Source organism: Paenibacillus kobensis NBRC 15729 (assembly GCF_004000825.1).
Lineage (GTDB): Bacteria > Bacillota > Bacilli > Paenibacillales > Paenibacillaceae > Paenibacillus_T > Paenibacillus_T kobensis.
Genome location: NZ_BILZ01000024.1, coordinates 1 through 53,475, shown reverse-complemented (window position 1 = coordinate 53,475; position 53,475 = coordinate 1). Strand labels below are relative to the sequence as shown.

Below are 53,475 nucleotides of genomic sequence, written 5' to 3'. Positions count from 1 at the left end.
GTGCATCGTCGATACGTCCTAGCACCGAATCGGCCGAAGCAAGCGTTCCTCCTTCAACAGAAGCTGCTTGGGCGCCCTTCACCCTGAGCAGCCAATGAATATGCTGAACGTTATCCAAATATCGCCGGTAGTCGAAGCCTCCGAAATTCGAAGCCCCTGCCGGCCGTTCTAATTCGCCGAATATCTGGACCTTGTCTCCTCTCCTCCAACCGGCTGCAACAAGCTGTTCGGCTTCCGTCAGCAGCCTGATTCGGACGAGAACCGTTTCCTGAACCTTTCGAGTTGACGGCTCGACAGCTAAATGGACCTTACGGGCTTTAAGCTTAAAAGTAACCGCATCTCCGTCAATCTCAACGGCGGAACCAATCGTCCCTTCCGCTTTCGCCTCGTAGGTGACGGGAGGATAGGCCCCGTTCACAGCCTCGCGCAAATCCGGCAGCGAAGTGCCCGTCCGGATCTGCATCCACTGCGCCCAACCTCCTCCGGCGCAATAGACAAGCACAACGCAAACGGCAAGAATAAGAGACATCCGCTTCGCCAACACACCTGCCGCGAGTATCCAAGCCATGCCAGCACCAATCAACCCAAAGACAGCAAAAGACGAACCGGCAGCCGCAATGCCCGCCGTCCACCCAACAGCTATCCCAATAATCGGCCTTCTATACATAGTGCCTCCCCATCTGCGGCGAACGAGCCGCAATAAAAAAACCTTCTGCACAATCGCCCGCATTAACGGGCGGCTGCGCAGAAGGTTCTTCCTTCTTTGCCTTACTACGATATAACGGCACGAGCTGTCTTCGCTGGCGGCTCGTAATGATCGATGACACGGAATACAATTCCTTTGCGGTTCATGAGCGTTCCGACTTTCTCGCTGTCCTTCGGATAAGAGCGGTGGTATACAATTTCTTTAATGCCGCTGTTAGCGAGCATATTGGCACATGTCCAGCACGGCTGATCCGTCACATATACCGTTGAACCCTCGCGGTCGTTACGGTCCGTGAACAACAACAGATTCTGCTCGGCATGAATCGTCCGGATGCAGCGCTCCTTCTTGATCATTTGTTCTGTTCCGCCCGCAGATGAAAGCTCGTACTCTTCCACGATCATACAGCCTGCTTCCAGACAGTCCTCTACACCCATCGGCGCACCGTTATATGCGGTTCCGAGCAGCTTCTTGCCCTGCACTAACACCGCTCCTACATGTCTTCGATTACAGCGCGAACGCGTTGCAACCATATAGGCGATATCCATAAAATAAGTGTCCCAATCTTTGCGGGACGCATCGCTGCCTGCCATCGTCATCGTCGGTCATTCCTTTCTTCCTTGCGACGAACGAACCGCACGTGATCCGCCGTCTTCTGCTGCCTAATATTGTCGCACATTTAGGGCAGTGCGACAACCGAGTCCCGCAGCTTCCCGACGATTGCCGGTCCGATTCCTTTCACCCGCGCCAAATCGTCGACAGACCGGAATGGGCCGGACGCCTCCCGGTCTGCTATAATTGCAGCCGCCTTGGCTGGTCCGATCCCCGGGAGCTCGTCCAACTGCTCGGCGGTCGCCCGGTTCAGATCGAGCCTCCCGTCCGCTTCAGGAGATACAGTTGTTCCTGATGGAGCAGGCGTATCGGAATCAGCTGCTCCTGGATGAACGGGAACGGCACCAGCGTCCAGGGATTGTTCAGAGCGATCGTCTATTGAACCAACAGCGCCGGCAGTGCTGGCACTGTTGGCACTTTCAACACTTGCTCCCGGGCTGGTTTTTGCATCTTCACTTGCCTTTACGGTTGCGGCTCCTTGCTGTCCCGAATCCCCAGAACGATTCTCGCCGCCAAGTGATTGAACAGACGTGTGCTGTTGTTCTGCGGCAACCAGCGCTTCATTCAACTGTCCGTTGAGCGGCTGCCACTGATCCGTTTGCATTTGTTGATGCTTCCACATGCCCAAACCAATAAGCAGAACGCCCGCCGCTGCACATAACAGCGCAAACTTCATCCGCATTCCTGCTGCCCGTAAATCTGCCATCCGGTCACAACCTCCAATCATGTATCTGGCCTGTAAGGCTAAAGTACTTAAACCACATCGGTCCCGTACCGCAAAAATAAACGGTATGATGGCCGCGCTCTCTCGCATAGTGTAGTAAGAGCAAATCATAATGTCGATTTATTGCATGATGGGCGACAACGCATCGTACAATCCAAGTCGCAAGGGAGGGGTTCCGATGAATGTCGGGTTTATCGGTACTGGCAGCATGGGCAGCCTGCTCATCGGCGCATTCATAACGTCCGGCGCACTCAAGCCGTCACAGATCGCGGCCAGTAACCGGACGATAGCCAAAGTGGAATGCTTGGCCGACTTATATCCGGGTCTTCGTGTCGAAGCTTCCAACGTCGAAGCAGCCAAAGGGAAGGACATCGTCTTCCTGTGCATCAAGCCTCATGAGTTCCGCAGCGTACTGAGCGACATTCGCGCAAGCCTCCGGCCCGAACAGCTTGTCGTGTCGATTACAAGTCCTGTCATGCTCTCACAGCTCGAAGACTGGTTGCCATGCAAAACGGCCAAAATGATTCCGAGCATTACGAATCATGTCGGCAGCGGTGCCACACTGTGCATGTACGGAAGCCGTGTGAGCGCCGAGGACCAGCAACGGTTGGAAGCGCTGCTCCGTCATATTAGCGAGCCGATCCGGATCGACGAACAATATACGCGCATTGTCTCGGATCTTTCGAGCTGCGGTCCTGCCTTCTTCGCCTATTTCATCCAACAATTCGTCGATGCCGCCGTAAGAGAGACGGGCATTCGGCGTTCCGACGCACTTGCCGTTGCAAGCGCAATGCTGCTCGGCACTGGCCGGCTTCTGACGGAGGGCGGTATGACGCCCGAACATATCCAAGAGCGCGTCGCCGTACCGGGCGGCATTACCGCCAAAGCGCTCGAATCGCTTGAAATCGATTGCGACGGGATGTTCAACCGGCTTATCCGAACAACCCATGACAAATATAAAGAAGATGCGGGCAAAGTAGCTTCCTCCTTATACGGCGAAGAGGTGAACGGCCAGTAACACGCTATTCTTTAGCGTGACGGGCCGCTCACCTCTTCAGAGCCGGCTTATTCGGTTGCGCCCGTCGTTAAACTTGGGCGTTAGTTCGCGACAATATTGACGAGCTTGCCTTTGACGGCGATCACTTTGCGAATGGTCTTGCCTTCGATCGCTTGCTTAACTTTATCAAGCTCCTTAGCGAGACGCTCCATCTCGTCGACCTCCGTGTCCGCTGCGATGCTGACGCGGTCGGCGATTTTGCCATTCACCTGAACGACAATTTCGACCTCTTGGTCGACCGTCCAAGCCTCGTCATATTGCGGCCATTGTACATACGTAATGGAACCGCTATGACCGAGCTTCTCCCACAGCTCCTCAGCGATATGCGGAGCGAGCGGCGACAGCATTTGTGCGAAGTGCTCGAGCGCTTGACGAGGCAGTGTATCGGCTTTATAAGCGTCATTGACGAAAATCATCAGCTGGCTGATCGCCGTATTGAACCGCAGATTATCGAAATCTTCCGTAACTTTCTTAATCGTCCGGTGCCACGTCCGTTTGAACGCCTCGCTGCCTTCGCCGTCAACGGCTTTGGACGTCAGAGCGCCGTCCTCGTTCACGAACAGGCGCCATACCCGGCTCAAGAACCGGTACATGCCTTCGACCCCGCTCGTATTCCACGGCTTCGTTGCCTCCAGCGGTCCCATGAACATTTCGTACATCCGCAGCGTATCGCCGCCGAATTCGTTCACGATCACATCCGGGTTGATAACGTTGCCGCGCGACTTCGACATCTTCTCGTTGTTCGTTCCGAGGATCATGCCTTGGTTCACCAGTTTATAGAACGGCTCCTTCGTATCAACGACGCCGATATCGTACAGTACCTTATGCCAGAAACGAGCATACAGCAAGTGAAGAACCGCATGCTCCGCGCCGCCAATGTACAGGTCGACCGGCAGCCATTCGCGCTGCTTCTCCTTGGAGCAAATTTCGTTCTCGTTGTGCGGATCGATGAACCGCAGGTAGTACCAGCAGCTGCCCGCCCATTGCGGCATCGTATTCGTCTCGCGGCGCGCTTTCATGCCGGTCTCAGGATCGATCGTCTCCACCCATTCCGTAACGTTCGCCAGCGGCGACTCGCCCGTTCCCGAAGGCTTGATTGCATCAACGTCCGGCAGCAACAGCGGCAGTTCCGATTCCGCGACCGGTTTCATCGTGCCGTCTTCAAGGTGCAGAATCGGAATCGGCTCGCCCCAATAACGCTGGCGGCTGAACAGCCAGTCGCGCAGACGGTACGTCGTCTTGCCTTTGCCGAAGCCCTTCGCTTCCAGATGCTCGATCATTGCCGCAATTGCCGCCTCATTGCCAAGGCCGTTCAAGAAGCCGGAGTTCACGTGTTCGCCGTCTCCCGCGAACGCTTCCGCTGTCACGTCGCCGCCTTTAATAACCTCGACGATCGGCAGGCCGAATTGCTTCGCGAATTCCCAGTCGCGTGTATCGTGGCCCGGTACGGCCATAATCGCGCCCGTTCCGTAGCCGGCCAATACATAGTCCGCGATCCAGATCGGCAGCTTCTCGCCGCTGACCGGATTTACCGCGTAAGCGCCCGTGAACACGCCCGTCTTCTCCTTCGCGAGGTCGGTGCGCTCCAGATCGCTCTTGCGCGCAGCAACTTCTTGGTACGCTTCGATCGCCGCTTTCTGCTCTGCGGACGTAATCTTCGCCACGAGCTCATGCTCAGGCGCCAGAACGCAGTAGGTTGCGCCAAACAGCGTATCCGGTCGCGTCGTGAATACGACGAGCGATTCGTCCGTTCCGTCGATCGCGAACGTCACTTCCGCACCTGTCGATTTGCCGATCCAGTTGCGCTGCATTTCTTTGATGCTTTCCGTCCAGTCGAGCTCATCGAGATCTTCCAGCAGACGTTCCGCATATTCCGTAATCTTCAGTACCCATTGACGCATCGGCTTGCGGACAACCGGGTGTCCGCCGCGCTCGCTCTTGCCGTCGATGACTTCTTCATTCGCAAGCACCGTTCCGAGCGCTTCGCACCAGTTCACCGGCACTTCCGCGACGTAAGCGAGACCTTTATTATACAGCTGGATAAAAATCCACTGCGTCCATTTGTAATAGTCCGGGTCGGTCGTGCTGAACTCGCGGTCCCAGTCGTACGAGAAGCCGAGCGATTTGATCTGACGGCGGAAGTTGTTGATGTTCTTCACCGTAATGTCGCGCGGATGCTCGCCCGTATCGAGCGCATGCTGCTCGGCAGGAAGACCGAACGCGTCCCAGCCCATCGGGTGCAGCACGTTATAGCCGCGCATCCGCTTATAGCGGGATACGATATCGGTAGCCGTGTAGCCTTCCGGATGGCCGACGTGCAGGCCGGCTCCGGACGGGTATGGGAACATATCAAGTGCATAAAATTTCGGCTTATTCGCGTCCTCTGTCGTAGCGAACGTTTTATTATCGTCCCAGAAGCGCTGCCACTTCGGTTCGATAACGAGCGGGTTATAACCCTGTTGTTGATTGTGGTTGTCTTGGCTCATAATCGGAAATCTCCCTTCGCGACTGTCAAACATGTAAAAAACCTCTCGTCCCAGCGTATAATCGCTAGGGACGAGAGGTTATTATTCCCGTGGTACCACCCTAGTTAGCGCAGACGTTCTTCGCCTTCGCTCACTCTATTCCCTTAACGCGGGCGAGACGGCAATGTATCGCAAGTCCGGCCTGCAAGCATGCATCCGGCACTTCTCCACATTGCGGCTCCAAGGCGAGATTCTTCGTGCGTAAGCACCGGCTTGCACCATCCGCCGGCTCTCTGAAGCATACGTCCTCGAGTACTGCTCCTCTTCAATGCCTGTGTTGTCATGATCCACTAAGGATCTCACATATATAAAATTGATTATAGGAGAAGCCCGGTGAGATGTCAATAAACGCAGCCATCGGCCAATTCCATTTGGCCTAAGAAGGATTGCGGGGTTGAATAGAAAGGTACAATAAACGGTATACTAATACGAAAGACTTTCGCAGCATTCCGGCTCCAATCACGAAAATCGTGACAATTGCCGCCAAATCATTGACAGAGATACGCATATCAAGCTATTCTATCGTGTAGACCTTGTACAACAATATAGACAGGTGGTATGTGAAATGTCATTTAATCCGGTCATTGTCGATATCAAGGACTCCGGGGATTACAACAACAAAGAAAAAATCTATCAGCTCATCGTTACACTCGATGACAACTCGCGTACCCGCTTCTTTCTGAAGAAAGATCCGGAATGGAAATTGGTCGACGTCGCGCGCCTGCTGAACATTCCATGCCCCGTATGTCGCAAAGATTACTACTGCAACTGCATGAAGCGCCATCTGCCTAGGCTTGAAGAACAATTCAAAGCGAAGATCGGCGACTACGAAGATCAGCTTCAACATATCGGGTAACCGGTCAAGTTGAAGCCAGTCATGCGATAAGCCCCGGCATTCGCCGCTCCCTTCTTAATCGAAGAGGTGCGGCGGATGCCGGGGCTTTTTGCTTCCCTATCGGTATAAGTGCTCGCGAGCGTTGCTACTTCACTGCTACGAAGAACAGCCGCTCCGCAGATGGCGGAGCCTCGTTCGTTAACGGAACGGTGTTGAAATCGGCATACCGCTCGATGCGAGCGAAGCCGGAGCGCTTCAAGGCATCGACGATCCAACGGGACTCGTACGCGCGCTCCACATGCGTCTCTTCGATCCGCATGAACCGTCCAGCAGCATCATGCTCATCGCGGGCGAATATCGTCAACGCGTGTTCGATTTCATATGTCGCTTCATCCCACTCGCATGTCCATATGTAGGCAACGTCACGCTCGTCGAGTGTGAACGGCTGTTGCTCCGCATAGCGCTGCAACTGCTGCTGCGGCAGGACGTCGAACATAAACATGCCGCCTGGCTTAAGAGCCCGGAACGTCGCGCGAAAAGCCGCTTCAACGTCTGTTTCCTCCGTCAGATAGTTCAAACAATCGCAGAATGAAATGACGGTGTCGACAGGCTCCGGCAGCTCCCATTCGCGCATATCCTGCTGCAGCCAGCGGATCGAGCCGTTGCTCTCGCGCAAAGCGCGGCGCGGACTCTCATCCCACTTGCTTCTTCCGATCGTCAGCATATCGGCCGACAGGTCGATGGCATACACATCAAAGCCTGACTTCGCCAGCGGGATCGACAGATTGCCTGTGCCGCAGCCGAGGTCGACGACCGATCTCGGCATTTGCCCTCTGTCCCATACCGTTCGCGCGAACCGCAGCCAATCGGCATAAGGCATATTCTCCATCAGACGGTCGTACACCGTAGCGAACTGGCGGTAGGAGGCCATCATTACGATTGCCCTTCCGGCGGAGCGGAAGCTGATGCCTGTGCCGGATCCACGAGTTTCGTCCAATTTCCTTCCTGCGTCACGATCCGGTCGCGCATGAGCTTGCCGAGCGCTCTCTTGAACGCCGACTTGCTGATCCCGAACCGCTGCTTGATAAGATCCGCTTCTGTCGCATCCGAGTAAGGCATCGCGCCGCCTGGACGCTCTTTTAGAAACGCTAGTATGCGGTCCGAATCTTCCGTCATGCCGACTTCCTTACGCTCGACCAGCGACAGATTAACCCGGCCGTCTTCGCGTACGAACGTCACGCGGGCACGCACCCGCTCGCCGAGCCGAAGCGTACGGTTCCGTTCCGAAGACGGAATCATGCCGAATGCGCCAAAGCCAAGTACGCCTCCGTCCAGCAGCACGAAGGAGCCCATCTGCAGCGTCTTCGTTACCCAGCCTTCGATCCACCGGTTCCGCCAGTCCGACGGAGCGCGGAAGATATGGCTCTGGAAGTCTTCTTCCCGCGCAAGCTTCGCGATCAGCCGTCCTTGCTTGTCATTCTGCAGAACGACGAACACTTCGTCGCCGACTAGCGGACGGAAATCACGGTTTTCCGGAAGCTCGGACAGCGGCAGCAGCAGCTGCCGGCCTAAGCCGAACTCGAGGAAACAACCGAGACGGGGATGAATATCCGCAACGCGCAGGCGCTTCATCTCGCCGAGCGTAATAAACGGCTTGCGCATCGTAGCCGAAAGACGGTCATCCGTATCGAAGTACAGGAAGACGTCCACGTCGTCGCCTGGCTTTATTTTGACCCCGCCCGGCGCAACGATTTCGCTGTAATGCAATAGAACGTCCTGCGTCCCATCCGTTACAAAGAAGCCATAGGGTGACACTTCGCGCGCCACCCGCAGCCGAACGATCGTACCGGCGATTAGACTCATGCGAGCTCCACAACTTTCGCGTCGGACCAAAGCCGCTCGAGATTGTAGTAATCGCGCTCATCCCGGTGGAACACATGTACGACAACGTCTCCAAGGTCGATCAGCACCCAACGTGCCGAATCCATCCCTTCAATGCCGCGTACGCGAACGCCGAGCATCTCCGATTGTTTGCGGATCTCGGTCGCAATCGCTTGCACCTGCACGTCCGAGTTACCCGAGCAAATAACGAAATAGTCGGCAACGAGCGAGATTTCTTTCAAGTTCAGCGCAACGATGCGCGAAGCTTTCTTTTCCTCTGCGGCTGCAACCGCCGCTTCTAAAAGTTTATCTGAATTAACCGTCATTCTTCAGCCTCCTGTAATTGACGAATCAAATCATTACGCGCCGACACTGTCAGCGGGAATATTCGTTTGCCTTTTTCTATCAAAAACGTAATCGTGGAATCAAAACCGGCTAGCAGCGCCTTCTCCACACTATGCTCGGCCTCGGTGCGAATTTTATTCACGCCAGGAAATTCGCGGCTTGGCTCCATATAATCGGCCAGGCAGACGATCTTCTCAAGCAGCGTCATGCCAATACGTCCCGACGTATGGTAGCGGATCGCATCCAGCACTTCCGGATCGGTTACGCCATAATCGCGTTCCGCCACAAGCGCACCGACAGGCGCATGCCACAGTTCCTTATCATATTCAAGCAGTTCCTGCGGAAGCTGCTCTTCCCGAATGATCCGGCCCATCCGCTCTGTCGGCCAATACTTCGCTACATCGTGCAGGATGGCCGCCAGCTCCGCGCGCTCAGGATCTGAACCGAACCGCTTGGCCAGTTCAACCGACGTTTCCATGACGCCTTGAACATGCAGCCATCTTCGCTCCGGCATTTGCGCCTTGACCGATTCAATCATTTCTTCGCGATTCATACAGCCCCTCCTTCACGATTTCGGAATAGACGGGCTCCGTAACCAAATACCGAATCGACCGTCCCTCGCTGCGGCGGCGCCGAATATCCGTGGACGATACGCCCATCGGCGGCATCTGGGCAAGCGTAACACGCTCGCGGATCCATTCCGGCAGCCGCTTAAGATCAACGGGCTCGCCGGGACGTTCCACGCCGATAAACCGTACGATAGACGCCAGTTCCTCGATCCGGTGCCACTTCGGCAGGTCATGAATTCGGTCGGAGCCGATGATGTACATAAACGTACAATCAGGATTCCGGCTTGCCAGCTCACTGACCGTATCGATCGAATAGCTGACGCCGCCGCGTTCCAACTCGATCGATTCAGCCTTGAACTTCGGCTCGCTGGCAATGGCGAGCCGCACAAGACGCAGTCGTGTCTCCGCGTCCGCGCCTTGCACGCTTTCCTTCAGCGGCGGCACGTTCGTCGGAATAAACCACACTTCGTCAAGGGAACATGTGTCGATCGCCGTTTCTGCGGCTAATAAATGTCCGACATGAATCGGATCGAACGTTCCGCCCATAATGCCGATATGTCTGTTCCGACTCATTCGCCTTGCTGAGCTCCTTCCGTCATCCGCTTAAGCGTGTGCAAGTGCCTTAACGCGGCAGCACGATCGTCTTGTGATCGCGCGACTCTTTGTACAACACGATCGTTTTGCCGATCACCTGTACGAGTTCGCAGCCCGAACCTTCGGCCAGCTCTTGCCCGATTTGCTTCGGATCTTCCACACAGTTGTTAAGCACGGATACTTTGATCAATTCGCGAGTCTCGATCGCTTCTTCGATATGCTTCATAATATGCTCGTTCGTTCCGCCCTTGCCTACTTGGAAGATTGGATTCAAATGGTGCGCGAGTGAGCGCAAATGCCGTTTCTGTTTGCCTGTTAACATCGTATAAACCTTCTTTCTATATGTTGACGCGTTCGTTAATGTTTGTATCATCCATCGGTTTAGCAGGTTAAGGCTGGAGCGCCTCCAGCACAACCTCGCGCATAGCAGCAGCCGGCGCCGGCTGTCCCGTCCAATATTCGAACGCATACGCGCCTTGATAAATAAACATGCCGAGACCGCCGTGAATCCGGCAGCCGGCCTGCTCCGCTTCGTGCAGAAACTTGGTCTTCATCGGATTATAAATAATATCAGATGCTACCGCCCCTGGCCGCAGCCAAGCTGCATCGACCGGCGACTCGTCGACGTTCGGATACATGCCCGTCGATGTCGTATTAATGACGATATCCGCCTCTTCGCAAACTTCCTGCAACCGGTCGTTCGATACGCCGATCACATTCGCCCGCTCCCTCATCGAGGCGGCTAGCTCGACCGCACGCTGCTCTGTCCGGTTCGCGATCGTGATCGATGCCGGCGACTCCTTCGTCAGTGCATAGACAATGCCACGGGCGGCGCCTCCCGCGCCGAGCACGACAATACGCTTGCCCGCGAGCACAGGCTCCGCCTCTTCCTTCAGTGAACGGACATAGCCGATACCGTCCGTGTTGTAGCCGGTCAATACCCCGTTATCGTTCACGATCGTGTTGACGGCGCCGATCGCTGCGGCAGATTCATCGATGATATCCACATGCTTCATAATATCAAGCTTGTGCGGGATCGTGACATTGACGCCGCGCACGCCCATCGCGCGAACGCCTGCCACGAAGTCTCCGAGCTTATCTGCCGTAATATGAAAAGCGGTGTATACGCCGTTCACGCCTGTCTCGCGGAATGCCCGGTTCATCATGATCGGAGACTTCGAATGGCGAATCGGATCGCCAATGACGCCGAACAGCACCGTATGGCTGTCCACGCGCTGAGCCGCGTCCGCCTTGAATCCTGCAGATGCCGTCATCGTGCTCATCTCCCTTAGATCAGCGCACGGCGAACGTGCACCTTAATGCCTTTCGGCAAATAAACGTCAACGAGAGCGCCGGTCATGCCATTCACACGCATCCAGCCAAGACCGGAGACGAATACGTCATATTCACCGCCGCGCGGAATACGAAGCGAATGGCGCGTCCAAGCCGGCATGTCCGCCAGCTCTTCCGCTGTCGGCGGCGACAGCAGGACGCCCTTGTGATCCGCCCACAGCTCGTCCGCACGTTCCAGCTTCGTCCGGTGTACTTCAAGTCCGTTCGAAATGTACAGCGTAAACGATTGGCGTTCACCCGACACGAAATCGAACCGGGCAAGCGCGCCGACGTACATCGTCTGTTGCTCATTGAGCTGATAGACAAGAGGCTTGATCGGCTTGTCCGGCAAGATCGCCTGCAGAACGCTGCGAGGCACGATCTCCGTCATCCGGTGGCTGTAGACGATGCCAGGCGTATCGATGATCGACTTGCCGTCGTCGAGCGGAATATGAACCGCGTCGAGCGTCGTGCCCGGATAGCGGGACGTCGTCAGTTCCGCATCAAGATCACTGTAGTCGTGAATGATCCGGTTGATCAGCGTCGACTTGCCGACGTTCGTCGCGCCGACGACATATACGTTGCGCCCGCGTCTATAATATTCGATCGCATCGACCACGCGGTCGAACCCGATATTGCGCTTAGCGCTGCACAAGACGACCTCGACGGTCTTCAGGCCCGCCTCCTTCGCCTGCTGCTGCACCCAGTTCAGAATCCGGTTATGATTGACCGCTCTTGGCAGCAGATCGATTTTGTTCACGACGAGCAGTACCGGGTTGTTACCGACAAAACGCTGTAAGCCGGAAATAACGCTGCCTTCGAAGTCGAACAGATCGACGATATGAACGACGAGACTGTCCGTATTCGCAATCCCGCCTAGCAGACGAAGAAAATCGTCCTGATCGATCGTAATGGACGATGCTTCATTATAATTCTTGATCCGGAAGCAGCGCTGGCATATTGCCGGTGTCCGCTCGGCCGCAGAAACTGGAATGTAGCCCGACTTCTCCTTATCCGATGACTGCAGCTTGACGCCGCAACCGGCGCATGAACCTGATTGTTCGGTTACTGTCAATTTGTTTCCTCCTCATACCATAAACCCTTTTTGCGCAGGCTTCTGAGCGCGATTCTCTCCATGATCCGATTGATTCGGGTCCCGATCCCCTCGTCCTTCGGCGAAATCGGGAGCACGAGAACTGTATACATGCCAAGCCGATTGCCGCCAAGCACGTCCGTCATCATCTGATCGCCTAGTACGGCTACCTGATCTTCTGCGAGATCGAGCATCTGGAGCGCTTTCTTGAAAGCGCGGTTAGCCGGCTTGCGTGCGGCGTGCACGAATGTAATGCCTAGCGGCTCTGCGAACCGCGAGACGCGCGTTTCATTATTATTGGAAACGATGACGACCTTGAAGCCGTGCTCGCGAAGCTTGTCCAACCACTTGATCAGCCTCGGCGTAGCGCTTGGCTCCTTCGCACCGACGAGCGTATTATCGAGATCGGTAATAATCCCTTTGATGCCGCGGCGGGCAAGCGCTTCGATATCAAGATCGTATACAGAATTAAGGCGCAAATTCGGCAACAGCCGTTCAAACATAGTTTCGACTCCCCTGACATGACCTGCTATACAACGAAACTATACCATAATAGCCGAAAATGTTGCAAAAAAATACCGCACGCGCGCCGCCCGGCCGCCATGCGGTATTGCGAAATAGCCGTTACAACCGATCCCGGATGGATCGGACGAGCGATACGAATTGGTCAACATCAGCCGTACCCGTTGGGGTACTGCCGTATTTGGCCCGTTCGAACCTGTCCGCAACCTCCTTCAAGTCTTGGCGCAAATATTTGCGCTCCGCCGACCATCTCTCCGACGCTTCACGAACCGTCTCCCACTCCTCGCGCCGCAGACCTTTGCGGCGTGCATGCCGGATCAGCCGGTTCGTCTCGGCAACAATCCTCTCGTTCGGATTGACTGCCCGGTGACGAATGCGGGTCCAAGCGTCGGATACGTTTCTTCTGCGAATAACGATAACGGCTGACAACAAGACCAGCAATCCGATTGAAGACCAGAGGACGATGCGGGATGCCGGGTTGAACGATCCGCCTTCTTCCTCGACTGCCGTCTCTTCATCGCCGAGTATATCGATTGCCGGAACCGTTACATCTGTCGCTTCTTCAACCGTATATGGGAACGTGAACCCTGGCGTCGGCTCGAACGGAATCCAGCCGAAACCGTCGAAGTAGATTTCAACCCACGAATGCGCATCCGCGTTGCGTACCGTATAAGTGCCCTCGCCCGTCGGATTCACAAGTGCCGGATTGAAGCCGCCTTCTCGAATCATCCGTTCCATATCTTCCGGCAGCGTGCCTGGCGCATATCCCTTCACCCAGCGGACCGGCAGCCCGGCTGAACGGCCTAGTACCGCCATCGCTGTCGAGAAATAATCGCAATAGCCTTCCTTGACCTCGAATAGGAACGAATCTACAAAATCGGCGCTCTGCCGTTTCGAAATGTCCGGTTCATTCGTGTACGGATATCTCTCTTTCAGGAACGTCTCGATCCGCTTCGCTTTCTCATAATCGTCCGGCGCTCCGGCTACGATCTCAGAAGCGATCTGCTTCACGCGCGGTGTTACCGAATCCGGCAGCTCGTAGTATTCGCTATGCTCGCCGCTCAGCGGATTCGACTCGTTCCAACCGGCCGTTGCTTGCTTAAGTGCAGGTTCATTCAAAGTCGGCAGTTCCGACACAACCGAATACGTCTTCGGGTACGACGCCCCGCGCCAGTGAAGCGTCCAGTCGTCCGGATCCCAGCTCAGCTCGCTAGGCAGCATTGTGTTCAGCTCATCGTTAACCCAATTGATTTGCCGGATTGGGGATGCCGCGAACAGAACAGGGTATACCTCCTCGCGAATCATCGTAACCGCTTGCTCCACTTGAACCGTCTTCGCACGGCTGCGGTCTTCTTTGATCGGAAGCTGCTGTTTCGGCAGGAAGCCGTCCAACTCGGAAGGAAAGCCCCCCTCCTTCGTCTGCAGCCAGCCGTCTCCGGAGTAGAGCGATCTCGTCTCGCCGCGCCAATAGCTGCGATGCGACGTGCTGACGTACATGACGGGCGAATAATCGAACTTGAACCCGCCTCCCAGCTCCGAATCGTTGCGGCTATAACCGGAGCTTGTATCCGAAGAAGACGTTCCGCTTGCCGTAGACGTCGACTTGGCATCGGTGAACGAACCGCTTACCGTACCTCCGCGCGACTCCACCCAGATCGTATAAGGGTCTTTGACCAGCGGTGCAATGCTAGGCGTAATGACGCCCAGTACCATTATGCCCGTCAAGATGGCTAGCATGGGCAAGAAGAAACTAAGCGGGTATTCTAGCAGCTCCGACCAGCTGTTCGGATGCTCGCGCTGAAAGCGGTGGAAATGATCGGCGACAAGCCAAGCCAGTCCGGATAATATAACCCATGCCGCTTCGTCCCACAGAAAGATTGGCGTAAAAGAATCGCAAATCATGAGAATAAGCAGACTGATGAACACGAATGTCAAAATTCGGTTGCGCTTCGTCGTCCAAATCGCGTAGAACGCGGTAACACCCCAAACAAGAGCGGAAATTCCGATGTAAGGGTTTAATTGCCCAACATTGTCCGACAGCCACGATCCGAACGCCGACAGTGAATTTCCATCCAGTTCCACATAGTGGTATCCGGCTGTAGCGGCGGTTACAACAAGAACCATAAAACCCTGTATGAGAAGTCGGTATACCGTCTTCCATGACACTAACCAATCAACAGCAACGACGGATACAAGCAGCCAGCTGGTACAATCATAGGTTTCTTCCCACCAGTAGCCTTGAAAAACTTGCGCAAGCTGCCAGACGATAATCGCGGTCAACAATGATGCGATCCGCCGGTACCAATGCTCATGCAGGTTCGCCCGTAATCTGCTGCCGAGCGCCGCGGCCGCTATACTCATGAGACGCCGCCTCCTTCCAGTACGCTTGGCAGTTCTTGCAGTTGCCGGACACTGTGGGCTGTCCAGCCTTTCGCCCGAAGCGCGTGCAGCCATGCCGGTTTAATGGCTCGTCCGTGACGGGCATCGCCTTCATCGACACCGATGTACGATACCGTTACGCCTTTGCGCGAGAGCCAACTAAGAGCGCGGAGCATATCGTCGCCTTGAGCACCGGACACGATGATAACCAACGTTCCCGGCTCCCACACAGTCTCCAGCCGCTGCAGTGAGACGAACAGAGGCGATACCGCGTCCGGCTCCACTACGGTCAGATGACTCGTAATCGTAACCCGCTGCTCCGCTCCGGTCCGCGGAAGCACGACCATCGACTTCTCGCCTGGGGAGACAAGTCCCATTGCGGTCTCATGCCGCATGCCAAGCTCGATTAACGATGCAGCAACCGATACAGCGAGCTCGAACCGTTCCTGGCGGATGCCGTACGCTTCAAGATGCCGGTCGAGCACAACAATCGTGCGCGGAAGCGATTCGCGTTCGAACGCTTTCGACTTCCATTCGCCCGTCTTCGCCGTTGCATTCCAGTGAATGCGGGACAGCTTATCGCCATGCAAATATTCTCTAACCCCGTTAATTTGCGTCGTTTCTTTCGCTGCGCGCGGTGCGGATGCATGGGAGTGCGGTCCGCGCAAGCCTCGGCGAATTTGCTGCCAGCCGCGCAGCGGCACCGTCTGAGGCGTAACGCTGAACGGGTCTCCGGATTCGAACGCGCCGCTATGCTCGAATAAGCCAAAGACGTCCTTCGTCGAACATTCCGTAGGTGCGAACCGGTATATGCCTCGTTTCAGCGGAGGCGTCGAATAGCGGACTTCGCCTGACCGTTTCCAGTTCGGAACGAACGACGTCTCGAACGGAATGGACTGCCCGTCATGACGGAACAGCCGGTCCCGTACAAGAACGTAAGGAAGCGGATACAATCCGGGGATGCGGACATGAATCGAAACTTCAACGCTCGATCCATTGAACAATTGGCCATCCCCTCCGCCAGCCTGCGCGACGGTACGTTCCCCTTGCACTTTGCGAATGCCGGACCATTGACCCAACCATAAATAAACGATAAGGACATTAAAAATGACGAACATCATACCAGACAGCTTGCCGCCCTGGAACAGCAAGTACAACAGACTTCCAGCATACATCGCCAAGGCGGTATACTTACGCCAACGGATGAACGAGCGGTTGCCCCTGCTCATCGTTAACGCTCCAGACGGACCGGAACCTTCGTCTGCTGAATAGCGGCCTGCACGATATCGTCCGGTTTCAAGCCATTCATGCGCGCTTCCGCTTGCAAAATAATCCGGTGCGGCAGCACGGCCGCCGCCATCCGCTTCACGTCGTCCGGAGTAACGAACGAACGTTCACGCAGCAGGGCAGACGCTCTGGCGGCACGCATCAGCGATACGGCTGCGCGCGGGCTTGCGCCAAGGAAGGCGGCGCGGTGCGTACGCGTAGCGCGAACGATCTGTACCGCATATTCAGCCACGCCGTTATCCACGTGCACTTCCGAGACGAGCTGCTGCAGACGGACGAGATCGTCTATTGAAGCAACCTGTTCGATCCGGTCGGACGGATGTCCGCCGTCCGCAGCGCTGACCATCCGCTGCTCATCGGCCTCGGAAGGATAGCCGAGCGACAGCTTCATCATGAACCGGTCCAACTGCGCTTCCGGCAATACGTAAGTTCCTTCGAATTCAATCGGGTTCTGCGTCGCAATGAGCAGAAATGGACGTGGCAGCTCATAGGTCTCGCCATCGACTGTCACATGTCCTTCTTCCATCGCTTCGAGCAGTGCCGATTGCGTCTTCGTCGTTGCGCGGTTAATCTCGTCGGCAAGCAGCAGATGGCACATGATCGGGCCTGCGCGGAATATGAAAGCTTCTTGCTTCGGATGATAGATCGAAACGCCTGTAATATCGGTAGGAAGTAAATCCGGATTGCATTGGATGCGGCGGAATTGGCCGCCTATCGACTTCGCGAGCGCTTTCACCAGCTGCGTTTTGCCCGTTCCGGGAACGTCTTCAAGCAGCACATGGCCACCAGCCAGCACAGCTGTTAACAAACGGTCGATTTCCTCTTGCTTACCCAGGATACAGCTCTCTAAATTAGTTCGAATGGCGGAGCACACTTGCAGGTCTGTCTGACGCATTTCCATTGATACGTCCCTCCCGGATCTACGAGTATCTAGCTTGCATGACGACAATCTTCTTCCATTTTACTAAATATACGGTAACGCGTACATGACCGCGCCAACCAAAAAAAATTGGAGGATTCCACAGCGGAATCCTCCAATTACATGCCTGACTCATATAAATGATGTGTTGTACTTAACCTTTTGGACGGACAACGACGGATGCGAGAAACGAGAAAATAATCGCCGCCGAGATGCCCGCGCTAGTCAGTTTAAATATGCCGGTAATAACGCCTACCCAACCATCCTCTCGCAGCGACGTCAGCGCGCCATGGACAAGCGCATTGCCGAAGCTCGTAATCGGAACGGTCGCACCGGCGCCGGCAAAGTCGACTAGCGGATCGTATAGACCGACACCGTCCAGCACAGCCCCAATAACGACAAGCGAAGCCATCGTATGCGCAGGAGTCAACTTCAGCACGTCGAACATAAGCTGGCCGACGACGCAAATCGCTCCGCCAATAAGAAACGCCCACAAAAACTGCATGCCGCCTACACCCCCTTGCCCGCGATCGCCACGGCATGCGCAATGCACGGTATCGATTCGCCCTGCTGGAAGGATAGGGGCGACAGCAGCGCACCGGTTGCAACAACCAATATGCGCTTCAGTTCTCGGCCCGATAACTTCTTCAGCAGATGGCCATACGTCACGACAGCCGAGCAGCCGCAGCCGCTGCCGCCTGCTTGAACCTTCTGCTTGCTAATGTCAAACACCATAAGCCCGCAATCGTTAAAAATCGTATCGTTCATCGGGACGCCGTTGCGAAGAAGCAGCTCCTTCGCAATCGGATGGCCGACAGATGCCAGGTCTCCCGTCACAATAAGATCGTAATCGGAAGGCTGGCGGCCCGTATCGTTGAAATGCGCTTGGATTGTATCGACAGCGGCAGGCGCCATTGCAGCCCCCATATTGAAGGGGTCCGTAATGCCGAGATCCATAATTTTGCCGATCGTCGCGCATTCAATGACCGGCCCGTCTCCTGTCGGCGCCACAACAGCAGCTCCCGCCCCCGTCACTGTATATTGCGCTGTCGGAGGCTTCTGCGATCCATACTCCGTCGGGTAACGGAATTGTTTCTCCGCCGTGCAATTGTGGCTGCACGTTCCTGCCATAGCGTACTGCGCATTGCCGGAATCGACGATTTGGGCAGCGAGCGCAAGCGTCTCCATCGAAGTCGAGCAAGCGCCGAATGTCCCAATGTACGGAGCGCCGAGGGAACGGGCAGCGAAGCTGTTGCTAATAATTTGATTCATCAGGTCGCCGCCGATATAGAACTGAATGTCGTCTTTTTTCAGCCCGGCATGGCGGACCGCGAAGTCAGTCGCTTGCTCGAGCAGCAGCCGCTCCGCTTTCTCCCAGCTCTTCTGCTGCATATCGAGCTCCGGATGGACGAGATCGAAGTCCTTGGCAAGCGGACCTTCGCCTTCGTCTGGACCAACGACGCTTGCCGCCCCGATTATGACCGGCTTATTGTTGAACCACCAGGATTGTTGGCCCTTCAGCATTTAATGGTTACCTCCGGTACCGAAGATTAAATGCCCGATGCCGACGAAGAAGGCAGCAACCGTCCCGTATACAATTACAGATCCGGCTAGCTTGAACATGTTCGCGCCGACGCCGAGCACTAGCCCTTCCGCACGGTGCTCCAGCGCTGCCGATGCCATCGAATTGGCAAACCCCGTGACTGGAACGGCAGTGCCTGCACCCGCCCATTGGGCGATTTTGTCATAGACGCCTAAGCATGTAAGAACGACCGAAATAAAAATAAGCGTCGCCACGGTCGGATTGCTGGCCGCTTCCCTTTTCATGCCCGCCAAATGGACGTAAAGCTGTTGAATGAACTCGCCTAATACACATATTGCTCCGCCAACGACGAATGCTTTGAGACAATTCTTAAGGACGGAACGCGCCGGCTCCCGCTGCTTCGCAAACGTCTGGTATTCCTTCGGTGACATGCTCCATTTCTTATAAGGGCGTCCGCCCGCGCTGCTCGTTGACAACAAAGTCATCTCCCTTGTGCCATAGTCGGTTTCATTATTTGTTAATGCCTGCCCGATTATCCACTGAACTTCCCAATGGCACCATATGAACACATTGAACAACGAAAAAGAGGCTGTCCAAAGTCATGTAATGACTCTGAACAACCTCATGATCAAGATGCACAACAATAAAAGCAAAAGATATTCAACTTATCATAAATCGAACAAGTATAAAATAATAAGCAAGAATGCCAACAATACGTACAGCACGACCGAGATGATCATTAATGTCCGTCTGCTCATGATGCTGCTCTCCTTCCGCTGCCGCAAGCGCGCGGGCTTCTTTACTAATGTATGCGGCGAATGCCTAGACGGAAGTTGTCTGCCCTGCTTTCGTTGTGATCCGCTTACATTAAAGAAGAGAAGAGAACACCTTTCTCTCAAGCTCGTCCCATTCTGATCGAATGATGCTGTAATAAACGTCGTCCCGGCATTCGCCGGACGCATTCATGTAGTTGCTTCTGAAGATGCCTTCCTGCTTGGCGCCAAGCTTCTCTACCGCCCGCCGGGAACGAGCGTTATCCACGTCAACGCTGAATTGCACCCGATTACAGCCAAGTTCCCGGAACGCATAGGACAGCAGCGCATGTTTGCACGCCTTGTTGATCCCCGTTCCGCGATAGTCTCGCCCGTACCACGTCCAGCCGATCTCAAGTCTTCGGCTCTGCGCTTGAATGCTGCCGAACCGCGTGACGCCTGCAACCCGTCCCGAAGCTTGATCGATAACAATAAAAGGATATCCGGTCCGCTGCTTCCGAACGTCTAGCGTCCGGGCAATGTAGTCAACCAAGTCGTCCTCCGTATCGATGTGATTGCCCGAAAATTTCGTAATGTCACGGTCATGGATAATGGCGGATAACTCGTCTTTGTACTTGCCGTGAAACGGCTCCAAGCGAATAACATCGTTGTTCAAAATAATCGTCTGCTCGAATAAGTCTATGTTCATATGTAATTCCCTCGCTGTTCCTAATGTGAAGTGGTTTCCATCATCTTAATAGGAAAACAAAGGAATTCGAATGCAGTAATTGTATAAGAATTGGTATTATCCAGCAGTTGCAGGCTTGCACATTATATACCAGCTGTCCGTTTTCTCGGGATACTCGACATGCTCCAGAATGCTATAGCCAAGCCGCTCATACAGACGGATGTTATCCGGTATCGACAACCGCACCTCAAGCCTAGTTTCTTGCGCCCCGCGCTGGACAGTCAGCCGTTCCAAGTATGCGATGATCTGCTTCCCGATTCCGCGCCCTCTGGCATGAACGGATACGGATATCCGGCCGATGTACATATACTCTTCTTCCCTGTAAAATTGCGCCGAGCCGACCGGCTCGCCGTCCAGCCAAGCAAGTACGGCTCCGCCTCGCCCCTTCAGCTTCATCACCGTATCCTCCATGCTTTCCCTCAGCGCCCCGGAAGGAGGATTAAGCACGCCCCGGTATTCCTCGAACGCCTCGCGCATAATACGGTGAACAATTGGCCAATGTTCGAATGCAGCTTCCTCGATAACCAGTTTCGTCATGGTGATTGCCCCTTATATAGTAATAGGCCCCAACGAGGAGAATCTTGCCGTTGCAGCCGCTGTTCGCTATTTGGACGAATTGTGCTCGCGTTCGAATCTATCGTTGGTCGCTTTAATTTGGGCAGAAATACGCGTGTACGAGCGGCGGAGCAGCATATAAAGACCGGCAAGTACGAATGGCACTCCTGACCAGAGCGTAATATTCGTAATGTTCCAGATGGCATCGGGCACAGAGTGCCTGAAATTACCCATGCTGTCTCCAATATACTCGGGCCGCGCCGCATACAGGATCACCTTCTCCAAGCCGCCGAGCGCAGCTAATCCGGCTCCCAGTGTTAACAATCCCAAGCCGATCGAATAATCTGAACGCATCTTGTATCCTCCTAACGGTCTATCCATCTCAGGTGGACTCGATCATCCTGCCAATGAATGCCTATAAGATACCATATATACCCATATATCGTATATAGTATTTTTTGCTAGAACAAAAAAACCGGGGCTGAGCAGCCCCGGTTCATTTCTTTCGTTATTCCGCGCAATAAGCGACAACTTGCTCATACGGCAGCTTGCCGCCATATATGTCGAGCGCGCTGCCGACTGTAATGCCTAGCTTGCCGCCGGACAGACGCTTGAACAGTTCCAAATCTTCAATCGACCGGGCGCCGCCTGCATACGTGCACGGAATGTTGACCCATTGTGCGAGCGCCTCGACCAGACTTTGCTGAATGCCGCTCTGTTTGCCTTCCACGTCGACGGCATGAACGAGAAACTCGTCGCAAAATTGCTCCAAGTACCGGATATTGGCTTCGTTCACTTCGAAGTCGCTGAACAGCTTCCATTGGTTCGTGACGACGTACCACTTGCCGTCCTTCTCCTTGCAGCTTAGGTCGATGACGAGCTTATCCTTGCCTACTTCCGCTACGATGGCATCCAAGTTACTCTGATCCAGCTTGCCGTCTCTGAAAATATAGGATGTAACAATAACATGCGATGCGCCTTGCTCCAAATAAAAGCGGGCGTTGTCCGCACGGATGCCGCCGCCGATCTGCAAGCCCCCCGAATACGCTTGAAGCGCGCGAACCGCTTCCTCCTCGTTGCCGCCGCCAAGCATAATGACATGGCCGCCCGTAAGCTTGTCTTTCTTGAACAACTCGGCGTAATAAACCGAATCGTGGCTCGAAACAAAATTTTCAATGACCGCCCCTTGCTCCGACGTGAGCGTCTCGCCGACAATCTGCTTCACCTTGCCTTGATGCATATCGATACAGGGTCTAAAGTTCATGAACATTATCCTCCACATGCTGCTGTTTGCTGGAACTGATTTCTTTTATCCTATCATGTTCTGTGCTTGGGGTCACGGATAGAAGCGCGGTATCAACTTTTTTGATACCTTTCATTAATAGTTAGCATTATACAGAGCGGTTAAAGTCCTTTACAATACGAGGAGCAAACCTATCACACTTGCATGCTTCACAATCGGGAGGGATAACCGCATGAGCACAATGAGATATCTGTCACTGCTGCTGCTTACTACGTTTCTAATGGGGATTGCCTTTCCAATCGGCCGTATTGGACTGGACTATGCACCGCCTTTCTTGCTGATGGCGATCCGCTATTTAATTGCAGGGGGAATAATGGCTGTAATTGTCGCCCGCAGACAACAGCCCCGCGGCATCCAATGGCTGCAAGCTTCCGTTATCGGTTTACTGCAGTCGACCGGCGTCATGGGCTGCTGCTACTTCAGCATGCGGTGGATTACGTCGAGCGAATCGGCCATTCTTACGTTTGTTAATCCGCTGCTTGTCATCGTGCTCGGCAGTTTGTTTACTAAAGCGTCCTATCGAGTCGGACAATGGCTTGGCGTAGCTGTAGGCTTCGTCGGCGTAGCCGTTACGTTCGGATTCCATGTCAACCTGTCTCCAGGCACTTTCATCTGCTTAGCAGCTGCTTTCTGTTTCGCAGCAGCAACTCTGCTTATTAAACGGTGGGGAGCGGCGTTCGATACGATGGTACTTACGACTTATCAGATGCTCGCCGGCGGGATCGGACTGCTGTTGCTTAGCGCATTGGCGGAAAAACCGGTGTTTGAATGGAACAGTACGTCGATTAGCGTCGTTCTTTTGTTGGCACTCTTCTGTTCCATCGTCCAGTTCTCCGGCTGGTATTACTTACTTCAAAATGGCGACGCGGCGAAGACGAGCTCCTTCTTATTCCTTGCGCCATTCTTCGGCGTATTGACCAGTTGGATGCTGCTTGGCGAGCAGTTGCATCTGTATGTGGCGGTGGGCGGAGCTTTCATCTGCGCAGGCATATTCCTTGTCAACCGCCAAGGACGCAAATCGCGAAGCGCAAGCAGCGGCAAGGCGGCAGCAGCTGAAATTTAGCTCTAGATGGGAACAAATCCCCCTTGTTCAACGTTCCGTTTTTGCCCTTGCCGCCGCATTACTCATGAGCCGATCATAATCTCCATCCCTCATGATGTCGTCCAGGTTGGGCACAAGACGGTTCACTTGCTGGGCATAACGGTTCTTCAACATCTTCACATGCTTGTCTTCTCCCTCCGGAGCTGAGAAATCCCGAAATGCTGGAATGGTGCCTCGTATGCGAGTGATCGGCTCTTGCGTCTTCCAAGAAGCTAAATATTTCATCGCTTCATATGCTTCCGCCCGATGCGTGGCCGCGGCTTCAGACGACATAGCGAAGCCGGTGCCCCAAGCGCCTATCGACGTGTCTCTCTTTCCTGCTCCTCCCTCTATCGTCGGAAATGGAATGAATTCGACCTCATCGATCCGTGAGCCTGGTTGATTAAATAGATCATTTTTCACACCACGCTCCATCGTAAACGCCGCCTCGCCGCGCAGGAATAAACCCGTTGACGCATAATTGTTCTCCCGCTTCGAGAATGCGTGATGCTTCTCCCGCAGCTCGTACATCAAGTCTGCCGCTTGTTGAAACAGTTCATCCGACATATCCCCGGCTGCAAACACCTTCTTGTATCGTTCGTCACCGCCTAATCGCAGAGCAATATAAGAAAGCCAATCCCGTTCGCCTTCGATTGGCTTCACGCCGGTGGCATACAGCTTGTCGACCGCTGCCAGCAGCTCGTCCCAAGTCTTCGGCGGTGCAATGCCATAATCATCTAGAATTTCCCGGTTATAGCCCAGTTCCTGCACCCAGGTCATAAAGACTGGAATAGAGTACGGCTTACCATTATACGAGAATGCCTCGAGCGCCCCAGGTATGATCGTACTTTTGAACGCGGCATCCGCATTTAACGATTCGGTTAAATCGCCTACCACGTTTGCATCCAACATTTTACGGGACAGCGGAAACCATTCATCCAGCATGACGAAGATGTCCGGCATCTCATTACTTGCTAGAGCAACATCGATCTTCGCATAATAGGCTTGAAGATCGTAATGTTCGAATACAAGCTTTACATACGAATGAGACTTGTTATACTGATCGACGATATCCTGATGGATTTTGCGCATTTCTTCGTCCTCTGGATATCCGAAATTCCATACTTTCAGCACCAGCTTGTCCGCATCGGCATCGTTGACATTGCTCGCCATTAACGGATCCTCTGCACGAAACATGCTCCCGCATGCCGTCGTTAGCACCAATACCGCTGTTATGAGCGCGAGCAGGCCCAGCCTTCTCATCTGCAGATCCCCTTTCAACTCCAACTATTAGATTGTCGACAGTTCCAGTATAGTCGGCTGGGCTGACGGGTGATGGCACTATCATCCTCTATCCTAGCAATCTCTTATGGTAGCTGCTGATGCCAGTTGATGAATCGACTCGCGGAACTGACCCGGCGTCACGCCTTCGAGCTCGCGGAATACCCGTATGAAGTAGCTTGACGATTGATATCCGATTTCGTCCGCGATCTGCAATATGTCCAGCTCCGACTTGACGAGTAACTCCTTCGCCCTTCGGTGGCGCAGCCGAATCATATAATCGCTGAACGTCAGTTCCGTAACATCCTTGAACAAAGCGCTGAAGTAGCTCGGACTTAAATGAACATATTGCGCAACCTCTCTCATGGACATAGGTTCGTTCAGCCGCTCCTGCATATAGCCAATCGCCTTCGCAATGCTCGGATGCATATTCGAATGACCATTTCTCGCCTGCGCTTCTTCTTCGCCGAAGCCAATCGTCCATACCGCATACGCTTGCCGTTCCAGCCGTCTGCGCGCCCTTGCTCCCAGCGCCTTCTCGATCGATTCGATCAACCGCTCAGGCTCCGCCGGCTTGAGCAAATAATCGGCCACGCCATACTGCAAGCCTTGCTGAGCGTACTCGAACTCTGCATAGCCGCTCAGCAGCACAACTGCCGTGTCCAGCTCCGAGTCCATCAGCTTGCCGACAAGCTCTAATCCCGTCATGCCCGGCATACGAATGTCAGCAATAAGCAGATCATATGCAGCCGATTGCAGCTTCTCCCATGCGTCCAAACCATGCTCCGCCGTAGTAATCGACCAATTGCCCGCATAATGATGCTCTAACAGATATCGGATGCCTTCCCGAGTATTCATTTCATCGTCTGCGATCAGTATTCGGCAGACTGCTCCAGGCTTGCTCATTCGTGCTCCATTCCCTTCGGATCGACAGTCGGCAGCTTTAATAACGCAATCGTCTCAGGTGGCTCCGCACTTGTTCTCAAATTTAGTCCAAAGTGCGTGCCGTACTGGAGTTGAATCAGCCGATTCACATAATATAAACCGACGCCCGAACGGCCGCCTTCTGGCATAGCTCCGCCCTGCAGCTTCCTATTCAACTCGGCTGCCGCTTCCTCATGCAGTGATGCTCCGCTGTCAGAGACTTTCAATTCGAACGACTCTTCCGTTAAGGTGGCGTACCTAGCTTCAATTCGGATATATCCTGGTCCAATGGCAGGCTCTATGCCGTGCAATATTGCATTCTCCACAAGCGGCTGGACGATCAACTTCGGAACGACCTGCTTCAGCAGCCCAGGCTCGGCATTGATCTCCCATGATAACCGGTTGCCCATTCTCATCGACATCAAGGATAAATAATGCCGCACATGGTCCAGTTCGTCGGCGAGCGTCACTGTCACAATTCCGTCCTGCTTGTCCTGGCGTATCGAATATCGGAACAGATTGGACAGGCTAACGATGCTGCGGGCCAGCTCTGCTTCCCCTCTGCGAAAGAGCGACCAGTAGAACGCTTCCAGCGTGTTATATAAAAAATGCGGATGAATCCGAGCCTGCAGCGCCTTCATCTCTGCATGCATGCCCGCAATTTGCAGTTTATACCCCTCATCGATGAGCTTGTTAAGTCCCGCCGCCATTTCGTTGTAGCTTGCATTCAACTCCTGCAGCTCGCGGCTTCGGTAGGTTTGCGTGTTCCTCTTGAACGTTCCGTCGCTGCTGCTTTGCAGCATCCGGCTTAACCCGCGGATCGGCTTCGTGACCAAAGAGGAGAGCAAATACGAAACTGCGACAACCAGCAATGTTCCGACTGCTCCGAAAATAACGAAAAGACGGCCGAGACCGTCCAATCCCTGAGATAATGCTCGATTCGGCACGACCATAACGAGCGATAACCCTTTCGCCGCCTTCGAGCCATGTACAAGCCGATAGGTTTCTCCCTTCCAGACCGTTGCGCTTTCATCTGACCGGATGACTCGTTCAACTGGCAGGCGATCCGTGACGTCGCCGCTTTCATAAATTTCGACTAAACTATTCCCGTTCAACAAATAGAACATACTGCCTTCCAAGCCAGCCGCTGCCCCGTTCAAGTAATAGAATTCAGATGCTGGCACGCGTATGAGAATATAGCCGCCGCCAAGGTAATGATCGGATTCAAGCCGGATTTGGCGGATGCCGATTAGAGGTGAACGCTCATCGACGGGCTCATCCGCAGCATGAAGCCAGATTAAATGGCCGGATTGGCGGTCTGCCGCCGCTTTCCAATCGCGAGGAAGCGAGTCTTCATTAGAAGGATCATTCGTATCCAGCGGCAGCAATGTCCCGGTCTTGTCATATACTCCTATCGTTAGACGCACCTCTTGTCTGCCCATCATCCGGGCGACCGGCTCTTGTGCGAGACCAATGTCTGCCGAACGAATCTCCTGTCCGCTGCGGCTTCGCTCAAGCACCTTCTGTACCCCATAATCCATGGCAATTTGAAGAGTCGATTCATCAAGCCCGTTCACTAACGTCTCCAGCCTGCCGCTCGATTGCTGCTCGATAGAGTAGGCATAACGCTGTGATTTGTTGGTAAGTAAAGTTGAAACATACGAATAAGATAAAAACCCGATCAACAGCAGCATGAGAAGCATGACGGCTGCTATGCTCATTCCGATATGCGTACGAATAGACAGCCGCCTTCTCACGCCTACGCCTCCTTTCAAGATTCTGCTGTATCCATTGTATGCTTTCAAGCCATCTGTCCGATGGCACTCTCATACGCTATCATCGTATTATTTTATGAATGATCGTCTTTCAGCCCGCTGTTCATCTGTCCACAGGTTGATTGGGGCTGCCGTTGAATACGGCGAACAATCGCGTAATCCTCTCTTGGAGCAAATAGCTTAACAACTGCCCTTGTGCCGAACCGAGCACAACGGTACCGAGGCTGACCGGCAAGCCGATAAAAAACTGTGCCATCCCGATTCCATAGTAATCAGATGACAGATCATGCTGATGTACGACCGCCATCCGGACCGCTGTAAACACCGCGAGCAGGAGAATATACAAGCCGAAAGTAACAAGAAATGCGTACCATCGGCCTTTCGCGGTCAGCATCGACACGAGGCAATTGACGACTAATAACAGTACGATCCAAAGGACAAGTACGGAAGGCCCTATAGCTTCCGTGCCAATATGATACATAAAAAGGAGCGACAAGATGGTATGACTGACAGGGGCCGCAAACAGTTCAATCACTTTCTTGAGCATCGGTCTACACCCTTTCGCTCATTGGATTGTGGCGTGCAGCAAACCATCCGCTTTTTGAATGTTACGATTCGTTCGTTATTGAATGCTTACTCCTTAATACATCAGCTTTATGACCATGCCGATAAAATACGCCGCCGGAATAATAATGAATTGACCGAGCAAAGTGCCCAAAAAACGGGATGTCATCATGACGATATACACTTTGCCTAATTGGGCTTGGTATCGCTCGTGGTGTAGAGCCTTATCGGTAATAAGGCCAAGTTGAGGGTCGATGAAGATGGTGAGCATGATCGTGGCGATGCCGTTAATGATCCCGGATGCTTGAGATGCCGTCGTGCTGTAATCCGGAAGTAAGAACGAACAATAAAGCGAGGCCATGACGCCTACGGTGTAGAATGCTGTTACGAACACGTTCATGACAATTAACCGTTTCGGAATGCCGAGATACCGGAAGTAGTAGAACGAGAAAGCCGGCTTGCGCAAATAATATTTTGTGTTGATCAATTGACCGATCGTAACGCCTGTAATAAGCTTCGGAATTGAACCGGCCACTTCCAGCTTCGCAATAATCCGGCTGAACAGGCTGACAAAAGACGGGAAAAGTCCAATGGCAACAATGGTTCCAAGCGATGCTGCGAACAAGATAACACGCATATAGTCCATCAGCGGAAAGTCGGCCTGCTTCTTAGCATGATCGACGAACGTCGCCGTAAGCGGCCCTTGCAGCATATTCGCTGTTCTGGAGACGAGAACGATAATGCCGGTCAGCGACAAAGCGACGGCAATCTTGTTCAACTGAACACCAGCGAACCGGACAGCGTAAGACAGCGTCTCTGCCGTATGGATAATCATCGTCAGCACGAATACAAAAATTAAATTGTTAAGCATACGTCAGAAACTGCCAGTAAGCCACATCAGAATGGGCACCGCGGCAACCATCAATAGCAACACGGCGACAAAAGCTTGTACAAAGCCTTTAAAGAAGGAGAAAGTATCGTCCCGCTGCATCGGTTCGACGAAATGCTTAACCGTAATAACGGCGAGAGAAACAAGCGATATCTTCGCTGCGAACCGGAGCAATTCCAGCACATATTGTTTCCACGGCTTCCCCACCGTCAAGTAGGTGCCTACGTCATGCGCGGTCCGGTATTCATCCTTCACGAGCAGCAATCCTATGAGTAAGCCGATAATGAAGGTATAGATCCCCGTTTTGACGAGCTTCTTCTCCAACGGATTCATACTAGCCTTTGCTCCCCTCTATTCAAAGCCGACAAGAACGATTCCGCGTCGTCAAGCGCCAGATGAATATGCTCGATCTTGCGTCTGCGGCCCAGGAAGCCATAACCGGTGACCGGACCTGCCAATTTGATCCGGCAATTGATGTCATCCTTTATTCCAATCATAGACACACCTCCATTATCGCTTCAGACATTCCTGGACAGACCGGTCCAGAATTTCGAGCACTTTGTTCCACTCCAGCAATTCCAGAGGTTCGTTCTTATGTTCGTCCTTGCTCTTGAAGTCATTGGACAAGTCTTGTATAAGTGCAGGCAAGTAACGGTAATTAATCTCGTCGATTTCGACGGGCTCCGCTTCTAATGGCATGAGCATTAAACCGAAATGATCGATCAGCCTTCCGTTCAACCGCCAGAAGTCGCGGTAATAGCTTTCTTGCGCTTGCTTTTTCTGCGGTTGAGGCAGCTTTTTGATGATCGGGAAGTAGATCTCTTCGAGCCATACCTGGTCGGATATGAGGTGGAAGTAGTAGCCAAGATGGAAGGGTTGAATCCGGTCACGGAAATATTTGGCCCCGAAGGCATCGTAGTTCGTAAAGATTTGACCCTGGGGATCGAAACTTGCAAAATGGGACTTCGCCTTGGGTTCCTGCATGTGCTTATGAACGTCGGGAGCGATGCCCCCGAGCCAAAACTGCGGATCGTCAATTCCCATCACTTCGTTAAGCCTTGTCGTAATACAGTAATGCATAATTCTAGAGCCCAAGTCTGCCCGCCTCCTCGTTGCGCTGCCGAATGGGTATTACTTGTGTGTAAGCTGCCGCTCAACATATGCCTCGCGCAATATGGCCATGATGACGACATCGCAATATCTGCCTTGGGAGAAATGCCTTTCCCTTAACCTGCCTTCTTCGCGGAAGCCGCACTTCGTGTAACAACGAATCGCCTTCTTATTGTATTCGTATACTTCAAGTTGAAGCCGGTTTAAATTCAATTCCATGAAGACGAATTGCTGGAGCAGCCGTACCGCTTCCGTCCCGATCCCGCGCCCGTGCAGCAGCGCATTCCCGATAACCATGCCGAACTCCGCCGACCGGTTCTTCCAATCGAGTTCGAACAGGTCAATCTGGCCGATATACTGCTCCGTCAGCCTGTCCGCAATGACAAAGCCTTTCTGCTCTGAAGATCCGTCCAGCAGCGCGTTCAAATAGGCTTCCGTGCCGTTTCGCATATGCGGATATAAGAAGGCATCGGATAAGTAATAGGTAATAGCCGAGTTGTTGCACCATTCCCGCATGCAGGACAAATCCTCTTGCCGGTATTCGCGCAAAATAATATTTTCCCCGATCAGATGCGGCATTAGGCGTCCTCCTCCTCGGACCGATCGCTTCGCTGCACAACGTAAGTGATACAGTCGCTCATCAGACTGCGTTGTTGTTGACCTCTCGCGATCGAGAAAGAAAGCGGCTTGGCATGCTGCTTGAGCACCGTCCATCCCTTATACGTATCATTCAGGAGAGCAAAAGCCTCGGGCGTCGTCAGGTTAATCTCGAACATCGTTTCTTCGATCACACCGGTGGCGATGTCGCGCTCTTCCACATTCGTTCCGATAATGATAACATTCAACCCGCCCTGGACGGTCCCCTGCCTCATCCGATCCAACGTCTTGGTTAACTGTTCGACTGAAGCAATATGCTCAAGAGTCGAGACGGCAATCATATAATCGAATGAATCTGGATGTATGGCATACTCGCCGATGTCCGATTGCACCGGTTCGATCAATGCCGACACTCCATATTGCTCGCTATACCGTTCCAGCATTCGCAAAGCGGAATCGATCAGATCGACGCAGATGACTTTCCCGCCGCGTCCGATTAACGATTGGGCAATCGGAATACTGTTACGGCCAACGCCGCTGCCCAAATCCAACACCTTCACGTTCGAACGGTCGTCCAGCATGCTCCAGTAGCGCATAACGGTTTGGACCGGCTTATGCAGCCAAGAGCCCGGCTCGAACAACTTGTGGTTCGCATAACAATCTTCGTGGTACAACCGTTCCTCTTCTCTTATTCGTGCCAGTCTCGCTTCCATCTGTCTCCCCTTCTGTCTCCTAACGAATGATTGCTACAACGCCGAAGACGATCAGCACAGCACCGGAACCGCGATTAATCCATTGCATCGCTTGATTCGTAATCGCTTTCCGAACAAGTCCTACGATGTTGCTCAGCGTGAGCCACCAGAGCATCGATCCGATGAAGATGCCCAGCACGAGGATCAGCGAGCTGCCGACATTCCCCTCCACCGGTGATAGGCCGGCGAATATGCCGAGGAACGACATCACCGTCATCGGATTCGTTACGGTCAGCGCGAATACGGTCAAGTACGCGCCAAGCAGACTGCCGCTTGTATTGGAATTGCCTTGTGCAGGCTTCGAACGGAAGGCCTGATAACCGAGATAGATTAGAAACAGTCCCCCAATTAGTCCGATCCATGAGGCATAGTCCATAAGCGGCTTCATGATCACCGTGAAGCCAAGCGCCGCTATTACGCCGTACAAGCCGTCTGCAGTCGCTGCTCCAAGGCCGGATACGAAGCCGAACAGCCTCCCCTGCACAATCGTTCGATTCATACACAAAATGCCGATCGGGCCTACTGGTGCTGCTATAGATAACCCAATCGCAATTCCTTGCAGCCCCAACGTCAACATCATGGCATCCTCTTCAGCAGACTCTAGTCTTGGCCGGAGCCTTCAGACGGAGACGGGGTAATATTTTTCATCAGCACCGCTTCGTTCTTACGGGCATATAGGAACCGCTCATACGCTTTAATCGCGATATCGTTGTCGGCGCCTGTCAGTACTTTGATATGGTTAACGCCTCTTGTACGAAGCTCTTCCTCCATATGTGCCATTAACATGGAAGCTAGCCCCTGCCCGCGGGCGCTTGGTTCGACGAACATTTCCGTCAATTCGCCGTGGCGCTCCCGGTAACAGAATGATTCGAAATATTGGGCGCAAGCAAAGGCAGCCGGATGCTCATCCAGCAGTGCAATCGCAACGAGTTCATTCGAGCGCAGCAAGCTGTCCCGAACTTCTTCCTCCGTCATGCGCACACCGTTAAACGCTTCATTCAGCCGAACCAAGTCAGGCGCATCTGTTATATACGCTCTGCGTACCGATTTTTTCGCTCCTGTCATCCATACGAGCCCCCTTCTCATGCTGCTTGAATTTTCTGTAAAGTTAGAGTTTATTCCGCCGAATCCGTGATTATCGCCTGAACCTCGATTTCCACGAGCAGATCCGGATCGATTAGCGCTTTCACTTCCACCATCGTTGCAACCGGACGTATATCCCGAAAATATTCGCCATGCGCCCGGCCGATCTCCTCCCAGCGGCTAATGTCAGTAACGAACATCCGTGTCCGCACGACGTCGGACATTGAGGCCCCGACCCGCTTAAGCGCCGATTCAATCGTCTCCAGCGCAAATCTCGCCTGCTCATACGGATTGCCCTTGCCTACGACCTCACCGTCTTGCATCGCAGTCGTTCCCGCTACTTCAACAATATTGCCAACGCGGATCGCCCGGCAATAACCGACGACCGGTTCCCATGGTGAACCGGTCGTCACTCGAATGCGATCGGACACGACAATCATCTCATTAATATGTATCGTTTCGACTATTGCATACTCAGAAGTAACCACAATTACCATTATTAAATCAAATCATACCCATTCACAATCTTGCGCTTTCGTTCTAGATTCCGTACAACCGGTCCGAATTCGGTTTATACTGGTCGTAGAGGTGAACACCATGCCGAATAGAACCATAACGGAACAACGAAGCACCGCACTCGAGCTGACCGAGCTCGAATGGAATGCAATAGTCCAGAACGATACCGCCTATGACGGACAATGGTTCTATGCCGTCAAGTCGACAGGCATCTTCTGCAGACCGTCATGCAAATCAAGACCGCCAAGCCGAACGAACGTCAATCTTTACCGTACGGCAGAACATGCTGCCTCCGCCGGTTACCGCCCGTGCAAACGGTGCAAGCCAGCAGGACTGCGGTTGCCTGACGAAGAGTGGATAGAGAGCATAACGCACTATATTGATCTCCATTATACGGAAGAAATCACGTTAGAGCGACTTTCCGCATTTTTCCACGGGAGCCCTTATCATCTCCAACGGACGTTCAAACGGCTGAAGGGCCTCACCCCTCTTGCCTATATCCGGCAGCTTCGGCTGCAGAAGGCGAAGGCGCTGCTTGCCGAGACTCAGCATTCCGCTGCCGAGGTCGGCCGACTTGCCGGCATGCCGAATACATCCTATTTTATCACTTGGTTCAAAAAGATGACTGCACAAACGCCCGCGGAATACCGGCAAATGCAAGTCACACGAAAGGAGCCTTACAATGACTGACAACCGCTCTAAACGAAAGCCAACTCTCTACTGGACGGTCATCCAGCATGACGGTTGGAACCTTCATCTCGCTGCCACAGAGGATGGACTTAGCTATGTCGGGTCGAACGGACAGCCGTTCGAAGAGATGGCGCAGTGGGCCGCCTCCCGCATGCCCGGGAGCGAGCTTGTTCACGATGTCGTGAAACTCCAGCCTTATGAGAAGGAGCTCATGGAGTATATCGACGGACAACGCCGTGAATTCTCCCTCCCGCTTGACTGCCAGGGAACACCGTTCCAGACAGCGGTGTGGGAAGCGTTGTGCCGAATTCCTTACGGATCTACCGCATCCTATTCCGATATCGCCTTGCAATTGAATAAACCGTCAGCCGTTCGTGCAGTCGGCAGTGCAATCGGGGCAAATCCGGTTTTAATTACCGTCCCTTGCCACCGCGTCATCGGCAAGAACGGAACACTGACCGGCTACCGCGGCGGACTTCCGATGAAGACCGCGCTGCTCCAGCTTGAGAGAGCAGGCGAGTCAGCCTATGACGAAGACCGTATATGAATATAAGCGGCCGAAGACGCTGTTGAACAAGGGAACCGGCTTTCTTGCCGGCTATACTCATTCGCTCAATCCGTATACCGGCTGCACATTCGGCTGCTCGTATTGCTACGTCCGCCAAATGCCGGTCTCGTTGTTCCGCGGTGATGAGTGGGGCAGCTGGGTCGATATTAAACAAGAAGCGGCAGAGCTTCTGCAAGCCGAGCTTCGGAAGGCCAAATCCAAAGGACCTGTCACCGTATTCATGTCGTCCAGTACGGACCCGTACCAGCCGATTGAACATAAGGAACAGATTACACGTTCCTTGCTAGAGGTTATGGCGGAGGAACGCCCGCAATTCCTGCTCGTGCAAACCCGCAGTCCTCTCGTTCGCCGCGACATTGACATCCTGCTTCGATTCGGCAGCCAGGTGCGTGTCAGTATGACGGTCGAAACGGATCTTGAGCACATCCGCAAATCGTTCACGCCAGGCGCTCCCCCCATTCAGGCGAGACTTCAGGCACTGAGAGATCTAGCCGAAGCCGGCGTTCCGGTCCAGGCAGCCGTTGCTCCTATGCTTCCTTGCAGCGGGAACTTTGCTGAGCTGCTGCGTCCTATCGTAAGCCGGGTATGTATAGACGATTATTGGATGGGGGACGGAAGCGGCGGCAAACGGACGCGAAGATTAGGTATCGAATCGTTATACGAGCAGCTTGGACTTGAACAATGGTATGGACCGACAGCCTATCGAACGGTATACGACCAATTCAAGCGGCTATTTGCGGAAGAAGAACTGTATATCAGCCAGCAGGGCTTCGAGCCTTAACTTTCATTCGTGCGGCGGTCATTGCTCCGTATGGCGTTCCCGCAGTTCACGAAGCGCTCTCGGCTCGTTCTCCGCTATATGCTGCAAGATGGCATCCGCGCATTGTTCAGCCGAGGCAACGCTCGTATCCACTTCCAGATCGTATACCGCCGAGCGGTGTACGATCGAGTATTGCGCGGCAGCGAGCCCGATCGGCCGGTCGCCCCGCGCTTGCTCTCGGCGGGCCAGCTCTTCGAGCGGGCAGCGAACGCCGATCAGATACGCATAGGATTCGTGCAGCAGCTTCGTTAATTCCGCAAGCCAACTCGAGTCGATCATGACATGATCGACAACCGCACTGCGGCCGAGCTTGGCCACTGCCCCAATCGTATGGTGGAACAGCGATATCGCCGGCTGCTCGATCCACTCTTCGTGCTCGATCTTCCGGATGTCGTCCTGTGACAGATGTGCGCCGTACATCCTGCTCAGCATGTCGTTAACTCCTGCTAAAGCATGATCGACGGACATATAAAGATAGGGCTCTGCGAGAGATGCAAGCAGCTCGTTCGATAACGTCGTTTTACCAGAGCTAGAAGTTCCGTTCAGTACAATAATCGTGTTCTTGTTCTTGTTCTTGCTATTATTCAACGATGTACACTCCTATCTGTCCTGTCCAACTTGAGCTCCGTCCAACCGCATATAGAAGCTCCGTTCTTGAAAACCGAGCGATCGCCAGAACCGGTACCCTCTTTCATTCCAGAACATCACTTCGATATCGATTTGACCAGTTCCCAGATGGTTCAATAAAGCCGTGAAAGCGAGCGTGCCAAGCCCGCCTCTTCTCGATTCCCGCATAATAAAAAATTGCCGCAAATAAAGCGACTTTCTTGCATGATCGACAAGCGCATAGCCCCGCAGTTCTCCGTCCTGCTTGAATAAGTAGGCTGAATAATGGCCTTCAATGAACCCTGCCATCCGCGCTTGGAGCTGCTCGATATTCATCGGGTTGTCGTGCTGCTCATCCTCGATCAACTGCTTGTTCATGACCGCTAACTCCTCCAAATGATCGGCCCCTGCTGTGTGCACCGTTATTGGATTCATATGCGCTCACTCCTTCGTCTACAAATTCAATTGCAGTCTCTTGTAATTCATTTGAATATAATTCCAACCGGAATAAATCGTTAATAGAACGGCCGCTCCCATCAACAAACGGTCGACCGGCAGCGGTGACAGGTACTGCCCAATATCGCCGGACAGAAGAACGGCTGTAATCGCAGCAACTTGCAATACCATTTTGAGCTTGCCCAGCTTGTCCGCAGCAAGTGCAATCCCCATCGAAGAAGCAACGATGCGGATGGCGGTGATGACGATTTCGCGGCCGATTATGATGACGGCAACCCAGCTGGACACCAGATCGATATGAACAAGCATGATGAGCGCCACCGTAATCAGAAGCTTGTCCGCAAGCGGATCGAGCAGCTTGCCGAGATTCGTAACCATGTTGTATTTGCGGGCTACGTATCCGTCCAGTTTATCCGTCGCTGCAGTCAATAAGAATAGAACGGCCCCATAATACAATCCGTACTCGTTCAAATGATGGAACACGGTCCACTTGTCCGCCAACCATTGAGGATAGGGCTGCAAGACGACCATTAACAAAGGAATCAGCATAATACGAACCATTGTAATTCGGTTTGCGAGATTCATTGCGGTTGCTCCCTCTATGTGTGATGTCTGCCGATTACAGCTTTACCAGTTCCCCTGGTTCATAACGTTGCTCAATTGCCGCCATTAGCCGCTCCCCAAGCTGCTCAGCCGAATATAACTGTCCCTGTTCGTGCGCCTGTCTAAAAAAAGCAGCCATCGGGAATGAATCGTCCGGCAGGCTGCGTGCCAGCTGCTGCATTTCCGTATCGACCATACCGGGATCGACAGCAATAACCTCGACGCCTCCCGGCCGATTCGCTTGCTCGGCTCCAATGCATCGAGTGAACATATTGATCCCTGACTTCGCAGCACAATAGATGCTCATCGCTGGTGCCGGATAAGTGGCAGAGCCCGATGACACATTGACGATTTTCTTCCGAACGGGACGTCCTTCGGTCAGCCTAATAAAGCTGGCGCTTAGTATAATCGGTGCCGCAAGAGTGATTTGCAGACTTCTCTCAATCTCAGCAGTCGAGCATTGGTCAACCATCTGCAGTGGTTCGAGCATCGCAGCATTATTTATCAAACCAATCATTCCCTCGTCCTGGGCTGGTATCGAATCGATAACGGATTGCAGCATGCTCTCCAACTCGCCGGTACGGTTCAGATCGAATGAGATATGCCGATAGTTCGGGAAGGCCTTCAGCGACTCCGGTATTCCTCGGGAAATACCGTATACGAAATTCCCTTGCCCAAGCAGCAGCCTCGACAGCTGTTCGCCAATGCCTCTTGAAGATCCAGTCACTATATAATGTCCTGTTGACATAAGCATCGAGCTCCTTCATTCATCCTGTAAAAGGATGATTAGTCATCTTCCATTCCAATCTCTTCGACGACCGATTGCCCGGCAGAGTGGTCTCTGCACGTCCACTGCCAAGATTCATGCAACCGAAGCTTGCCGCTTGGCAGCAGCTCCGGAACGGTCTTGCAAATGCCCGTCATCAGCTCTCCGGCTTCGTTCACGTGATGATAGCGGGCATCGAGCGTGCCATCCTCGCGAATGACGCCCAGCAGATGGCCTTGCCGAATTCCGCCGCCGTCGTATTCCGCCCAGACGATATCGCCGTTCTGCCAGTATCGGAAAAGTGTCGCTTCATTTACTTCTCCGTTGCTCGTACTGCTGGTGCTGCGAAATGTTTTACCATCGAATTGCAGGTTCATTCGCTCCTCCTATAGGTTGCGGCCCTGTTCTTCATGAATACAGCAGCCACAATATATACACCGATGATGACATCGTAGATGCCGCAAAATGACGGATATCCGGAAGTCACTTGCGTATCGACAAGGATCGTATCGTGTGCGTAGTCCCATAATCCATGCAGCATATAACCGATTCCAATCCAATAAACGGAGAGATGGCGACCTGTCATGGTGAACACGAGAAACACGATCGCCGCAAGTCCTTCAATCCAGACCGCCGACGGTCTTCCGTCGTTAATCGCGAACCCGACATAGATGCCTGCTATCCCTACCAATAAACTTCCGTACAGCTCATTCCTCAATCGATAAGGTATAAAATGAAGAACGACGATCGTCACCGCGCCAAGCAGCGTCCCAATCCACATTGCAGCTGCCCCCTTAATCTGATGTTATGTTATCTCTAATGGTATTGGTCCGCATAGCCGCTAATGTTCAAAGTAAACGTCGTTCGAACTCCACCTCATGTTTGACCGGAATGCCGTCATGCCCAACCAGCGGGATCGACAAGGAATGAATCCGGCCGCGAGAGACAATGACCGGCCCGCGCATAGCAGCCGCTTGCTCCAACAGCTTCGTATCCATTGCCGTAATATGCAACGTAGATCCGTCTCTATCGTGCAGTGCGGTCATGATGTACTGCTCCAACCGCTACGCTCAATTAGCGACTGAATCTGTGCCATGTGATGGCGATTATGCCACACAAACCGTTGAAGAGCGGTATCGAGTGTAATCGAGCCGAGCAGTTGTGTCGTAAGCGTCCGGCCGAAGCCGTTATCGTTCATACTAGACAACACCACATAGAATCGGCAGTGAAGCGCTTCGAGCAGCGACAACGATACAGAGACCGGCACCCTCAAATAATCGTCCAGCTCCGCCCAGCTGTCCTCACGATAAGAACTGGCTAACGGCGCATCCTCCGTCAACGCTCTTTTGAATCGATGTACCGCATTCATATCGTTGTCCGCCATATGATGAACAACTTGCTGAATCGTCCAGCCGCCCCCCCGGTAAGGCGTCTGCAACTGCTCGTGAGATAACCCGCTCACCATTGCCCGCAATTGCTTGGCAAGCTCAGGCACTTGCTGAATGAAGTTCAGCCTTTCTTCTGCTGTAACTTCTACGAGCGATTCGAATCGGCCGAGCGGATACCGCAACAAATCCATGCCTTCATCTTCCTCTCTCATTCCCGGCAAACTCACCGTTACTCCTGTTAAAATACTGCTCGAGCGCTTGCATCATCTCTTCTTCCCGCTTCGGCTGGTAAATGCCGGCCTTAATCGGCTTCGGCCTTCCTTCAACGAACAATTCAACCGTAATTCGCTTTGCATCTTCAGTTCTCCGGTATCCGAGCAGACTGCCTCTCGCGATGAACGCATGCCCGACCTTGATGCCTTTCTCCCCCAAATAAACAGGATTATATACAAAAATCTGAAGTGGTGTGATCAATAAAATCAGAACACTCAGTTGCCTATCCTGAACGATGCCGATGAGCCAAATCATCATCGAAACAAAAAGTAAAAATAGGATCAATCTGTTATTGTAATGGCTGTAATCCAACCGTAAATCGACTTTGCCTGCTTTGCGTTTAGCATCAATCGATAGACCTGCAAGCCCTAGAAAAATACACAGCACAATGATGACTGCAATCGTTACAACCATTTTCGGGAGCCACCGCCTTCTCTATCAAACTGCGATTCTCGGCGAGAATGGTGATGTCTGCTCTACCCGCAGCCTGCATCTTATTCCATGATTATACAACTGCTCTGCAGAGCGGGAAACTAGTTTAGACATAATTTAAGGTAATGAATGACTTTCAATCAGGTGTATCAAAAAAGCACTCCATTCTATGAAGTGCCTAATGGTGAACTATAAATAAGCGTGGACGATGCCGAATGACGGTTACGTCCTCTCCTGATTTTGCAAATAAATCATTAACTCTTGCACGCGTATAATGACTTGCCCCTCGATTGAAGCTTCTCCGATGCCTACGACGAATCCCCGCTTATTCTTCTTCACCTCGTAATAAAGATCGACCCTGTCACCAGGACGAGCCACACCCGATACTTCAACCCCATTCAAAGAAGACAAGAACCCCAGACCGCCTCCTTCGCTAATGGCTGCGAACGCGCCCAACTGAGCCAGTGCTTCAATAATCATCGTGCTCGGCATGCTGCTGTTCTGCTCCGTGATGTACCATTCGTTCCATGACACGTTTTTGTACCCTCTGGCCCACCGGCCAGGCTCTGTCTCCAGCACCCGGTCTACCATTAGAAACGGATAGCGGTGCGGAATAACCGATGTGATGTTATTCATGAATACGCTCCTCAATGAAACTATTATCGCACGGATCGGCTAATGATCGACTTGATCCCTGCCGACATGTTTAATCCTCTTAATTCAGGAACGACAAACTCAGGGACAACGGTGCAGCCATCAAGCTTCTCCAATGGAATCCACCGATTTACAAAACCTTCTTCCGTACCGTCAAAATCGCCTTCCTGCTCGTACAACGGATGTCCCTCCGCTAACCGCACAACAAAGAACATCCCGATTTCGTGTACGTTCCTGTCGGGAAACTGCACAAAGTTTTCAACGATCCAGACGAGCTGCTTGCTAACGCTGGTCACGCCGAACTCCTCGCCCAGTTCCCTCTCAACCGTTTGCTCAGCCGTTTCATTGTATTCCACACGACCGCCGGGAATATACCAGCGTTCATTGCTCTCGGTCCGCTGAAGCAAGATTCGGCCGTTATGGATCAGAATGCTCGCCGCCCGATACTGGAATAAATTCGTTCCTGATTGATAGGAAATCATCATTAGGCATCGCTCCAATTAATCGATCATTCACTCATATCGTCCAGCAATCTTTTAATTTGATCGATATGCCGCTGTTCATGCAGCGCCAACAATTCTACCCATTGATATAAAGCTAGATCCTTAAAGAACACATGCCTGCTATGTCGCTCATACAAAATGGAAGAATCCTTGACCGTGAGAAGCAACTGCAGCAGCTTGCCCCTCGCTTGAACAAGCATAGCAGTCAATTCATCCAAGCTAAAATCGCTTTCCTCCGGCTTCGCGATGTCTGGGCTCTCCAGCTTCTTAGACTTATCCAGCACCAGCTCAATCGGCTTCCGTTCTATGCTTGCTGAAGGCTCGCTTCGAAGTCCCGCAGCGATCGCCTCCGTAAACAACAGCTCAGTCAATACCAAATGACGGCATGTTTGAGCAACACTCCATCTTCCGAGCTGTAACTTTCGATTAAGCTGATCGCTGCTCAGCGGCAGGATTTCGGCCAATAGCTGTTCTCTCGTCTCTTCTATCTTCTCAAGCAGCTCTTTCATCCGAATAACTCTTCGCTGATCAGCGACTTTAACTGACGTCGAATCGCTTCGACGTCATTAGCCTGATCGTCATGATAAATCCCTGCCATCCCAATCTCCCTTGGAACAACAAGATTGCCTTCATTGTTATCGATAAAAATGCTTTCATGCGGCGCCGCATGAAGCTTGCCTAGCGCGATATCGAAGATTTGACGGTGATGTTTATTGGAACCCACTTCCGCCGACACCACAATCGTATCGAAAATATGATCCAGAAGGTGAAAAGCACGCAAATATTCCATCCGGTCCTTCTTATTGTCCGTTATAATACCAAGCTTGAAGCCTTGCTCCTTCAGATCGCGAGCCAGCGCCAGCATGTCCGTATTCATCGGCGTGCTTTCGAACGATTCATTCAGATGCTGTTCCTCCAGCTTGCCCTGCAGCATCGTGCCAAGCTCTCCCCAGATGTCGGCGTGCGATTTCTCGCCGAGAAGCATATCTTTATTGAATGAACGGTACGCCGTCATCACTTCATCAAATGGAATGCTCGTAGCCTTGCTTAAATAGATGCAAGTCGTCTTTGAACCGGTCGCATCCAACGTTAGTACTCCGTCAAAGTCAAAATAGATCGCTTTCACTTTCGTTGTCGTCATTGGGCTTTATTTCTCCTGTCTCATTGGCGGTCGTCTTGCTTGGTTCTAGAAAAGGCTGATACATCATTAAAGCGTGATTGTCCGTAATAAACTCATCCGCTGTCATAACCAAGCTCCTGTTATTCAGCTTTTTACCCATCTTTTTCCTCTATTCAAACGATTGGAATAGAAAAAGAAGGGAGATTGCTTTCCCTTCAACGGACGAAGCTCCCTGGCAATCAACGTCTCTGAGCTGTCAAAGATTAATTCATGATTCAACATCTCACGACATCAGCCTCGATTCGCACGCAATAGTTGAATGCCCAGACCAATAAAAATAACGCCGGAAGCCTTGTTCAGCACGGACGAGAGACTGCTCTTACGAAGCCTTCGAGACATCAGATCCGAACCGATCACCAGCAACATACACCACAGCGTTCCTGTGGTAATAAACGTAAGCCCAAGTATAAAGAAAGGCAGTGCCCCATAATCATTGTTCGCTTGTATGAACTGCGGCAGAAATGCTAAATAAAACAAGGCAACTTTGGGGTTTAATAAATTGGTAAGGAAGCCTTGCACATATATCCGCCTTAGCTTCGTCCGCTCCGCGTCTTCAAGATTCACACCTGACACCGGTTTAGCCAGAATCGACCGTATCCCCAGGTAAATTAAATAACCAGCTCCGGCCCACTTCATCACTTGGAACAGAGCAGCTGATTTCATTAGAATAATCGAGAGTCCTGCTGCCGCAAACATCGTATGTGCGACTGCGCCAGACACGATGCCTAGAACTGACATCATGCCCGCGCTTCTGCCTTGCGACATCGTACGTCCCAAAATATAGATCGTATCGCTTCCGGGCGTTATATTAAGCAAAATGCCTGACAAGAGAAATAACGGATAATGCTCGATACCGAACATATGTTTATGCTCCTTTCAAGGTCATGACTACCTATACCGACGTCGTATGATAGGAATCTCCCAGACTTAATTTGGCTAAATAAAATACTTGTCCCATATGCTCCGAATAGTGCGCCGCACACTGATGAAGCATATCGAGATTGGAACGCAGCTTGCCTCTTACCTCTTGCAGCTGCTCCAATGTCTCATCGGATACATCATTGAGCACATTGATAATGAGAAGCATGTTGCGGTCCACCAAATCAATGGCCTCTTCCTTCGTCATGTGCGCTTGTTCCAGCAGGCTTCTTCTATCACACGCCAGCTCCTCTAGCAAAATACTGTTTCTAACCCGAATCATAATGTTATCTTCAATGTGACGGAGAATAGAAGGAATGCTCTGAACCGATGCGCTCGGCACCCAGTTCAACTGTTGCTCGTTAAGCTGATCGATCGCTTTCAGCAAGCGTCTCCGAATTTCTTCGAACTTCTTCGTCAACCATTCGCGGTGGAATTCATATTTCACGGTTCGATCCCCCTACACATCCTTATTTATCGCGTCAAATATTGCATGAGCCCCACTGTAATTAAGAATATAAGAATATAAAACAAGAAGCGGAAGCCGAGGCTTGTCCATCTGCTCTTTCTCTTTATTTTCGCTTTTGCTAATTCGACGATGAATTGGATCTCCTCGCCGGACAGATCGCGGACGGGCAGCACGTGAGCAGAATTGGCATTCATATATAAATAAATGGCCTGCTTCGTCTTAAGGTATTTCACAAAATCTTCCCATTTCAAATTTGCAGCCAACGATTCCGATTCCATCTTGACTGTCTCGTCGGTTACCGTATACGTCTTGATCTCTTTCAGAAAACGGCTTTTCTTCGCCTTCTGCATCGTCGTGAATAGGGTTAGCAATAGTGCAAGTCCGACGAACATAATGATCCACGCCATCATCGGCACATCTTCGATCTGATTGTTGACCGCGCTATAAACGATGTAACTGATCGAGCCGACAAGCAGCACTGCATATACCCATATGAACGCTTGCCTGCACAGGGTGGACATTTGGAAATTACGCAAATCGTTATTCGATAGCTGCACTTGGACGGATACTTCTTGAAGCTTCATGTACTCTCAGCTCTCCTATTCGTTACTCTTAGTTGATGGGTATTGGACTTGCCGTGCCTTGAAAGCTAACCATCTGTCGTACATATCGTAGTAGATGTCTCCGTAATTTAAACCAATAGGCAAGCCTTCGTTTAAACGCACTTCCGCGATTTCGCTCTCCGGCAGCGGGCCTAGCTGGTCGACCTTGGCATGCAGTACGGCGCCATAGGTCCCGTTCAGCTCATATATTCCAATCGGCGTCAGCGAGAAATCAATAGCGCCGCTCTCTTCGTACAATTCCCTGCCCGCCGCTTCATGAATGGATTCTCCTGCTTCGATCTTACCTCCTGGAAGCTCCCAGACGGCACGCTCCCGATGGCGAATAAGGATCAACTGATTCCCGTATTCGGCAAAGAGAATAACGTACTTCAACAGACTCGCATCGATATCATGCATTTCAAACCATGAATGGCTCATTTTCGATTCCCTCTCGGTGCAAAGGTTATTATCCATCAGCGTACTCACCAGATTGTAGCCAAGGTACGATTATCAATTCGTTCCATATCGCTATCCATTGGTTTACTTTCTTCTCGTAGATTTGCTGCGTGATTTGTATTTTATTCGGTCTAACGACTCGGTTGAACAGGTCGGCAAGTCCGAACGGGGCGTACAATTGCCATTCGTCTTTCACAATACGAAGTCCGAGTGCGGTTGCTGTCGTCGGCCATGTATCGATCGCGCTCTCCAATGAAGAGTAAGGCGGGATTTCGTAGCCAAAACGTTCCTTGTACCACATATGCACTCTCGCTTGATTTTTGACATCCAGCTTAAGCGGAAAATCCGGAAATGCGTCTGCCAGCATCGTTCGGATGCCCGCTTCACCCTCGGATGTTATGTCGTTGGCATCATAATAGACAACATCAACATCTTTGATTCCGTGACATAGCGGATACCCGCTCAAATCATTCCATATCGTCTGCGTGATGCATCCTGCACCAATAAAGTAGTTACGGAGCGGCAGCTGGTCAATACGAAGCAGAAAATCATAAATAACCTCGTTCCTCATGACGATTTCCATTAGCTTCTCCAACTGCGGGTCGGCGGACATTGTTGTATGGATTGTTGCCATTACGTTCAACTACTGTTTTCTTCTTTTGAAAACGATAATGACTTCCCGCGATTGGCCTTGATAACTGCTCGTATCGAAGCAAGAAGCGAGCTCCCAGCCCTCGAATCCGTAAATGTTCAACTCCTGCTCCAGCAGTTCTTCGTTAACCTTGCCGCCCATAAAACCGCCCGTTTTTAACTTGATCGTTTTATATTCCCATTGTTCCATTCTAGTACGCCCCTATTAGCAGATTTTGTATTGAATCTACCACAAAACACTAATATTTAGCATAAATTTCATATAAAATATAGATTACTTATCTCTTACCGTACCTAGAATTTGAATAGCTTTATCCTTTACTTCTGTTGTAATCCCGCGATATCCTTGGCACTTCAGGAAATGAGTCCTCGTATAAGGCCCCATCTCCCATTCATCATCCACAATGACAAAGGATTGGATATGCCCATCCAGATAATTTCTAAGCCAGCTCTCGATTTCTCTCCAACGCGTCGACGGTTGCAGGTTAGAGTCAAGAACAGGGGTTATCCCTATAATTCGATGCTCCAAGCCATATTGCATAAAGTTTCGAATCAGCTCTGTCCACAATCGATTCTCCGTATTGTAGTGAATTCTCCAGGTCGAGCTAATTACAACATAGGCATCCGTGGCGTCAATAAGCTCTTGTAAGTTCTTCATCGCCTCGGCATCGAAATTTATGTCGGCCTGTTCATGAAGTTGGCGCAGCCGGACTGCCCGATCGGTATTTAGAACGCCATCAATATCTAAAAAGATGATTCTCATTCATCGGCCGTCCTTACTTTGTCCTTCTTGTGGCAACGATTAGCCCCGTCGACCAATTCAGTTCAACGATTCGAAAATCATGCAGACCCCTCATCTTCATCCGTAAGCTCTGCACCTTATCTCCATGACCCAGGCTCCATGAATCGACAGGATTCAAATCATCAATGATATAGAATCCTCCTTCAGCCACCATCTCCAGCGCCTCTTCTAAATGATAGAACTTCCCTGGCCACGTGTCGGCGAAGATAAGGTCAAACTTCTTTCCTTTATTCTGTTCAATAAATATGGAGCCGTCCTCCGTTACAAACTCAACACGCTCATCCTTAATAATCGAACGGGCGATGCTCTGAATGGAATCATCCATTTCGACAGACACCAGCCGAGACTGAGAGTCCATACCTTCCAATATCCACGTTATTGAGGCACCTGCTCCAGTTCCCAACTCCAAGAATGTCCCCGCTCTCTTGGAACTTGCGAGCGTACGAAGCAACTGGCCGGTTTCTATATCACAGTTCATTGTGAACCGCAGTTGTTGAGCTTTCTGTATAATCTCATTAAGTTCTGGAGGCTGCATGATTAGAATCATTCTCCCTTGTCTTCTGCTATTCGTTCTCGATCCAAAATCGGTTGATGACATTGCCGCTTTCTTCTGTGAAGCTAGCATCTTGTATGCCGCCGTTAAGCACGATCGTTCTCGCTGAAGCGGTATTGCTCTCGTCACATACAACAAGCACCTTCGTGATGCCTAACTGTTTCGTAATGTCCAATGCTTGTGCGAGCAGCTTCGTTGCGTACCCTTTTCTTCTTGCCGAAGGACGAATTCCATAGCCAATATGACCGCCGCTGTTCAACAACTTCTCCGTCAGCCGATGCCTAATGTTGACCGCTCCAACGACCTTCCCGCTGCCTTCGACCAGCCAGTAGGTGGAATCCGGAACCCACCCTTCAGGCAAGTTCTCTTCCTTCTCGTTATTGAACAGAAATTGAACCATCGCCGGAAAATCAGAAGGATCTTGGCTAATGACCCACGGCACCATATCTTCACCGCTATCCTTCCACTCCTGATAGAAATCCATATATTCGTTCTGCAAATCTACTGCAGGCTTAACTAACCGGACGTTTTCCATCTCTACAACTCCTAAGTTAGAACACTTGGTTCAAATCTCAATACTCGACAATAAAATAACCAAACGCATTCATGATCTTCGTATCATGCCGTTGATATATCCGCTGTCCATTTCCATAATTCAAATGCTGGTGCCCATGAAACATATATTTCGGTTTGTAACGGTCGATCAGATCGACGAAGCATTGAAACCCTCGATGACACACGTCATCTCCGTCGCCAATCTGGAAAGCTGGAGCATGCGTGACAACAATGTCCACTCCACGGCTTCGCCACAGCTTCAGCTTTAATCGGGCAATTCGCCGTTTCATTTGCGGTTCCGAATATTGATGTGCGCCGGGGCTGTACCTATGGCTCCCGCCAAGCCCCAATATGCGGATGCCGCGGTACGTGATTAACCGGTCTTCAATACATTCGCATCCTTCGGGAGGCGCCGTAATATAGGTCAGATCATGATTGCCGTGCACATACAGCAGCGGAACAGGAATCATACTGACAAGGAATGATAGATACGAAGCTTCATGTCGCCGCAAGAAATAATGAGGTCGATGTCCTTAAATCGTTCCCGGTCAAAATAATCCCAAATGTACTTGGATTCCTCATCGGATACGATCAATATTTTCATGGGCATCTCCCCTCATTTGTATTCATCTAAATTTTGCTGTTATCCAATTGCTGATTTCAAGTCAGCAAGCACTTGCCCCCATCTTGCTATCATCTCTTCCCGTACCGCCGCGTCCGGTAAGTTCTCTTGATGAAAGCTGATCGTCGTTTTATTGCTGCCGCTTGCTATCGTCCGAATTTGTAAAGTCGACGGCTTATCCCAATTCTCCGGCTTCCAGGTCATTCGAATATTCTCGGCATGATTGACCACCCGAATCTCTCCCGAAATCCCTTCGCCTGTCGTATATTGCTCGCCAACCCGCAGCTCAGTTAACGCCGTGCTGCCCAGCCACAGACTTATCCCTTCTGGGGAAATAATAAGATGCCAGGCCTCTTCCAGTGGCAGCGGGAACGTTCTTCTTACGCCTGCTTGATATCCAGCAGATTGCGTTAGACCGACAGGCTTATTTGAATTTGCCATATGTATGCTCCTCTCCCCTTAAAAACTTCATCCTGACATTGGTCAACGGATGATGTGCTGCAGAATGTAGGTATCCGAATATCGTTGTTTCAGTTGATGGATGGCCTCATTCCACTGCTGTGCCGCATCAGATGCATCTGCAAGTTTTTGCTTATCCAAATTTGTTTTTAACGAGGTCATGATGTCGCTAAGCTCCAACCCGATCTGCTTCCATTGTTCCAAATCGTCTTCTGTCCGAACCATGTCCAGCAGAAGCGACTTTAGATCACCAAAGAAACGGTACATCTGGACAGGGGAACCTGGATTGCCCTCATCATCACTGATGAATGGCTCCAATAAGGCGGCCGCGTTCTGGGCTACACTATAATCCGAAGCGATTTCTAGTATCCACGTTTCGATTCCTTCTCTCGCTTCAGGAGAGTTAAGCTTGATTAACTGAACGATCGCATCGATTTTGGTCGCTGGAATCTCCAATCCGTAACTATAGACACTGCTCATTAGGTTCTCGTAAGTTTGGTTGTTCATTTTCTTGTATTCCGTATAGCGGTTATAAAAAACGGAGCTTACAATCAATGAAGCAATGACACAGATGACTGCAAGTGAGAGCAACAGTCTATATCGCTTCTTCATCCGCCCACTCCATCCGTCACTTGATCTCCTTATCGAGTACAACCCCGAACATCCCTGTCATGCCGCTATGCGCTTGAAACCCGTATTTGTTATAGAACGGCTCTTTGCCTTCCGATGCGAACAATCCGACGAACGATTTCTCCGGAGCGTTGTTTTGCAAATAATCAACGATTGCCGACATAATCAATTGCCCGATGCCTTGGTTCTGATGCTCCGGCTTGACGGCAATATCTTGAATGTAGAAGTAAATATGTCCGTCACCAACGACCCGGCCCATCCCAACCGCCTCGTTCTCATGCTGAATGACGACTCCGAATAAAGACTTGTCCAAAGACTGCTCTGCTGCCTCGAAATTCATATAGTCCTGCCACCCTACAGCGTCACAAATTGCCCGATATTCCTCAATCGTCGGCACCCTTAATAAGGTCGCATAATTTGTAGTCATGGATAGTCCGCTTCCTTCTCTTAGCATCTCATGCTGTACGTAATTATTAGATTTTAATAGCCTTCAATAAATCATTATGATGCCGACTGACATTACTTCTCCGTCCATGACGTTCTGACGTAGCCTAATTTCATTCCGGCAGACTCCATATTGCGATGGCTTTGGGACAAAAAGGCGCATTGTCCCACGACCAGCCTACAGCCGCTATGATAGGCGTCCGTTATTCTTCGTTGCAGAAGCTGTTGGTGCAATCCTAGATTTCGAAACTGCGGCAACGTAGCAGCGAACGTTAAAGACGCTTTCTCTGATTGGATATACATCACGCTTACAGCCGCCGGAGACTCATTCACATAGGCGATATAAAACTTCCATCCCGGACGGCCATGCAACACCTTGTTATTCTGCGCCACATACGGAATCCCGTCATCGGGCAAGCCGGTCCCTCTGCAATGTATCGTCGCATACTGCTCGAATTGATCTTCCGGCAGTTCTTCGATTCGGATGGTGTCCCGCGATGACTCCAGCACGCTAGGTTGCGCAACCAACGAGCAATGGAAACCCGCCTGATACAAGCCGAGCTCGGATAATCGGTTCAGTACACTATGGTCCGTCAGAGACGGGATAATTTCGAATTGAACTTTACGGTCTCTCTGCCGATAGAATTCGAGAATCGGTTCGATATAATCGATGTCGCGGTCCGTTAAGCCTTTGACCGTATTAAACGTCGCCCAAGGCATCGTTCGACTGTATAATGCAACCGCGTTGCCGAACGTCTCGATTTCGATTCCTTCCGGATTGTCTGGTCTGCTCTGGATGGCAGTCATACGGTCTGTCATATATTCGATCTCAGACCGTTCTATCTCGTTGGCCAGCTCTATGGATGGCAATGTTGCACTCATTCTCGCACCTCGGTCACCGTCTCATTTTACAAAAAATGACGAGGTCTGTTCGACTTCGCCATCTATTACCTAGAATGTACCATGTTTAATGTATGTTAGGAAACTGCTGACTTCTTTATGATCCGGCTTTAACTTTTCACTCGTCCCTCATTATGATAGCTGACTTCTCTATTGTTCCGGACGATTTCCCTAAAGCCTTCCTTATAGTAGGGATATAAACGGTCCGCCTCGGTCAGATCGATCCATTGAATGTCACTGATCTCGTCCGGTCTGACGATCTCCTCGCTGCCTCCGACGATTGCCGCCCTGAACGTAATGAATATCACATGTTCTTCGTAAATCTCCAGCATCGCTTCATTGACTGCCGTTATGCCAAAAACTCGAACATCGAGCCCCGTCTCTTCTTTCGCCTCCCGGACCGCCGCCTGTTCCAGCGACTCTCCGTCTTCAACGGCGCCGCCCGGCAGCGACCAGCTGTCTCGGTCTCTATTACGTACCATCAGTACTTTCTGCTTCGTCTCATCCAGAATGAGCGAATAGACAACCGTCACTCTTCTCATCGTCAACCCATCCTTCCCCGATATCGATATTGCCCTATTGCATAGGAACCGCATATCAGGTTAGCGGTTCATCTCCGAACTTCTCCCATAAGATCGGATACTTCCCCGGCAAATCGTCTTCTTCCCAATCAAACTCGATATCCGGATGTGCATAATCATAGCCGCGCGCCTCTAATGTATTCATGAACTCGGTCTGCACGTCTTCGTCATACGCCAATTCGCCAGTCTTGAGATAGGTATAGGCATCCAATGCAGCAGACAATGCTTCCTCGCATTGAGGCATCAACTCATCCTCCCGATTGACCTCCAGGATATATTCCGCCAAATATTGAGGATCTGCCAGTACTTTATCGAAGACTTGCTCCCCTTGAATAATGAGCCATCCTCTAAAATAATCGAAACCATCATCGGAGCACCCGCCCATAATGACGAATGCCGCCCCCCATAAAGATGATGTATACGACTGCTTCATAAACTGGCCGAACGCCATTTCGAAGTCGAGAATTTCGTCCACGGTTTTGTTGCACAGCTCATTCGTTATCCATTCCACCTGCTCTTCGCCATGCTCTTTCGATTGCTTAATCAGTGCCCAGAATTGCGTATGGTTCAATGGAAGTTCCTCCTATTGGCTAGTGTGAAATCTGCGGTACTCTTCCATTACGCCTTGCATTTGAGAGATATGGCGTCTCGCATGCAGGCATAAGAAATAAAGATATTGATAAACGTCGATCTTGCCGAGGTTGTTCACGGTCATCATTGTCTTGTACAAAATCCCCTCGCCATTCGGCAACTGACGCAGCATTTGTTGGCATTCCTCAATCTGCTCTTCCAGCAACAATTTGACTTCTGCAGTCGATTTCTCACCGTTCGGCTCCATATGCTCCGGCCTTATCCATTTGAATGAATTATGCCGAGCAATTTGGTCCAGTGCCTCCAGATTGTATTCGTAGTTCGAGACCGCTTGATTAAGGTCAGACTTTAACGCTGAATCTTTCGCCTTTCTTGTCCCTTTCCGGATAAGAATAAGCAGAAAATGATTCGTTAACGTCACATGCTCCAAAATTTGTTCAATACTCCAGCGGTCATGAGGCTTGAACCGAAGCATCTCCGGCGTTAGCCGAAACCACTCCTCGTAATCTCGCAAGATGCCAGAAAGCTCATCGTCAATATGTAGAATTGTTTGCTGAATGGTCATCTATCGCCCCTCCTTAATGATGTCTCGAATGCTAGGCCCGGCTGTCAGAATACAACAAAGAGACCTCTGTCCAGAAGTCTCCGCTGCGTTGCTCTATGCTGAACGATCTCGATGCAGCTACAGCTGAAATTTATCGATCAAATCGTGCCGTCCCATTCGTGCCAGCACCTCTCGCTGCTTTGGGCCGATGACGTCAAAATGCGGATAAAGCTCGCGCTTATGAATGTACTTCGGATCCAATCCATGCAACTTGCACCAATCGGCTAGCCGCTGCAGATTGCTGCAGCCGACCTTCGTTACCGTCCGGTTGCCGGGAAACCGCTCGTCATACCAATAATGCGTCATCACGGCGATTTCGCCGATCTGAACTTGACGCTTCCAGTCCTGCAGCTCGCGTCGGTTAACGCCAAATGCCATTGCGCTGTCTCCTTACTTCCATTCAAATCTTATTAACATACTTACGGGATCATTTGTTCGTACAAAGTATACCATAACAACACGGACAGAATAAAGCTGGTGGAGTCGAATAGGCCGAAAGATGCGTTTATCCCCTATTACTGGTATACTGGATAGGATAATCGGCGGCATGGAGCCGCGCATACAGAGGAGTTTTGGAATGGCAACTACATTTACGTCGCTTGGCGTCTCGGAAGAGCTGTCTGGCGTTCTACAATCATACGGCATCACGAAGCCGACGCCTGTACAGGAACAAGCAATTCCGAAGGCGCTAAAAGGGACGGACGTTATCGTGCAAGCACAGACCGGTACGGGCAAAACGCTTGCGTTCGCCCTGCCGTTGCTTGCACGTATCGATACGCAAAAAAGCCAAACGCAAGCGCTCGTGCTCACACCGACGCGGGAGCTGGCTATTCAAATTACAGCAGAGATGAAGAAGCTTGCTCCAGCGGCAGGCGCAACCGTACTGGCCGCATATGGCGGACAAGACGTTGAAGCGCAAATCCGCAAGCTTGCAAATAAAGAACCGCATATTATCGTCGCAACGCCGGGACGGCTGCTTGATCATTTGCGCCGCGAGACGGTTTCACTCGGCAAAATCCGAATGCTCGTGCTCGACGAAGCAGACCAGATGCTGCACATGGGTTTTCTGACCGAAGTGGAATCGATCATTTCGCAGATGCCAAGACAGAACCGCCAGACGATGCTGTTCTCTGCCACGATGCCGGAAGCGATCCGCAAGCTCGGCACAGAATACATGAACAATCCCGATGATATTCGAATCCGTCCAGAACGGGTAACGGTTGACACGATCAAGCAGGTAGCTGTTGAGACGACAGATCGCCGGAAAGAAGATACGCTCGTCGAGCTGATCGGACGTTACCGCCCATACCTCGCCGTCGTGTTCTGCCGAACGAAGATTCGTGCCAAAAAGCTGAACGAAGCGCTCCAAGAACGCGGCATCGATAGCGACGAACTGCATGGCGATCTGTCGCAAGCGAAGCGCGAGCAGGTTATGAAACGTTTCCGCGAAGCGAAGCTTCAAGTGCTCGTCGCGACAGACGTCGCAGCGCGCGGTCTAGACGTTGAAGGCGTCTCGCACGTGTTCAACTACGATATTCCGCAAGATGCCGAAACATACATTCACCGCATCGGCCGCACTGGCCGCGCCGGCAACGAAGGCATGTCGGTCACGCTGACGACGGCACGCGACAGCGGAGCGATGGCGCATATCGAACGCGCGCTTGGCACCACTGTCGAGCGCCGCGACGATTCGGCAATCGCGCGCGGCGAAGCGCCAATCCGCGTGAAGTCCGCGCGAGGCGGCGCGGATCGCGATAGCGCAGCTGGCCCTCGCGGCGGTCGCGACAGCGGCGCTGCTTCACGCGGCGCAGCTGGCCCTCGCGGCGGTCGCGACAGCGGCGCGGCTTCA

At 52.0% G+C, this 53,475-nt stretch carries 76 protein-coding genes and 1 other annotated feature (1 of these 77 only partly in view); of the genes, 7 read left to right on the top strand and 69 right to left on the bottom strand.

The features are described 5' to 3' along the window. The 3 genes from PKO01S_RS15175 to PKO01S_RS15165 form a co-directional block, all read right to left on the bottom strand. Positions 1–667: the start of a DNA internalization-related competence protein ComEC/Rec2 gene (locus PKO01S_RS15175; protein ID WP_164779623.1), read on the bottom strand. It extends 1,952 nt beyond the left edge of the window; 667 of the gene's 2,619 nt are visible here — the first part of the coding sequence; its start codon is at positions 665–667; its stop codon lies beyond the left edge, outside the window. 104 nt (positions 668–771) lie between these two features. Beyond that, positions 772–1,296, bottom strand: coding sequence for a deoxycytidylate deaminase (locus PKO01S_RS15170; protein WP_164779625.1), 525 nt, complete (start codon positions 1,294–1,296; stop codon positions 772–774). Between the two features lie 86 nt (positions 1,297–1,382). Next, complete coding sequence (locus PKO01S_RS15165) at positions 1,383–2,021, bottom strand: ComEA family DNA-binding protein (protein WP_218031483.1); 639 nt, start codon at positions 2,019–2,021, stop codon at positions 1,383–1,385. Positions 2,022–2,217: 196 nt separating this feature from the next. On the opposite strand from PKO01S_RS15165, the gene comER reads away from it, so the two are divergent. Further along, positions 2,218–3,057, top strand: coding sequence for a late competence protein ComER (gene comER / locus PKO01S_RS15160; RefSeq protein ID WP_127532256.1), 840 nt, complete (start codon positions 2,218–2,220; stop codon positions 3,055–3,057). Positions 3,058–3,137: 80 nt separating this feature from the next. Here the strand turns inward: comER and leuS are convergent, their stop codons facing one another. Continuing rightward, complete coding sequence (gene leuS / locus PKO01S_RS15155) at positions 3,138–5,582, bottom strand: leucine--tRNA ligase (RefSeq protein ID WP_127532254.1); 2,445 nt, start codon at positions 5,580–5,582, stop codon at positions 3,138–3,140. Between the two features lie 63 nt (positions 5,583–5,645). After that, positions 5,646–5,899: a binding site (T-box leader), on the bottom strand. A 287-nt stretch (positions 5,900–6,186) separates the two neighbouring features. Here leuS and PKO01S_RS15150 point away from each other — a divergent pair. Continuing rightward, entirely contained in the window at positions 6,187–6,477 is a 291-nt protein-coding gene (locus PKO01S_RS15150; RefSeq protein ID WP_127532253.1) for a hypothetical protein, read from the top strand. A 124-nt stretch (positions 6,478–6,601) separates the two neighbouring features. Here PKO01S_RS15150 and PKO01S_RS15145 read toward each other — a convergent pair whose 3' ends face one another. From PKO01S_RS15145 to hisA, 19 genes are all read right to left on the bottom strand, one after another. Next, positions 6,602–7,387, bottom strand: a complete 786-nt coding sequence (locus PKO01S_RS15145; protein ID WP_127532319.1) for a class I SAM-dependent DNA methyltransferase — start codon at positions 7,385–7,387, stop codon at positions 6,602–6,604. 2 nt (positions 7,388–7,389) lie between these two features. Beyond that, positions 7,390–8,319, bottom strand: a complete 930-nt coding sequence (locus PKO01S_RS15140) for a CvfB family protein (RefSeq protein WP_127532251.1) — start codon at positions 8,317–8,319, stop codon at positions 7,390–7,392. Continuing rightward, positions 8,316–8,663 carry a ribosome silencing factor gene (rsfS, locus tag PKO01S_RS15135; protein ID WP_127532249.1) on the bottom strand — a complete coding sequence of 116 codons (348 nt, stop codon included), beginning with the start codon at positions 8,661–8,663 and terminating at the stop codon, positions 8,316–8,318. The genes PKO01S_RS15140 and rsfS overlap by 4 nt, the downstream gene beginning before the upstream one ends. Continuing rightward, positions 8,660–9,235, bottom strand: coding sequence for a bis(5'-nucleosyl)-tetraphosphatase (symmetrical) YqeK (gene yqeK, locus PKO01S_RS15130; RefSeq protein ID WP_127532247.1), 576 nt, complete (start codon positions 9,233–9,235; stop codon positions 8,660–8,662). Before yqeK ends, rsfS begins: the two co-directional genes overlap by 4 nt. Further along, positions 9,213–9,824, bottom strand: coding sequence for a nicotinate-nucleotide adenylyltransferase (nadD, locus tag PKO01S_RS15125; RefSeq protein ID WP_127532245.1), 612 nt, complete (start codon positions 9,822–9,824; stop codon positions 9,213–9,215). Before nadD ends, yqeK begins: the two co-directional genes overlap by 23 nt. A 49-nt stretch (positions 9,825–9,873) precedes the next feature. Then, positions 9,874–10,167, bottom strand: a complete 294-nt coding sequence (yhbY, locus tag PKO01S_RS15120; RefSeq protein WP_127532244.1) for a ribosome assembly RNA-binding protein YhbY — start codon at positions 10,165–10,167, stop codon at positions 9,874–9,876. A gap of 67 nt (positions 10,168–10,234) precedes the next feature. Further along, positions 10,235–11,119, bottom strand: a complete 885-nt coding sequence (gene aroE / locus PKO01S_RS15115; RefSeq protein WP_127532242.1) for a shikimate dehydrogenase — start codon at positions 11,117–11,119, stop codon at positions 10,235–10,237. Between the two features lie 14 nt (positions 11,120–11,133). Then, a complete protein-coding gene (yqeH, locus tag PKO01S_RS15110; protein ID WP_127532240.1) occupies positions 11,134–12,252 on the bottom strand; it encodes a ribosome biogenesis GTPase YqeH in 1,119 nt (372 codons plus the stop codon). After that, the gene (locus PKO01S_RS15105; protein ID WP_127532238.1) at positions 12,249–12,773 is read right to left on the bottom strand and encodes a YqeG family HAD IIIA-type phosphatase; all 525 of its coding nucleotides are present in this window, start codon (positions 12,771–12,773) and stop codon (positions 12,249–12,251) included. Before PKO01S_RS15105 ends, yqeH begins: the two co-directional genes overlap by 4 nt. A 121-nt stretch (positions 12,774–12,894) precedes the next feature. Then, positions 12,895–15,153 (bottom strand): transglutaminase TgpA family protein, encoded by a 2,259-nt coding sequence (locus tag PKO01S_RS15100; protein ID WP_164779622.1) that lies wholly within the window; start codon positions 15,151–15,153, stop codon positions 12,895–12,897. After that, on the bottom strand, positions 15,150–16,400 hold the full coding sequence (locus PKO01S_RS15095) for a DUF58 domain-containing protein (protein WP_127532234.1): 1,251 nt from the start codon (positions 16,398–16,400) through the stop codon (positions 15,150–15,152). The genes PKO01S_RS15100 and PKO01S_RS15095 overlap by 4 nt, the downstream gene beginning before the upstream one ends. A gap of 2 nt (positions 16,401–16,402) precedes the next feature. Beyond that, positions 16,403–17,359, bottom strand: a complete 957-nt coding sequence (locus PKO01S_RS15090; protein ID WP_127532232.1) for an AAA family ATPase — start codon at positions 17,357–17,359, stop codon at positions 16,403–16,405. A gap of 172 nt (positions 17,360–17,531) precedes the next feature. Further along, a complete protein-coding gene (gene spoVAE, locus PKO01S_RS15085; protein ID WP_127532230.1) occupies positions 17,532–17,882 on the bottom strand; it encodes a stage V sporulation protein AE in 351 nt (116 codons plus the stop codon). A gap of 5 nt (positions 17,883–17,887) precedes the next feature. Further along, the gene (spoVAD, locus tag PKO01S_RS15080; RefSeq protein ID WP_127532228.1) at positions 17,888–18,901 is read right to left on the bottom strand and encodes a stage V sporulation protein AD; all 1,014 of its coding nucleotides are present in this window, start codon (positions 18,899–18,901) and stop codon (positions 17,888–17,890) included. Further along, complete coding sequence (gene spoVAC / locus PKO01S_RS15075) at positions 18,902–19,396, bottom strand: stage V sporulation protein AC (RefSeq protein WP_127532227.1); 495 nt, start codon at positions 19,394–19,396, stop codon at positions 18,902–18,904. A 391-nt stretch (positions 19,397–19,787) separates the two neighbouring features. Continuing rightward, positions 19,788–20,381, bottom strand: a complete 594-nt coding sequence (locus tag PKO01S_RS15070) for a GNAT family N-acetyltransferase (RefSeq protein WP_127532225.1) — start codon at positions 20,379–20,381, stop codon at positions 19,788–19,790. A 96-nt stretch (positions 20,382–20,477) separates the two neighbouring features. After that, the gene (locus PKO01S_RS15065; protein WP_127532223.1) at positions 20,478–20,957 is read right to left on the bottom strand and encodes a GNAT family N-acetyltransferase; all 480 of its coding nucleotides are present in this window, start codon (positions 20,955–20,957) and stop codon (positions 20,478–20,480) included. 66 nt (positions 20,958–21,023) lie between these two features. Beyond that, a complete protein-coding gene (locus PKO01S_RS15060) occupies positions 21,024–21,329 on the bottom strand; it encodes a hypothetical protein (protein ID WP_127532221.1) in 306 nt (101 codons plus the stop codon). Between the two features lie 154 nt (positions 21,330–21,483). Next, on the bottom strand, positions 21,484–22,239 hold the full coding sequence (gene hisA / locus PKO01S_RS15055) for a phosphoribosylformimino-5-aminoimidazole carboxamide ribotide isomerase (protein WP_127532219.1): 756 nt from the start codon (positions 22,237–22,239) through the stop codon (positions 21,484–21,486). A 211-nt stretch (positions 22,240–22,450) separates the two neighbouring features. Here hisA and PKO01S_RS15050 point away from each other — a divergent pair, with 211 nt between their 5' ends. Continuing rightward, entirely contained in the window at positions 22,451–23,341 is an 891-nt protein-coding gene (locus PKO01S_RS15050) for a DMT family transporter (RefSeq protein WP_127532217.1), read from the top strand. Between the two features lie 27 nt (positions 23,342–23,368). Here the strand turns inward: PKO01S_RS15050 and PKO01S_RS15045 are convergent, their stop codons facing one another. The 13 genes from PKO01S_RS15045 to PKO01S_RS14990 form a co-directional block, all read right to left on the bottom strand. Next, on the bottom strand, positions 23,369–24,622 hold the full coding sequence (locus PKO01S_RS15045) for an ABC transporter substrate-binding protein (protein ID WP_127532216.1): 1,254 nt from the start codon (positions 24,620–24,622) through the stop codon (positions 23,369–23,371). 93 nt (positions 24,623–24,715) lie between these two features. Further along, positions 24,716–25,546 (bottom strand): response regulator transcription factor, encoded by an 831-nt coding sequence (locus PKO01S_RS15040; RefSeq protein ID WP_127532214.1) that lies wholly within the window; start codon positions 25,544–25,546, stop codon positions 24,716–24,718. Further along, positions 25,543–27,321 (bottom strand): sensor histidine kinase, encoded by a 1,779-nt coding sequence (locus PKO01S_RS15035; RefSeq protein WP_127532212.1) that lies wholly within the window; start codon positions 27,319–27,321, stop codon positions 25,543–25,545. The genes PKO01S_RS15040 and PKO01S_RS15035 overlap by 4 nt, the downstream gene beginning before the upstream one ends. A 121-nt stretch (positions 27,322–27,442) precedes the next feature. Further along, a complete protein-coding gene (locus PKO01S_RS15030) occupies positions 27,443–27,886 on the bottom strand; it encodes a hypothetical protein (RefSeq protein ID WP_127532210.1) in 444 nt (147 codons plus the stop codon). Between the two features lie 93 nt (positions 27,887–27,979). After that, positions 27,980–28,774: a lipid II flippase Amj family protein gene (locus PKO01S_RS15025; protein WP_127532208.1), complete on the bottom strand. Its 795-nt coding sequence runs from the start codon at positions 28,772–28,774 to the stop codon at positions 27,980–27,982. A gap of 3 nt (positions 28,775–28,777) precedes the next feature. After that, positions 28,778–29,125: a hypothetical protein gene (locus PKO01S_RS15020; RefSeq protein ID WP_127532206.1), complete on the bottom strand. Its 348-nt coding sequence runs from the start codon at positions 29,123–29,125 to the stop codon at positions 28,778–28,780. Further along, positions 29,122–29,289, bottom strand: coding sequence for a hypothetical protein (locus PKO01S_RS28815; protein ID WP_164779620.1), 168 nt, complete (start codon positions 29,287–29,289; stop codon positions 29,122–29,124). Before PKO01S_RS28815 ends, PKO01S_RS15020 begins: the two co-directional genes overlap by 4 nt. A gap of 13 nt (positions 29,290–29,302) precedes the next feature. Beyond that, entirely contained in the window at positions 29,303–29,887 is a 585-nt protein-coding gene (locus tag PKO01S_RS15015; RefSeq protein ID WP_127532204.1) for a hypothetical protein, read from the bottom strand. A 36-nt stretch (positions 29,888–29,923) separates the two neighbouring features. Beyond that, positions 29,924–30,481: a GNAT family N-acetyltransferase gene (locus tag PKO01S_RS15010; protein WP_127532202.1), complete on the bottom strand. Its 558-nt coding sequence runs from the start codon at positions 30,479–30,481 to the stop codon at positions 29,924–29,926. Further along, complete coding sequence (locus PKO01S_RS15005; protein ID WP_127532200.1) at positions 30,481–31,212, bottom strand: class I SAM-dependent methyltransferase; 732 nt, start codon at positions 31,210–31,212, stop codon at positions 30,481–30,483. Before PKO01S_RS15005 ends, PKO01S_RS15010 begins: the two co-directional genes overlap by 1 nt. A 19-nt stretch (positions 31,213–31,231) precedes the next feature. Further along, complete coding sequence (locus tag PKO01S_RS15000; RefSeq protein WP_127532198.1) at positions 31,232–31,831, bottom strand: LysE family translocator; 600 nt, start codon at positions 31,829–31,831, stop codon at positions 31,232–31,234. A 20-nt stretch (positions 31,832–31,851) separates the two neighbouring features. After that, positions 31,852–32,316 (bottom strand): GNAT family N-acetyltransferase, encoded by a 465-nt coding sequence (locus PKO01S_RS14995; protein WP_127532197.1) that lies wholly within the window; start codon positions 32,314–32,316, stop codon positions 31,852–31,854. A gap of 50 nt (positions 32,317–32,366) precedes the next feature. Then, positions 32,367–32,765 (bottom strand): RidA family protein, encoded by a 399-nt coding sequence (locus tag PKO01S_RS14990; RefSeq protein WP_127532195.1) that lies wholly within the window; start codon positions 32,763–32,765, stop codon positions 32,367–32,369. 166 nt (positions 32,766–32,931) lie between these two features. Between PKO01S_RS14990 and PKO01S_RS14985 the strand changes: the two genes are divergently transcribed. From PKO01S_RS14985 to PKO01S_RS14975, 3 genes are read left to right on the top strand one after another with little or no spacing between them, the layout of a single operon-like run. Continuing rightward, positions 32,932–33,540, top strand: coding sequence for a bifunctional transcriptional activator/DNA repair enzyme AdaA (locus PKO01S_RS14985; RefSeq protein WP_127532194.1), 609 nt, complete (start codon positions 32,932–32,934; stop codon positions 33,538–33,540). After that, positions 33,533–34,087, top strand: a complete 555-nt coding sequence (locus PKO01S_RS14980; protein WP_127532192.1) for a methylated-DNA--[protein]-cysteine S-methyltransferase — start codon at positions 33,533–33,535, stop codon at positions 34,085–34,087. Before PKO01S_RS14985 ends, PKO01S_RS14980 begins: the two co-directional genes overlap by 8 nt. Further along, entirely contained in the window at positions 34,068–34,889 is an 822-nt protein-coding gene (locus PKO01S_RS14975; protein ID WP_127532191.1) for an SPL family radical SAM protein, read from the top strand. Before PKO01S_RS14980 ends, PKO01S_RS14975 begins: the two co-directional genes overlap by 20 nt. Positions 34,890–34,907: 18 nt before the next feature. On the opposite strand, the gene PKO01S_RS14970 is transcribed toward PKO01S_RS14975, so the two are convergent. The 33 genes from PKO01S_RS14970 to PKO01S_RS14820 form a co-directional block, all read right to left on the bottom strand. Then, positions 34,908–35,516: a chloramphenicol phosphotransferase CPT family protein gene (locus tag PKO01S_RS14970; protein ID WP_127532189.1), complete on the bottom strand. Its 609-nt coding sequence runs from the start codon at positions 35,514–35,516 to the stop codon at positions 34,908–34,910. 12 nt (positions 35,517–35,528) lie between these two features. Beyond that, entirely contained in the window at positions 35,529–35,969 is a 441-nt protein-coding gene (locus tag PKO01S_RS14965) for a GNAT family N-acetyltransferase (protein ID WP_127532187.1), read from the bottom strand. A gap of 18 nt (positions 35,970–35,987) precedes the next feature. Further along, entirely contained in the window at positions 35,988–36,575 is a 588-nt protein-coding gene (gene pgsA, locus PKO01S_RS14960; RefSeq protein ID WP_127532185.1) for a CDP-diacylglycerol--glycerol-3-phosphate 3-phosphatidyltransferase, read from the bottom strand. Positions 36,576–36,609: 34 nt separating this feature from the next. Then, complete coding sequence (locus tag PKO01S_RS14955; RefSeq protein WP_127532183.1) at positions 36,610–37,341, bottom strand: SDR family NAD(P)-dependent oxidoreductase; 732 nt, start codon at positions 37,339–37,341, stop codon at positions 36,610–36,612. Positions 37,342–37,379: 38 nt separating this feature from the next. Further along, positions 37,380–37,736 carry a n-acetylglutamate synthase gene (locus PKO01S_RS14950; protein WP_127532182.1) on the bottom strand — a complete coding sequence of 119 codons (357 nt, stop codon included), beginning with the start codon at positions 37,734–37,736 and terminating at the stop codon, positions 37,380–37,382. Continuing rightward, positions 37,733–38,140: a DUF6010 family protein gene (locus PKO01S_RS14945; RefSeq protein WP_127532180.1), complete on the bottom strand. Its 408-nt coding sequence runs from the start codon at positions 38,138–38,140 to the stop codon at positions 37,733–37,735. The genes PKO01S_RS14950 and PKO01S_RS14945 overlap by 4 nt, the downstream gene beginning before the upstream one ends. A gap of 67 nt (positions 38,141–38,207) precedes the next feature. After that, a complete protein-coding gene (locus tag PKO01S_RS14940; RefSeq protein WP_127532178.1) occupies positions 38,208–38,405 on the bottom strand; it encodes a hypothetical protein in 198 nt (65 codons plus the stop codon). Further along, complete coding sequence (locus PKO01S_RS14935; protein WP_127532177.1) at positions 38,402–38,938, bottom strand: YfiT family bacillithiol transferase; 537 nt, start codon at positions 38,936–38,938, stop codon at positions 38,402–38,404. The genes PKO01S_RS14940 and PKO01S_RS14935 overlap by 4 nt, the downstream gene beginning before the upstream one ends. A 4-nt stretch (positions 38,939–38,942) precedes the next feature. After that, positions 38,943–39,434 (bottom strand): hypothetical protein, encoded by a 492-nt coding sequence (locus tag PKO01S_RS14930; RefSeq protein WP_127532175.1) that lies wholly within the window; start codon positions 39,432–39,434, stop codon positions 38,943–38,945. A gap of 240 nt (positions 39,435–39,674) precedes the next feature. Further along, complete coding sequence (locus PKO01S_RS14925; protein ID WP_127532173.1) at positions 39,675–40,088, bottom strand: 3-hydroxyacyl-ACP dehydratase FabZ family protein; 414 nt, start codon at positions 40,086–40,088, stop codon at positions 39,675–39,677. 23 nt (positions 40,089–40,111) lie between these two features. After that, positions 40,112–40,591 carry an NUDIX hydrolase gene (locus PKO01S_RS14920; protein WP_127532171.1) on the bottom strand — a complete coding sequence of 160 codons (480 nt, stop codon included), beginning with the start codon at positions 40,589–40,591 and terminating at the stop codon, positions 40,112–40,114. A gap of 23 nt (positions 40,592–40,614) precedes the next feature. Then, positions 40,615–41,118, bottom strand: coding sequence for a DinB family protein (locus PKO01S_RS14915; RefSeq protein ID WP_127532169.1), 504 nt, complete (start codon positions 41,116–41,118; stop codon positions 40,615–40,617). Next, positions 41,115–41,750: an HAD hydrolase-like protein gene (locus tag PKO01S_RS14910; protein WP_127532168.1), complete on the bottom strand. Its 636-nt coding sequence runs from the start codon at positions 41,748–41,750 to the stop codon at positions 41,115–41,117. The genes PKO01S_RS14915 and PKO01S_RS14910 overlap by 4 nt, the downstream gene beginning before the upstream one ends. Beyond that, positions 41,716–41,856, bottom strand: coding sequence for a hypothetical protein (locus tag PKO01S_RS28810; protein ID WP_164779619.1), 141 nt, complete (start codon positions 41,854–41,856; stop codon positions 41,716–41,718). The genes PKO01S_RS14910 and PKO01S_RS28810 overlap by 35 nt, the downstream gene beginning before the upstream one ends. Before the next feature lie 164 nt (positions 41,857–42,020). Next, positions 42,021–42,650 carry a LysE family translocator gene (locus PKO01S_RS14905; protein ID WP_127532166.1) on the bottom strand — a complete coding sequence of 210 codons (630 nt, stop codon included), beginning with the start codon at positions 42,648–42,650 and terminating at the stop codon, positions 42,021–42,023. A 31-nt stretch (positions 42,651–42,681) separates the two neighbouring features. Further along, positions 42,682–43,155, bottom strand: a complete 474-nt coding sequence (locus PKO01S_RS14900) for a DUF1572 family protein (protein ID WP_127532164.1) — start codon at positions 43,153–43,155, stop codon at positions 42,682–42,684. Between the two features lie 26 nt (positions 43,156–43,181). After that, a complete protein-coding gene (locus tag PKO01S_RS14895) occupies positions 43,182–43,760 on the bottom strand; it encodes a YcxB family protein (protein WP_127532162.1) in 579 nt (192 codons plus the stop codon). A 15-nt stretch (positions 43,761–43,775) separates the two neighbouring features. Further along, a complete protein-coding gene (locus PKO01S_RS14890; RefSeq protein WP_164779618.1) occupies positions 43,776–44,216 on the bottom strand; it encodes an NUDIX hydrolase in 441 nt (146 codons plus the stop codon). Positions 44,217–44,244: 28 nt separating this feature from the next. After that, positions 44,245–44,868, bottom strand: coding sequence for a nucleotidyltransferase family protein (locus PKO01S_RS14885; protein ID WP_127532318.1), 624 nt, complete (start codon positions 44,866–44,868; stop codon positions 44,245–44,247). 9 nt (positions 44,869–44,877) lie between these two features. Continuing rightward, entirely contained in the window at positions 44,878–45,075 is a 198-nt protein-coding gene (locus PKO01S_RS14880) for a DUF4177 domain-containing protein (protein ID WP_127532159.1), read from the bottom strand. An 84-nt stretch (positions 45,076–45,159) separates the two neighbouring features. Then, positions 45,160–45,648 carry an HAD domain-containing protein gene (locus PKO01S_RS14875; protein WP_127532157.1) on the bottom strand — a complete coding sequence of 163 codons (489 nt, stop codon included), beginning with the start codon at positions 45,646–45,648 and terminating at the stop codon, positions 45,160–45,162. 13 nt (positions 45,649–45,661) lie between these two features. Beyond that, complete coding sequence (locus PKO01S_RS14870) at positions 45,662–46,234, bottom strand: O-methyltransferase (RefSeq protein ID WP_127532156.1); 573 nt, start codon at positions 46,232–46,234, stop codon at positions 45,662–45,664. Between the two features lie 16 nt (positions 46,235–46,250). After that, entirely contained in the window at positions 46,251–46,775 is a 525-nt protein-coding gene (locus PKO01S_RS14865) for a GNAT family N-acetyltransferase (protein ID WP_127532154.1), read from the bottom strand. Positions 46,776–46,812: 37 nt separating this feature from the next. Next, positions 46,813–47,265, bottom strand: a complete 453-nt coding sequence (locus tag PKO01S_RS14860; RefSeq protein WP_218031482.1) for a metallophosphoesterase family protein — start codon at positions 47,263–47,265, stop codon at positions 46,813–46,815. Then, the gene (locus tag PKO01S_RS29120; protein WP_218031481.1) at positions 47,262–47,399 is read right to left on the bottom strand and encodes a hypothetical protein; all 138 of its coding nucleotides are present in this window, start codon (positions 47,397–47,399) and stop codon (positions 47,262–47,264) included. Before PKO01S_RS29120 ends, PKO01S_RS14860 begins: the two co-directional genes overlap by 4 nt. A 39-nt stretch (positions 47,400–47,438) precedes the next feature. Further along, positions 47,439–47,858, bottom strand: a complete 420-nt coding sequence (locus PKO01S_RS14855) for an SRPBCC family protein (RefSeq protein ID WP_127532153.1) — start codon at positions 47,856–47,858, stop codon at positions 47,439–47,441. A 42-nt stretch (positions 47,859–47,900) separates the two neighbouring features. Continuing rightward, a complete protein-coding gene (locus PKO01S_RS14850; protein WP_127532151.1) occupies positions 47,901–48,488 on the bottom strand; it encodes a hypothetical protein in 588 nt (195 codons plus the stop codon). A 16-nt stretch (positions 48,489–48,504) separates the two neighbouring features. After that, positions 48,505–48,933: a GNAT family N-acetyltransferase gene (locus PKO01S_RS14845; protein WP_127532149.1), complete on the bottom strand. Its 429-nt coding sequence runs from the start codon at positions 48,931–48,933 to the stop codon at positions 48,505–48,507. A gap of 92 nt (positions 48,934–49,025) precedes the next feature. Then, positions 49,026–49,832: a GNAT family N-acetyltransferase gene (locus tag PKO01S_RS14840; protein WP_127532147.1), complete on the bottom strand. Its 807-nt coding sequence runs from the start codon at positions 49,830–49,832 to the stop codon at positions 49,026–49,028. Positions 49,833–49,960: 128 nt separating this feature from the next. Then, positions 49,961–50,392 carry an NUDIX hydrolase gene (locus tag PKO01S_RS14835; RefSeq protein WP_127532145.1) on the bottom strand — a complete coding sequence of 144 codons (432 nt, stop codon included), beginning with the start codon at positions 50,390–50,392 and terminating at the stop codon, positions 49,961–49,963. Between the two features lie 55 nt (positions 50,393–50,447). Further along, positions 50,448–51,002 (bottom strand): DUF4240 domain-containing protein, encoded by a 555-nt coding sequence (locus tag PKO01S_RS14830; RefSeq protein ID WP_127532143.1) that lies wholly within the window; start codon positions 51,000–51,002, stop codon positions 50,448–50,450. A gap of 12 nt (positions 51,003–51,014) precedes the next feature. Then, positions 51,015–51,587, bottom strand: coding sequence for a DinB family protein (locus tag PKO01S_RS14825; protein WP_127532142.1), 573 nt, complete (start codon positions 51,585–51,587; stop codon positions 51,015–51,017). Positions 51,588–51,704: 117 nt separating this feature from the next. Continuing rightward, entirely contained in the window at positions 51,705–52,004 is a 300-nt protein-coding gene (locus PKO01S_RS14820; RefSeq protein WP_127532140.1) for a hypothetical protein, read from the bottom strand. A 199-nt stretch (positions 52,005–52,203) separates the two neighbouring features. On the opposite strand from PKO01S_RS14820, the gene PKO01S_RS14815 reads away from it, so the two are divergent. Continuing rightward, positions 52,204–53,475 (top strand): DEAD/DEAH box helicase (locus tag PKO01S_RS14815; RefSeq protein ID WP_164779617.1); only part of this gene is annotated, 1,272 nt, incomplete at its 3' end.

What these genes read in the sequence shown, in the direction of transcription:
- PKO01S_RS15170 (WP_164779625.1), bottom strand. Translation starts at nt 1,296, where the DNA reads ATGGCAGGCAGCGATGCGTCCCGCAAAGATTGGGACACTTATTTTATG.
- PKO01S_RS15165 (WP_218031483.1), bottom strand. Translation starts at nt 2,021, where the DNA reads ATGGCAGATTTACGGGCAGCAGGAATGCGGATGAAGTTTGCGCTGTTA.
- comER (WP_127532256.1), top strand. Translation starts at nt 2,218, where the DNA reads ATGAATGTCGGGTTTATCGGTACTGGCAGCATGGGCAGCCTGCTCATC.
- leuS (WP_127532254.1), bottom strand. Translation starts at nt 5,582, where the DNA reads ATGAGCCAAGACAACCACAATCAACAACAGGGTTATAACCCGCTCGTT.
- PKO01S_RS15150 (WP_127532253.1), top strand. Translation starts at nt 6,187, where the DNA reads ATGTCATTTAATCCGGTCATTGTCGATATCAAGGACTCCGGGGATTAC.
- PKO01S_RS15145 (WP_127532319.1), bottom strand. Translation starts at nt 7,387, where the DNA reads ATGGCCTCCTACCGCCAGTTCGCTACGGTGTACGACCGTCTGATGGAG.
- PKO01S_RS15140 (WP_127532251.1), bottom strand. Translation starts at nt 8,319, where the DNA reads ATGAGTCTAATCGCCGGTACGATCGTTCGGCTGCGGGTGGCGCGCGAA.
- rsfS (WP_127532249.1), bottom strand. Translation starts at nt 8,663, where the DNA reads ATGACGGTTAATTCAGATAAACTTTTAGAAGCGGCGGTTGCAGCCGCA.
- yqeK (WP_127532247.1), bottom strand. Translation starts at nt 9,235, where the DNA reads ATGAATCGCGAAGAAATGATTGAATCGGTCAAGGCGCAAATGCCGGAG.
- nadD (WP_127532245.1), bottom strand. Translation starts at nt 9,824, where the DNA reads ATGAGTCGGAACAGACATATCGGCATTATGGGCGGAACGTTCGATCCG.
- yhbY (WP_127532244.1), bottom strand. Translation starts at nt 10,167, where the DNA reads ATGTTAACAGGCAAACAGAAACGGCATTTGCGCTCACTCGCGCACCAT.
- aroE (WP_127532242.1), bottom strand. Translation starts at nt 11,119, where the DNA reads ATGACGGCATCTGCAGGATTCAAGGCGGACGCGGCTCAGCGCGTGGAC.
- PKO01S_RS15105 (WP_127532238.1), bottom strand. Translation starts at nt 12,773, where the DNA reads ATGTTTGAACGGCTGTTGCCGAATTTGCGCCTTAATTCTGTATACGAT.
- PKO01S_RS15100 (WP_164779622.1), bottom strand. Translation starts at nt 15,153, where the DNA reads ATGAGTATAGCGGCCGCGGCGCTCGGCAGCAGATTACGGGCGAACCTG.
- PKO01S_RS15095 (WP_127532234.1), bottom strand. Translation starts at nt 16,400, where the DNA reads ATGAGCAGGGGCAACCGCTCGTTCATCCGTTGGCGTAAGTATACCGCC.
- PKO01S_RS15090 (WP_127532232.1), bottom strand. Translation starts at nt 17,359, where the DNA reads ATGGAAATGCGTCAGACAGACCTGCAAGTGTGCTCCGCCATTCGAACT.
- spoVAE (WP_127532230.1), bottom strand. Translation starts at nt 17,882, where the DNA reads ATGCAGTTTTTGTGGGCGTTTCTTATTGGCGGAGCGATTTGCGTCGTC.
- spoVAD (WP_127532228.1), bottom strand. Translation starts at nt 18,901, where the DNA reads ATGCTGAAGGGCCAACAATCCTGGTGGTTCAACAATAAGCCGGTCATA.
- PKO01S_RS15070 (WP_127532225.1), bottom strand. Translation starts at nt 20,381, where the DNA reads ATGAACATAGACTTATTCGAGCAGACGATTATTTTGAACAACGATGTT.
- PKO01S_RS15065 (WP_127532223.1), bottom strand. Translation starts at nt 20,957, where the DNA reads ATGACGAAACTGGTTATCGAGGAAGCTGCATTCGAACATTGGCCAATT.
- PKO01S_RS15060 (WP_127532221.1), bottom strand. Translation starts at nt 21,329, where the DNA reads ATGCGTTCAGATTATTCGATCGGCTTGGGATTGTTAACACTGGGAGCC.
- hisA (WP_127532219.1), bottom strand. Translation starts at nt 22,239, where the DNA reads ATGAACTTTAGACCCTGTATCGATATGCATCAAGGCAAGGTGAAGCAG.
- PKO01S_RS15050 (WP_127532217.1), top strand. Translation starts at nt 22,451, where the DNA reads ATGAGCACAATGAGATATCTGTCACTGCTGCTGCTTACTACGTTTCTA.
- PKO01S_RS15045 (WP_127532216.1), bottom strand. Translation starts at nt 24,622, where the DNA reads ATGAGAAGGCTGGGCCTGCTCGCGCTCATAACAGCGGTATTGGTGCTA.
- PKO01S_RS15040 (WP_127532214.1), bottom strand. Translation starts at nt 25,546, where the DNA reads ATGAGCAAGCCTGGAGCAGTCTGCCGAATACTGATCGCAGACGATGAA.
- PKO01S_RS15030 (WP_127532210.1), bottom strand. Translation starts at nt 27,886, where the DNA reads ATGCTCAAGAAAGTGATTGAACTGTTTGCGGCCCCTGTCAGTCATACC.
- PKO01S_RS15025 (WP_127532208.1), bottom strand. Translation starts at nt 28,774, where the DNA reads ATGCTTAACAATTTAATTTTTGTATTCGTGCTGACGATGATTATCCAT.
- PKO01S_RS15020 (WP_127532206.1), bottom strand. Translation starts at nt 29,125, where the DNA reads ATGAATCCGTTGGAGAAGAAGCTCGTCAAAACGGGGATCTATACCTTC.
- PKO01S_RS28815 (WP_164779620.1), bottom strand. Translation starts at nt 29,289, where the DNA reads ATGATTGGAATAAAGGATGACATCAATTGCCGGATCAAATTGGCAGGT.
- PKO01S_RS15010 (WP_127532202.1), bottom strand. Translation starts at nt 30,481, where the DNA reads ATGCCGCATCTGATCGGGGAAAATATTATTTTGCGCGAATACCGGCAA.
- PKO01S_RS15005 (WP_127532200.1), bottom strand. Translation starts at nt 31,212, where the DNA reads ATGGAAGCGAGACTGGCACGAATAAGAGAAGAGGAACGGTTGTACCAC.
- PKO01S_RS15000 (WP_127532198.1), bottom strand. Translation starts at nt 31,831, where the DNA reads ATGATGTTGACGTTGGGGCTGCAAGGAATTGCGATTGGGTTATCTATA.
- PKO01S_RS14995 (WP_127532197.1), bottom strand. Translation starts at nt 32,316, where the DNA reads ATGACAGGAGCGAAAAAATCGGTACGCAGAGCGTATATAACAGATGCG.
- PKO01S_RS14985 (WP_127532194.1), top strand. Translation starts at nt 32,932, where the DNA reads ATGCCGAATAGAACCATAACGGAACAACGAAGCACCGCACTCGAGCTG.
- PKO01S_RS14980 (WP_127532192.1), top strand. Translation starts at nt 33,533, where the DNA reads ATGACTGACAACCGCTCTAAACGAAAGCCAACTCTCTACTGGACGGTC.
- PKO01S_RS14975 (WP_127532191.1), top strand. Translation starts at nt 34,068, where the DNA reads ATGACGAAGACCGTATATGAATATAAGCGGCCGAAGACGCTGTTGAAC.
- PKO01S_RS14965 (WP_127532187.1), bottom strand. Translation starts at nt 35,969, where the DNA reads ATGAATCCAATAACGGTGCACACAGCAGGGGCCGATCATTTGGAGGAG.
- pgsA (WP_127532185.1), bottom strand. Translation starts at nt 36,575, where the DNA reads ATGAATCTCGCAAACCGAATTACAATGGTTCGTATTATGCTGATTCCT.
- PKO01S_RS14955 (WP_127532183.1), bottom strand. Translation starts at nt 37,341, where the DNA reads ATGTCAACAGGACATTATATAGTGACTGGATCTTCAAGAGGCATTGGC.
- PKO01S_RS14950 (WP_127532182.1), bottom strand. Translation starts at nt 37,736, where the DNA reads ATGAACCTGCAATTCGATGGTAAAACATTTCGCAGCACCAGCAGTACG.
- PKO01S_RS14945 (WP_127532180.1), bottom strand. Translation starts at nt 38,140, where the DNA reads ATGTGGATTGGGACGCTGCTTGGCGCGGTGACGATCGTCGTTCTTCAT.
- PKO01S_RS14940 (WP_127532178.1), bottom strand. Translation starts at nt 38,405, where the DNA reads ATGACCGCACTGCACGATAGAGACGGATCTACGTTGCATATTACGGCA.
- PKO01S_RS14935 (WP_127532177.1), bottom strand. Translation starts at nt 38,938, where the DNA reads ATGGATTTGTTGCGGTATCCGCTCGGCCGATTCGAATCGCTCGTAGAA.
- PKO01S_RS14930 (WP_127532175.1), bottom strand. Translation starts at nt 39,434, where the DNA reads ATGGTTGTAACGATTGCAGTCATCATTGTGCTGTGTATTTTTCTAGGG.
- PKO01S_RS14925 (WP_127532173.1), bottom strand. Translation starts at nt 40,088, where the DNA reads ATGAATAACATCACATCGGTTATTCCGCACCGCTATCCGTTTCTAATG.
- PKO01S_RS14920 (WP_127532171.1), bottom strand. Translation starts at nt 40,591, where the DNA reads ATGATGATTTCCTATCAATCAGGAACGAATTTATTCCAGTATCGGGCG.
- PKO01S_RS14915 (WP_127532169.1), bottom strand. Translation starts at nt 41,118, where the DNA reads ATGAAAGAGCTGCTTGAGAAGATAGAAGAGACGAGAGAACAGCTATTG.
- PKO01S_RS14910 (WP_127532168.1), bottom strand. Translation starts at nt 41,750, where the DNA reads ATGACGACAACGAAAGTGAAAGCGATCTATTTTGACTTTGACGGAGTA.
- PKO01S_RS28810 (WP_164779619.1), bottom strand. Translation starts at nt 41,856, where the DNA reads ATGACAGCGGATGAGTTTATTACGGACAATCACGCTTTAATGATGTAT.
- PKO01S_RS14905 (WP_127532166.1), bottom strand. Translation starts at nt 42,650, where the DNA reads ATGTTCGGTATCGAGCATTATCCGTTATTTCTCTTGTCAGGCATTTTG.
- PKO01S_RS14895 (WP_127532162.1), bottom strand. Translation starts at nt 43,760, where the DNA reads ATGAAGCTTCAAGAAGTATCCGTCCAAGTGCAGCTATCGAATAACGAT.
- PKO01S_RS14890 (WP_164779618.1), bottom strand. Translation starts at nt 44,216, where the DNA reads ATGAGCCATTCATGGTTTGAAATGCATGATATCGATGCGAGTCTGTTG.
- PKO01S_RS14885 (WP_127532318.1), bottom strand. Translation starts at nt 44,868, where the DNA reads ATGGCAACAATCCATACAACAATGTCCGCCGACCCGCAGTTGGAGAAG.
- PKO01S_RS14880 (WP_127532159.1), bottom strand. Translation starts at nt 45,075, where the DNA reads ATGGAACAATGGGAATATAAAACGATCAAGTTAAAAACGGGCGGTTTT.
- PKO01S_RS14875 (WP_127532157.1), bottom strand. Translation starts at nt 45,648, where the DNA reads ATGAGAATCATCTTTTTAGATATTGATGGCGTTCTAAATACCGATCGG.
- PKO01S_RS14870 (WP_127532156.1), bottom strand. Translation starts at nt 46,234, where the DNA reads ATGATTCTAATCATGCAGCCTCCAGAACTTAATGAGATTATACAGAAA.
- PKO01S_RS14865 (WP_127532154.1), bottom strand. Translation starts at nt 46,775, where the DNA reads ATGGAAAACGTCCGGTTAGTTAAGCCTGCAGTAGATTTGCAGAACGAA.
- PKO01S_RS14860 (WP_218031482.1), bottom strand. Translation starts at nt 47,265, where the DNA reads ATGATTCCTGTTCCGCTGCTGTATGTGCACGGCAATCATGATCTGACC.
- PKO01S_RS29120 (WP_218031481.1), bottom strand. Translation starts at nt 47,399, where the DNA reads ATGAAAATATTGATCGTATCCGATGAGGAATCCAAGTACATTTGGGAT.
- PKO01S_RS14855 (WP_127532153.1), bottom strand. Translation starts at nt 47,858, where the DNA reads ATGGCAAATTCAAATAAGCCTGTCGGTCTAACGCAATCTGCTGGATAT.
- PKO01S_RS14850 (WP_127532151.1), bottom strand. Translation starts at nt 48,488, where the DNA reads ATGAAGAAGCGATATAGACTGTTGCTCTCACTTGCAGTCATCTGTGTC.
- PKO01S_RS14845 (WP_127532149.1), bottom strand. Translation starts at nt 48,933, where the DNA reads ATGACTACAAATTATGCGACCTTATTAAGGGTGCCGACGATTGAGGAA.
- PKO01S_RS14840 (WP_127532147.1), bottom strand. Translation starts at nt 49,832, where the DNA reads ATGAGTGCAACATTGCCATCCATAGAGCTGGCCAACGAGATAGAACGG.
- PKO01S_RS14835 (WP_127532145.1), bottom strand. Translation starts at nt 50,392, where the DNA reads ATGAGAAGAGTGACGGTTGTCTATTCGCTCATTCTGGATGAGACGAAG.
- PKO01S_RS14825 (WP_127532142.1), bottom strand. Translation starts at nt 51,587, where the DNA reads ATGACCATTCAGCAAACAATTCTACATATTGACGATGAGCTTTCTGGC.
- PKO01S_RS14820 (WP_127532140.1), bottom strand. Translation starts at nt 52,004, where the DNA reads ATGGCATTTGGCGTTAACCGACGCGAGCTGCAGGACTGGAAGCGTCAA.